Origin of the sequence: Thiothrix sp. (genome assembly GCF_028714775.1) — a bacterium.
In the GTDB taxonomy this organism is placed as follows: Bacteria; Pseudomonadota; Gammaproteobacteria; order Thiotrichales; family Thiotrichaceae; genus Thiothrix.
The window spans coordinates 1-52256 of the sequence record NZ_JAQTLS010000022.1 but is presented as its reverse complement, the minus strand read 5'-3'; the positions used below and the strand labels follow the sequence as shown (position 1 = coordinate 52256).

67 protein-coding genes are annotated in these 52256 nt (G+C 53.1%); 30 read left to right on the top strand and 37 right to left on the bottom strand.

Annotated features, from left to right (window positions below; translation table 11 throughout):
- The first annotated feature begins 87 nt into the window (after positions 1-87).
- The 7 genes from PHE17_RS17525 to sctJ all read left to right on the top strand — a co-directional run bounded on the left by PHE17_RS17525 (position 88) and on the right by sctJ (position 4329).
- Entirely contained in the window at positions 88-738 is a 651-nt protein-coding gene (locus PHE17_RS17525; RefSeq protein ID WP_301017204.1) for a hypothetical protein, read from the top strand.
- Positions 739-746: 8 nt separating this feature from the next.
- Entirely contained in the window at positions 747-2093 is a 1347-nt protein-coding gene (gene sctD, locus PHE17_RS17520) for a type III secretion system inner membrane ring subunit SctD (RefSeq protein WP_301017203.1), read from the top strand.
- Entirely contained in the window at positions 2090-2305 is a 216-nt protein-coding gene (locus tag PHE17_RS17515) for an EscE/YscE/SsaE family type III secretion system needle protein co-chaperone (protein WP_301017202.1), read from the top strand. Before sctD ends, PHE17_RS17515 begins: the two co-directional genes overlap by 4 nt.
- Positions 2306-2426: 121 nt before the next feature.
- Positions 2427-2651 carry a hypothetical protein gene (locus PHE17_RS17510; RefSeq protein WP_301017201.1) on the top strand — a complete coding sequence of 75 codons (225 nt, stop codon included), beginning with the start codon at positions 2427-2429 and terminating at the stop codon, positions 2649-2651.
- Between the two features lie 86 nt (positions 2652-2737).
- Positions 2738-3103 (top strand): tetratricopeptide repeat protein, encoded by a 366-nt coding sequence (locus tag PHE17_RS17505; RefSeq protein ID WP_301017200.1) that lies wholly within the window; start codon positions 2738-2740, stop codon positions 3101-3103.
- An 11-nt stretch (positions 3104-3114) separates the two neighbouring features.
- Complete coding sequence (locus tag PHE17_RS17500) at positions 3115-3690, top strand: hypothetical protein (protein WP_301017199.1); 576 nt, start codon at positions 3115-3117, stop codon at positions 3688-3690.
- Between the two features lie 33 nt (positions 3691-3723).
- Entirely contained in the window at positions 3724-4329 is a 606-nt protein-coding gene (gene sctJ, locus PHE17_RS17495; RefSeq protein ID WP_301017198.1) for a type III secretion system inner membrane ring lipoprotein SctJ, read from the top strand.
- Here the strand turns inward: sctJ and PHE17_RS17490 are convergent.
- Both PHE17_RS17490 and hemH read right to left on the bottom strand, forming a co-directional pair.
- Positions 4323-5225: a lipid A biosynthesis acyltransferase gene (locus tag PHE17_RS17490; RefSeq protein ID WP_301017197.1), complete on the bottom strand. Its 903-nt coding sequence runs from the start codon at positions 5223-5225 to the stop codon at positions 4323-4325. The genes sctJ and PHE17_RS17490 overlap by 7 nt on opposite strands.
- The gene (hemH, locus tag PHE17_RS17485) at positions 5222-6334 is read right to left on the bottom strand and encodes a ferrochelatase (protein ID WP_301017196.1); all 1113 of its coding nucleotides are present in this window, start codon (positions 6332-6334) and stop codon (positions 5222-5224) included. Before hemH ends, PHE17_RS17490 begins: the two co-directional genes overlap by 4 nt.
- 35 nt (positions 6335-6369) lie before the next feature.
- Here hemH and PHE17_RS17480 point away from each other — a divergent pair, with 35 nt between their 5' ends.
- Positions 6370-7161 carry an inositol monophosphatase gene (locus PHE17_RS17480; RefSeq protein WP_301017195.1) on the top strand — a complete coding sequence of 264 codons (792 nt, stop codon included), beginning with the start codon at positions 6370-6372 and terminating at the stop codon, positions 7159-7161.
- Positions 7162-7164: 3 nt separating this feature from the next.
- Positions 7165-7971 carry a glutamate racemase gene (gene murI, locus PHE17_RS17475; protein ID WP_301017194.1) on the top strand — a complete coding sequence of 269 codons (807 nt, stop codon included), beginning with the start codon at positions 7165-7167 and terminating at the stop codon, positions 7969-7971.
- A gap of 5 nt (positions 7972-7976) precedes the next feature.
- On the opposite strand, the gene PHE17_RS17470 is transcribed toward murI, so the two are convergent.
- From PHE17_RS17470 to PHE17_RS17445, 6 genes are all read right to left on the bottom strand, one after another.
- Positions 7977-9248 carry an O-acetylhomoserine aminocarboxypropyltransferase/cysteine synthase gene (locus tag PHE17_RS17470; protein WP_301017193.1) on the bottom strand — a complete coding sequence of 424 codons (1272 nt, stop codon included), beginning with the start codon at positions 9246-9248 and terminating at the stop codon, positions 7977-7979.
- 40 nt (positions 9249-9288) lie between these two features.
- Positions 9289-10488, bottom strand: a complete 1200-nt coding sequence (locus PHE17_RS17465; protein ID WP_301017192.1) for a methionine gamma-lyase — start codon at positions 10486-10488, stop codon at positions 9289-9291.
- A 72-nt stretch (positions 10489-10560) separates the two neighbouring features.
- Positions 10561-11007: a hypothetical protein gene (locus tag PHE17_RS17460; RefSeq protein WP_301017191.1), complete on the bottom strand. Its 447-nt coding sequence runs from the start codon at positions 11005-11007 to the stop codon at positions 10561-10563.
- Between the two features lie 111 nt (positions 11008-11118).
- Positions 11119-11646 (bottom strand): helix-turn-helix domain-containing protein, encoded by a 528-nt coding sequence (locus tag PHE17_RS17455; protein ID WP_301017190.1) that lies wholly within the window; start codon positions 11644-11646, stop codon positions 11119-11121.
- A 133-nt stretch (positions 11647-11779) separates the two neighbouring features.
- On the bottom strand, positions 11780-14236 hold the full coding sequence (locus PHE17_RS17450; protein ID WP_301017189.1) for a response regulator: 2457 nt from the start codon (positions 14234-14236) through the stop codon (positions 11780-11782).
- Between the two features lie 133 nt (positions 14237-14369).
- Positions 14370-15113: a hypothetical protein gene (locus PHE17_RS17445; protein WP_301017188.1), complete on the bottom strand. Its 744-nt coding sequence runs from the start codon at positions 15111-15113 to the stop codon at positions 14370-14372.
- Between the two features lie 194 nt (positions 15114-15307).
- Here PHE17_RS17445 and PHE17_RS17440 point away from each other — a divergent pair, with 194 nt between their 5' ends.
- On the top strand, positions 15308-15589 hold the full coding sequence (locus tag PHE17_RS17440) for a hypothetical protein (protein WP_301017187.1): 282 nt from the start codon (positions 15308-15310) through the stop codon (positions 15587-15589).
- Here the strand turns inward: PHE17_RS17440 and PHE17_RS17435 are convergent.
- Positions 15558-16745 carry a transcriptional regulator gene (locus tag PHE17_RS17435; protein WP_301017186.1) on the bottom strand — a complete coding sequence of 396 codons (1188 nt, stop codon included), beginning with the start codon at positions 16743-16745 and terminating at the stop codon, positions 15558-15560. The genes PHE17_RS17440 and PHE17_RS17435 overlap by 32 nt on opposite strands.
- 362 nt (positions 16746-17107) lie before the next feature.
- Between PHE17_RS17435 and PHE17_RS17430 the strand changes: the two genes are divergently transcribed.
- Complete coding sequence (locus tag PHE17_RS17430; RefSeq protein ID WP_301017185.1) at positions 17108-17464, top strand: septal ring lytic transglycosylase RlpA family protein; 357 nt, start codon at positions 17108-17110, stop codon at positions 17462-17464.
- A gap of 11 nt (positions 17465-17475) precedes the next feature.
- Here the strand turns inward: PHE17_RS17430 and PHE17_RS17425 are convergent, their stop codons facing one another.
- Together PHE17_RS17425 and PHE17_RS17420 are read right to left on the bottom strand one after the other, a co-directional pair.
- Positions 17476-17838, bottom strand: a complete 363-nt coding sequence (locus PHE17_RS17425) for a roadblock/LC7 domain-containing protein (protein WP_301017184.1) — start codon at positions 17836-17838, stop codon at positions 17476-17478.
- 332 nt (positions 17839-18170) lie between these two features.
- On the bottom strand, positions 18171-19052 hold the full coding sequence (locus PHE17_RS17420) for a DMT family transporter (RefSeq protein ID WP_301017183.1): 882 nt from the start codon (positions 19050-19052) through the stop codon (positions 18171-18173).
- Between the two features lie 106 nt (positions 19053-19158).
- Here PHE17_RS17420 and PHE17_RS17415 point away from each other — a divergent pair, with 106 nt between their 5' ends.
- Positions 19159-19524 carry a hypothetical protein gene (locus PHE17_RS17415; protein WP_301017182.1) on the top strand — a complete coding sequence of 122 codons (366 nt, stop codon included), beginning with the start codon at positions 19159-19161 and terminating at the stop codon, positions 19522-19524.
- Here the strand turns inward: PHE17_RS17415 and PHE17_RS17410 are convergent, their stop codons facing one another.
- The 6 genes from PHE17_RS17410 to PHE17_RS17385 all read right to left on the bottom strand — a co-directional run bounded on the left by PHE17_RS17410 (position 19525) and on the right by PHE17_RS17385 (position 22820).
- Entirely contained in the window at positions 19525-19872 is a 348-nt protein-coding gene (locus PHE17_RS17410; RefSeq protein ID WP_301017181.1) for a nitrogen fixation protein, read from the bottom strand.
- Positions 19873-19982: 110 nt separating this feature from the next.
- Entirely contained in the window at positions 19983-20579 is a 597-nt protein-coding gene (locus PHE17_RS17405; RefSeq protein WP_301017180.1) for an FMN-binding negative transcriptional regulator, read from the bottom strand.
- 18 nt (positions 20580-20597) lie between these two features.
- A complete protein-coding gene (locus PHE17_RS17400; RefSeq protein WP_301017179.1) occupies positions 20598-20903 on the bottom strand; it encodes a DUF1272 domain-containing protein in 306 nt (101 codons plus the stop codon).
- A complete protein-coding gene (locus tag PHE17_RS17395) occupies positions 20896-21384 on the bottom strand; it encodes an N-acetyltransferase (protein ID WP_301017178.1) in 489 nt (162 codons plus the stop codon). The genes PHE17_RS17400 and PHE17_RS17395 overlap by 8 nt, the downstream gene beginning before the upstream one ends.
- 2 nt (positions 21385-21386) lie before the next feature.
- On the bottom strand, positions 21387-22220 hold the full coding sequence (locus tag PHE17_RS17390) for an alpha/beta fold hydrolase (protein WP_301017177.1): 834 nt from the start codon (positions 22218-22220) through the stop codon (positions 21387-21389).
- 27 nt (positions 22221-22247) lie between these two features.
- Complete coding sequence (locus PHE17_RS17385) at positions 22248-22820, bottom strand: transglutaminase family protein (RefSeq protein WP_301017176.1); 573 nt, start codon at positions 22818-22820, stop codon at positions 22248-22250.
- Positions 22821-23004: 184 nt separating this feature from the next.
- Between PHE17_RS17385 and PHE17_RS17380 the strand changes: the two genes are divergently transcribed.
- From PHE17_RS17380 to PHE17_RS17370, 3 genes are all read left to right on the top strand, one after another.
- Positions 23005-23403 carry a hypothetical protein gene (locus PHE17_RS17380; RefSeq protein ID WP_301017175.1) on the top strand — a complete coding sequence of 133 codons (399 nt, stop codon included), beginning with the start codon at positions 23005-23007 and terminating at the stop codon, positions 23401-23403.
- A gap of 100 nt (positions 23404-23503) precedes the next feature.
- Positions 23504-24124, top strand: a complete 621-nt coding sequence (locus PHE17_RS17375; protein ID WP_301017174.1) for a TetR/AcrR family transcriptional regulator — start codon at positions 23504-23506, stop codon at positions 24122-24124.
- On the top strand, positions 24112-25230 hold the full coding sequence (locus tag PHE17_RS17370; protein WP_301017173.1) for a methyltransferase: 1119 nt from the start codon (positions 24112-24114) through the stop codon (positions 25228-25230). The genes PHE17_RS17375 and PHE17_RS17370 overlap by 13 nt, the downstream gene beginning before the upstream one ends.
- 6 nt (positions 25231-25236) lie before the next feature.
- Here the strand turns inward: PHE17_RS17370 and PHE17_RS17365 are convergent, their stop codons facing one another.
- The 7 genes from PHE17_RS17365 to PHE17_RS17335 form a co-directional block, all read right to left on the bottom strand.
- The gene (locus tag PHE17_RS17365) at positions 25237-25737 is read right to left on the bottom strand and encodes a hypothetical protein (RefSeq protein WP_301017172.1); all 501 of its coding nucleotides are present in this window, start codon (positions 25735-25737) and stop codon (positions 25237-25239) included.
- On the bottom strand, positions 25734-26063 hold the full coding sequence (locus PHE17_RS17360) for a UPF0175 family protein (protein WP_301017171.1): 330 nt from the start codon (positions 26061-26063) through the stop codon (positions 25734-25736). The genes PHE17_RS17365 and PHE17_RS17360 overlap by 4 nt, the downstream gene beginning before the upstream one ends.
- A 103-nt stretch (positions 26064-26166) precedes the next feature.
- Complete coding sequence (locus PHE17_RS17355) at positions 26167-27417, bottom strand: type II toxin-antitoxin system HipA family toxin (RefSeq protein ID WP_301017170.1); 1251 nt, start codon at positions 27415-27417, stop codon at positions 26167-26169.
- Entirely contained in the window at positions 27414-27704 is a 291-nt protein-coding gene (locus PHE17_RS17350; RefSeq protein WP_301017169.1) for a helix-turn-helix transcriptional regulator, read from the bottom strand. Before PHE17_RS17350 ends, PHE17_RS17355 begins: the two co-directional genes overlap by 4 nt.
- Before the next feature lie 75 nt (positions 27705-27779).
- The gene (locus tag PHE17_RS17345) at positions 27780-28865 is read right to left on the bottom strand and encodes a HAMP domain-containing sensor histidine kinase (protein ID WP_301017168.1); all 1086 of its coding nucleotides are present in this window, start codon (positions 28863-28865) and stop codon (positions 27780-27782) included.
- Positions 28862-29572, bottom strand: coding sequence for a response regulator transcription factor (locus tag PHE17_RS17340; protein ID WP_301017167.1), 711 nt, complete (start codon positions 29570-29572; stop codon positions 28862-28864). Before PHE17_RS17340 ends, PHE17_RS17345 begins: the two co-directional genes overlap by 4 nt.
- Positions 29573-29674: 102 nt before the next feature.
- Entirely contained in the window at positions 29675-30067 is a 393-nt protein-coding gene (locus PHE17_RS17335; protein WP_301017166.1) for a hypothetical protein, read from the bottom strand.
- Positions 30068-30245: 178 nt separating this feature from the next.
- Between PHE17_RS17335 and PHE17_RS17330 the strand changes: the two genes are divergently transcribed.
- The 4 genes from PHE17_RS17330 (at position 30246) to PHE17_RS17315 (ending at position 31987) form a co-directional block, all read left to right on the top strand.
- Positions 30246-30824: a YdeI/OmpD-associated family protein gene (locus PHE17_RS17330; RefSeq protein ID WP_301017165.1), complete on the top strand. Its 579-nt coding sequence runs from the start codon at positions 30246-30248 to the stop codon at positions 30822-30824.
- Between the two features lie 86 nt (positions 30825-30910).
- Entirely contained in the window at positions 30911-31069 is a 159-nt protein-coding gene (locus PHE17_RS17325; RefSeq protein WP_301017164.1) for a hypothetical protein, read from the top strand.
- A complete protein-coding gene (locus PHE17_RS17320) occupies positions 31062-31508 on the top strand; it encodes an SRPBCC family protein (protein WP_301017163.1) in 447 nt (148 codons plus the stop codon). Before PHE17_RS17325 ends, PHE17_RS17320 begins: the two co-directional genes overlap by 8 nt.
- Positions 31509-31582: 74 nt before the next feature.
- Entirely contained in the window at positions 31583-31987 is a 405-nt protein-coding gene (locus PHE17_RS17315; protein WP_301017162.1) for a VOC family protein, read from the top strand.
- A 44-nt stretch (positions 31988-32031) separates the two neighbouring features.
- On the opposite strand, the gene PHE17_RS17310 is transcribed toward PHE17_RS17315, so the two are convergent.
- Positions 32032-32652, bottom strand: coding sequence for a glutathione S-transferase family protein (locus PHE17_RS17310; protein ID WP_301017161.1), 621 nt, complete (start codon positions 32650-32652; stop codon positions 32032-32034).
- A 92-nt stretch (positions 32653-32744) separates the two neighbouring features.
- On the opposite strand from PHE17_RS17310, the gene rluB reads away from it, so the two are divergent.
- A complete protein-coding gene (rluB, locus tag PHE17_RS17305) occupies positions 32745-33623 on the top strand; it encodes a 23S rRNA pseudouridine(2605) synthase RluB (protein ID WP_301017160.1) in 879 nt (292 codons plus the stop codon).
- Here the strand turns inward: rluB and PHE17_RS17300 are convergent.
- Genes PHE17_RS17300 through gmk form a run of 3 tightly spaced genes read right to left on the bottom strand, consistent with a single transcriptional unit; the run spans position 33610 to position 35356 of the window.
- Complete coding sequence (locus tag PHE17_RS17300; RefSeq protein ID WP_301017159.1) at positions 33610-34185, bottom strand: C40 family peptidase; 576 nt, start codon at positions 34183-34185, stop codon at positions 33610-33612. The genes rluB and PHE17_RS17300 overlap by 14 nt on opposite strands.
- A 47-nt stretch (positions 34186-34232) precedes the next feature.
- A complete protein-coding gene (locus PHE17_RS17295; RefSeq protein WP_301017158.1) occupies positions 34233-34736 on the bottom strand; it encodes a PaaI family thioesterase in 504 nt (167 codons plus the stop codon).
- Positions 34736-35356, bottom strand: a complete 621-nt coding sequence (gene gmk / locus PHE17_RS17290; RefSeq protein WP_301017157.1) for a guanylate kinase — start codon at positions 35354-35356, stop codon at positions 34736-34738. Before gmk ends, PHE17_RS17295 begins: the two co-directional genes overlap by 1 nt.
- A 101-nt stretch (positions 35357-35457) precedes the next feature.
- Here gmk and gloB point away from each other — a divergent pair, with 101 nt between their 5' ends.
- Positions 35458-36237, top strand: coding sequence for a hydroxyacylglutathione hydrolase (gene gloB / locus PHE17_RS17285; protein WP_301017156.1), 780 nt, complete (start codon positions 35458-35460; stop codon positions 36235-36237).
- Here the strand turns inward: gloB and orn are convergent.
- Positions 36234-36779: an oligoribonuclease gene (gene orn, locus PHE17_RS17280; protein ID WP_301017155.1), complete on the bottom strand. Its 546-nt coding sequence runs from the start codon at positions 36777-36779 to the stop codon at positions 36234-36236. The genes gloB and orn overlap by 4 nt on opposite strands.
- Before the next feature lie 65 nt (positions 36780-36844).
- Here orn and PHE17_RS17275 point away from each other — a divergent pair, with 65 nt between their 5' ends.
- From PHE17_RS17275 to rsgA, 3 genes are read left to right on the top strand one after another with little or no spacing between them, the layout of a single operon-like run.
- A complete protein-coding gene (locus tag PHE17_RS17275; RefSeq protein WP_301017154.1) occupies positions 36845-38086 on the top strand; it encodes a M48 family metallopeptidase in 1242 nt (413 codons plus the stop codon).
- Positions 38087-38098: 12 nt separating this feature from the next.
- The gene (locus PHE17_RS17270) at positions 38099-38377 is read left to right on the top strand and encodes a hypothetical protein (RefSeq protein WP_301017153.1); all 279 of its coding nucleotides are present in this window, start codon (positions 38099-38101) and stop codon (positions 38375-38377) included.
- A 39-nt stretch (positions 38378-38416) separates the two neighbouring features.
- Positions 38417-39319 carry a ribosome small subunit-dependent GTPase A gene (gene rsgA, locus PHE17_RS17265; protein ID WP_301017152.1) on the top strand — a complete coding sequence of 301 codons (903 nt, stop codon included), beginning with the start codon at positions 38417-38419 and terminating at the stop codon, positions 39317-39319.
- Here the strand turns inward: rsgA and PHE17_RS17260 are convergent.
- On the bottom strand, positions 39305-39607 hold the full coding sequence (locus PHE17_RS17260; protein ID WP_301017151.1) for a hypothetical protein: 303 nt from the start codon (positions 39605-39607) through the stop codon (positions 39305-39307). The two genes, rsgA and PHE17_RS17260, sit on opposite strands and share 15 nt — an antisense overlap.
- Positions 39608-39768: 161 nt before the next feature.
- Here PHE17_RS17260 and PHE17_RS17255 point away from each other — a divergent pair, with 161 nt between their 5' ends.
- Positions 39769-41361, top strand: a complete 1593-nt coding sequence (locus PHE17_RS17255) for an ATP-binding protein (RefSeq protein WP_301017150.1) — start codon at positions 39769-39771, stop codon at positions 41359-41361.
- A gap of 20 nt (positions 41362-41381) precedes the next feature.
- Here the strand turns inward: PHE17_RS17255 and PHE17_RS17250 are convergent, their stop codons facing one another.
- From PHE17_RS17250 to PHE17_RS17240, 3 genes are read right to left on the bottom strand one after another with little or no spacing between them, the layout of a single operon-like run.
- The gene (locus PHE17_RS17250) at positions 41382-41942 is read right to left on the bottom strand and encodes a YceI family protein (RefSeq protein ID WP_301017149.1); all 561 of its coding nucleotides are present in this window, start codon (positions 41940-41942) and stop codon (positions 41382-41384) included.
- A 12-nt stretch (positions 41943-41954) separates the two neighbouring features.
- A complete protein-coding gene (locus tag PHE17_RS17245) occupies positions 41955-42506 on the bottom strand; it encodes a cytochrome b (RefSeq protein ID WP_301017148.1) in 552 nt (183 codons plus the stop codon).
- A gap of 2 nt (positions 42507-42508) precedes the next feature.
- Positions 42509-43216 carry a pirin family protein gene (locus tag PHE17_RS17240; protein ID WP_301017147.1) on the bottom strand — a complete coding sequence of 236 codons (708 nt, stop codon included), beginning with the start codon at positions 43214-43216 and terminating at the stop codon, positions 42509-42511.
- A 107-nt stretch (positions 43217-43323) separates the two neighbouring features.
- Between PHE17_RS17240 and PHE17_RS17235 the strand changes: the two genes are divergently transcribed.
- Positions 43324-44214 (top strand): LysR family transcriptional regulator, encoded by an 891-nt coding sequence (locus PHE17_RS17235; protein WP_301017146.1) that lies wholly within the window; start codon positions 43324-43326, stop codon positions 44212-44214.
- 7 nt (positions 44215-44221) lie between these two features.
- On the opposite strand, the gene PHE17_RS17230 is transcribed toward PHE17_RS17235, so the two are convergent.
- Positions 44222-45076, bottom strand: a complete 855-nt coding sequence (locus PHE17_RS17230) for a hypothetical protein (protein WP_301017145.1) — start codon at positions 45074-45076, stop codon at positions 44222-44224.
- A 324-nt stretch (positions 45077-45400) separates the two neighbouring features.
- On the opposite strand from PHE17_RS17230, the gene PHE17_RS17225 reads away from it, so the two are divergent.
- The gene (locus tag PHE17_RS17225) at positions 45401-46483 is read left to right on the top strand and encodes a YeeE/YedE family protein (protein WP_301017144.1); all 1083 of its coding nucleotides are present in this window, start codon (positions 45401-45403) and stop codon (positions 46481-46483) included.
- A 20-nt stretch (positions 46484-46503) separates the two neighbouring features.
- On the opposite strand, the gene PHE17_RS17220 is transcribed toward PHE17_RS17225, so the two are convergent.
- The 3 genes from PHE17_RS17220 to PHE17_RS17210 are packed head-to-tail and all read right to left on the bottom strand — an operon-like array spanning position 46504 to position 49048.
- Positions 46504-47106: a DedA family protein gene (locus tag PHE17_RS17220; protein WP_301017143.1), complete on the bottom strand. Its 603-nt coding sequence runs from the start codon at positions 47104-47106 to the stop codon at positions 46504-46506.
- Between the two features lie 14 nt (positions 47107-47120).
- Positions 47121-48545 carry a PhoH family protein gene (locus PHE17_RS17215; RefSeq protein WP_301017142.1) on the bottom strand — a complete coding sequence of 475 codons (1425 nt, stop codon included), beginning with the start codon at positions 48543-48545 and terminating at the stop codon, positions 47121-47123.
- 29 nt (positions 48546-48574) lie between these two features.
- The gene (locus PHE17_RS17210) at positions 48575-49048 is read right to left on the bottom strand and encodes a peroxiredoxin (RefSeq protein WP_301017141.1); all 474 of its coding nucleotides are present in this window, start codon (positions 49046-49048) and stop codon (positions 48575-48577) included.
- A gap of 90 nt (positions 49049-49138) precedes the next feature.
- On the opposite strand from PHE17_RS17210, the gene dapA reads away from it, so the two are divergent.
- From dapA to PHE17_RS17195, 3 genes are read left to right on the top strand one after another with little or no spacing between them, the layout of a single operon-like run.
- Entirely contained in the window at positions 49139-50026 is an 888-nt protein-coding gene (gene dapA / locus PHE17_RS17205; RefSeq protein ID WP_301017140.1) for a 4-hydroxy-tetrahydrodipicolinate synthase, read from the top strand.
- 16 nt (positions 50027-50042) lie between these two features.
- Entirely contained in the window at positions 50043-51158 is a 1116-nt protein-coding gene (bamC, locus tag PHE17_RS17200) for an outer membrane protein assembly factor BamC (protein ID WP_301017139.1), read from the top strand.
- Positions 51158-51922: an MBL fold metallo-hydrolase gene (locus PHE17_RS17195; protein WP_301017138.1), complete on the top strand. Its 765-nt coding sequence runs from the start codon at positions 51158-51160 to the stop codon at positions 51920-51922. The genes bamC and PHE17_RS17195 overlap by 1 nt, the downstream gene beginning before the upstream one ends.
- Positions 51923-52256: the final 334 nt, after the last annotated feature.

Here is a 52256-nt window from a genome sequence, read left to right as displayed (position 1 = left end):
GGGGCGGTAGACGTGTGGGGCGGGATGGCTAATATTGAGCGTGTCTATATGCTGCCGTGATTATTTGATATGGGTAAGAAATGTTTGGTGTCGGGTTGGATTGTTTTTTTATTGCTGTTTTTCAGTGGGGTTGCTGTCGCTTCACCAATTTCGTGGAAAGAGGATAGCTATTCACACTTTTCTGATCAGGAGCCATTGACTGATTTGCTGAAAACATTTGCAGCCTCCCAAGATATTCCGATCGTGGTCAGCCCTAAGGTCAAGGATGTTGTCAGCCTGCATTTCAAACTCAGGAAGCCTGTGGACATTTTTCAGGAACTGGTCAAAACCTACGGGTTGATCTGGTATTACGACAAAGAAGCCTTGTATGTCTACAAAGAGGACGAGGTGCAAACCGCATCTGTCAGCCTCAAAAAAACCTCCCCGGCAGAGTTCACCAATTCCATGAAGCGTTTGGGCGTGCTGGAAGACCGTTTCCAATGGGAAATTTCCGAGGTGGACAACATCATTTACTTTACGGGGCCTGAGCGTTTTGTTAGCTCGGTGCTGGACATGGCGCAGGTGATGGATACCCAGAGTCTGGAGAAGCGGCAGGTGTACCGATGGAAGGATAAAAATGGTGTGGTTAACTTTAGCTCGGAAGACCCGGTAGGGAACATGGGTTCCTCGTGGGATGTGAAAACCGGCGACAAGTTTCCGGGTTTCGATATGGTTGATGTCGTCAAAAATAAAAAATAGGCCAACTTATGCCAGTCCAGCACACAGCGTTTATTTTGAAAGTCCTGAGCGGTATTAATGCCGGGGCTTCCGTCAGGTTGAAAATCGGGAGTGTCGTTATAGGACGCTCCATGAACAGCGACATTATCCTGCATGATGAGGCCATTGCTGACCAACATGTGCGTTTACAGATTACGCAAAGCGGTATCACTTTGCAGCCGCTTGCCCGCCCTGTTTTTGTTGAGGAGGTTGATGTCGCCCCTGAGGGGATAGGTTTGCAACCCTACCAGACGGTCAGGTTGGGGAATGTTGAATTCATGGTGGTGGATGCGCAGGGCGGCGGCGCAAAAGTATCTGCCGCGTCCAGTCCAGCGGTAACTAGCCGCCCACATCAGGCTGATGGACAAGTCGCATCCTTGGGGGGCAAAGCGGATGTTATTGCCGAACCGGATAAAAAACCCACCCCTAAAAAATCTTGGGGTAGTGGGACGTATGCAGCGATTGGTTTAGCCCTGTTGTTATTGGGCAACCTCATTTTCTTTGCGCCACAACTCAGTGGCTTGCTGGAACGTTCTGGGATGGTGGATTCTGCTGAAAAGCGTGCCAGTGCCTTACTGGAAAGTTTAGGGAGGCAGGATTTTAAGTTGCAGAAAGAGGCAGATGGTTCGGTCAGTTTACGGGGCTATAGCCGTACCACGGTGGAGCGGAATACCCTGATGCAACAGATACATGACGCCGGGATTCAGGCCAATGTGCACATTTGGTCACAGGAAGAAATGGCTGATAGTGCCGCAACGATTGCCCGTTCTTTGGGCGAGTTGGGCATCAAGATGGGTTCCGAAGGGGTGGATGGCAAGCTGGTGGCACAAGGGTTTGTCAGTCAGTCTGGTGTCTGGGATCGCGTCAAGGCCGTTATCTTGAGTGATGTGGGTGGGGTGCGTGCAATTGATGATGCCAAACTCCAGTCGATGGACGGTTATATGGCTTCTTTTGTGCAGTTCGTCGAGAAAAACGGACTTTCCGGCAGGCTCAAAATTACGACGGATGGCAAGAAGGTTATAGTTAAAGGCGAACTGACGCAGCAAGAGGTCGAAAAGGTCGGCAGTTTGCGCAAAGAGTTCATTGATACTTACGGAGTGGGGCCTGCCATCGCTCTGGACGTTACCGATGTACGTGCGCGGATTAAGTTGGCTATCCGCAGTGTTAGTGTGGGAAAGGCACCATTCATGGTATCTAAGGATGGAAAAAAGTATATGGAAGGATCGGCGATAGGTGATAATTATTTTGTTAAATCCATTGCGCCAGATCATGTTGTATTAATTAATAACGGAATGGAAATACCTTTTTATTATGGTATTGAGGAGGGGAGGAAATGATGATGCTGCAAATCGAGCGCAATCTGAGAAATGATGTGTCCGGTATTTACAAAAATGAACTATTGGACAAATTTAACCAGGCAGCTTCACAAGTCCGGTTTGAATTGAACCAAGGGGTCTCCCCTGATGAATACGACAAGTTGAACAGTTTTTTACAGGCAGTGGAAGCGAGTTGCGAGGTCGTTGAGCAGTTTTGGGCGAATACTCATTAATGGGACGTCTGAAAGATGGGCATGGAACGCAATGTTTATACAGGAAGTAGTGAATTCCCTGCGTTTGATGTTAGGCATCGGGAATTTTTTTTACGGATGATTAATTTTTAGGAGAAACTAAATGGATACAACAGCAGTAAGTACTTCAAGTACTAGCCTGAGTTCTATTGATTCAGCGCTGGCTAGCACGCAGAGCATGATGCAAACAGCAATGGCCCAACAGCAGCAAATGAACCAGATGAAAATGGAATTTGATTGCATCATGACTCAGTTGGCAATGCAGTCCTCAGTTGAAGAAAAACTGACGAGTACCATGGAACGTCAAGCAGGCCAAATTGCCCAGTAATGGCAGTTCTGTTGTTTGAGTGAACCCCAGTGATGCCAGATGCTTTTTTGGCATCACTGCTAAAAGCTAATAAGGAATATAAAAATATGCAAGCGAGTAGCGAGTTACTTCAATTAATGTCAGAAGTTGGTTATCTGGCCTGTTTCAAAGGGGACGTTGGGCGCTCACAGATTATCATGGATGGTGTCGAAGCAATCGGTATTGAACAGATACCTATCAAAATGGGTGTTGCCATCGCTAAGGTTTATGCAGGCCAATATGACCAAGCGATCCATATTTTGCGTGACCAAGTGCTGCTGCGCGAGCCTGACCACATGAGTGCCAAGTGCTTTTTGGGGATAGCCCTGTCACAGAAAGGGCAAAAAGCAGAAGCCAGAGAGTTACTTGAAGATGTGGTCAAGCGCGGCAACCCAGACGAAAGTGTCATTGCTTCTGCTTACCTGAGCCTTTAAGGAGAAATCGTATGCTTGATGCCAGCGTCTTGTTTAGCCCTGTGGATCAGATGGGTGGTGTTGCGAAGCCGCAAGCGCTGCCTTCCCCCTCTGCGCAGGATGTCATGCGTTTCGAGCATATTTTGAATCAGGGAACTGCCGGGACAGATGCTGTCATTCCGGCAACCCAGCAAGATACACAGCTTTTGCAATTAAAGCCTACCGTTGAGCCGGGCACGACGGATTTCAAACAGGCCGCGATCAATACTATCTCGGATATTGATGGTTCTTATCATCGGATGCTTGACCAACTTTCCAATATGCCCAAATTCAATGAGTTCATGGCGGAAAAACTGGGTTCACCCGAGAAAAGCGGGATGCGCACCTACCCCGAGGTAAGCGCCGAGCGTGCTGGCGATGGGCAGAAACAATTGCAATCAATGGTGAAAAATTCCCAAGACTACATGGGAGCCACGCTGGAATATAACAGCATGATGACCCACTGGTCGATGAATGCCAATATGTGGATGGGTAAGTTCAGCCTTATTTCCTCTGCTGTCAACCAAGTGGCGCAAGGTTTCAAAACCCTGTTCCGAACCGGAGGCTGATGCTTCCAACCCAGCGGCAATGCGAGGCCGGATATGACAACCATAAGTAAAAAGTTATTCCCTGTCGTCTGCTTGGGGTTGCTAGTCCTTTTAAGTGGCTGTAAGACCGAGTTGTACAGCAAACTGGAAGAGAGTGATGCGAATTCCATGCTGGCAATCCTGCTTAATAACAAGATTGAGGCCGAAAAGACGGTAGACAAGAAAGCGGGAACCTATTTCCTGCACGTTGAAGAATCTCGTATTCCACAAGCAGTTGCCTTGTTGCGTGAGCACGGCTTCCCTAAAGAAAAAGTCGTCAGTATGGGTGATATGTTCAAGAAAGAGGGGCTGATTTCTTCCCCGCTGGAAGAACGGGCGCGTTTCATTTTTGCACTTTCACAGAGCGTGCAGGAAACCCTCAGCCAAATTGATGGCGTATTGGTGGCGCGGGTTCATATTGTGTTGCCGGAAAATAATCCGATAGGAGAGACGGCACAGCCTTCCTCTGCATCAGTTTTCATCAAATACAACCCCGCTTACCGGATTGAGGACATGAAGTCCGAAATCAAAATGATCGTGGAAAAGAGCATCGAAGGTTTGAGTTACGACAAAGTGTCGGTGGTGCTGGTTCCTGCCCAATTGCCCGCTGCCGCTCAGTAAAGTTCGGATTCACCTGCTGGGCGGGTACGGAACAGTTTCAGCAGCCACATGTATTGTGCGGGGTTGCGGCGGATCAGTGCTTCCAGCGCGGCATTGGCGGCAGTGGCATCCTGTACAGCATTGTTGCTGGGGAAGTTTCCCAGCGGCGGTTCGATGGTAATTTCGTACAGCCCGGTGGCTGGGTTGAAAAAGACTGCCAGTGGTATGCACACCGCATTACCCAACTTGGCAAGACGGGCAGTGGTGGTTAGGGTGGCTTTGGGGGTATTGAAAAAGGGTGCGAATACCGCGTTTTTTAAGCCCAAATCTTCATCCGGCAGGAAGAAAAACAGCCGTCCCGGTTGCAGGCTGCGGATGACTTTCAATAGGCCATCGTCACGGGTCAGCATGAATTCGGAGTAGGTGCGGCGGCTACGGTTCACCAAGCAGTTCAGTACTGGGTTGCTGAGCGGTTTGGAAAAACCGAACATGCTGTAATGTCCTGCCAATATTGCTGGGGCAAACTCCAGCCACGCGAAATGTGCCGTTAACAAGATGATGTTTTGCCCTGCATCTACCGCACGTTGCAGGTGTTCTAGCCCAATGATCTGTTGGCGTTTATCCAGATAATGGCGGGAGCGGAACAAGAGCAAACTGTAATCCAGCAAGGCATTAGCGTATGCGTGTAAATGTGCTTGCGCTAGTTGTTCGTGTTGGGATTCGCTTTGTTCCGGGAAACACAGCCGTAAATTGGTCAGGATGACCGTGCGGCGTTTGTGGTTGTGGCGGTATAACCAGCCGCCGATGTGTTTGCCCAACCAGCGGCGAGCTTGCCAGGGCAACCACGCAAGGATCGCGAACAAGCCGACGCCAACCCAAGTAAGCCAATGCTTGGGAGCTAGCAGGTGCAGGCTCATTTTTTTGCACCCATGTCGGTAGCACGTTGCAGGGTCAGTTCGGCCTGTTTTTGTTGGGTAGTCTCGCGCCACTCGGGGGAGGTTTCCGCCCAGCCTTGGGTATGTTGCTGGATGATGTCGGCAAGTGCGTGGATGTGTTTGGTATTGGCATTGAGTGCCGGGATGTAGTGGTAGTTTTCCCCGCCTGCGTGTTGGAAGTATTCGCGGTTTTCGACCTGAATTTCTTCCAAGGTTTCCAAGCAATCCGCCGCGAAACCGGGACAGATCACGTCAACCTGCTTGATGCCTTCACTTGGCAAGGTTTGCAGGGTTTTGTCGGTGTAGGGTTGCAACCATTCTGCTTTGCCGAAACGCGATTGGAAGGTGACGCGCCATTCGTGCGGTTTCAGGTTTAAGGCTTCTGCCAGCAAGCGGGCGGTTTTATGGCATTCGCAGTGGTAGGGGTCGCCCAGTGTCAGGCTGCGCTTGGGGATGCCATGAAACGACATCAGCAACAGTTCGCCGCGTGGGTACTTTTCCCAGTGTTCCAACACGCTGCTGGCAAGGGCTTCGATGTAGCCGGGGTGGTCATGGTAATGGTTGACCAGCCGCAATTCGGGCATCCAGCGCCAACGCTTGAGTTCGTCGAATACTTTGTCGAAAGTGGTGGCAGCGGTGGCGGCACAGTATTGCGGGTACAGCGGCAGGATCAGGATGCGCCGCGCCCCGGCTTCCTTGAGTTTGAGCAGGCCGGATTGGATGGAGGGCTTGCCGTAGCGCATTGCCAGTTCGATTTTGACCGGGCCGTCAAAGCGGATGTCGATTTCTTTCTGCAAGGCTTTTTGTTGTTGCAGGGAAATGTCCATCAGCGGGGAACCGTTTTCCGTCCACACCCCTTGGTATTTGGCGGCGCTGGCAGCCGGACGTTTGTTGAGGATGATGCCGTACAGGATGGGATACCAAAAGACACGCGGGATTTCCACCACACGTTGGTCAGACAGAAATTCTTTCAGGTAACGGCGCAGACTGGGCGCATCCGGTGCATCTGGCGTGCCGAGATTCACTAGCAAAATGCCAGTACACTCGGATTTACCGTGAAAATAGTCTTTTTCATTGAGAAATCGGCTCATGGTATTATCCCTTTTTTCCGCGTGAAGGATAAACCATGTTGCCTGACCTGCAAACACTCGCACACACGATACGTGATATTGCCCGCGAAGAGATTTTGCCGCGTTTCGAGCATGTGGGCTTTTCGGTCAAACAGGATGGCAGTTTATTGACCGAAGCGGACTTGGCAACCAACCAGTGCATCCGCGAATTCCTGCACACAAACTGGCCTGAAATTGCTTTCTTGAGTGAAGAAATGGAACCCGCCGAACAGGACGGCTTGCTGCGTGATGCCGATGCACTGTGGTGTCTTGACCCTCTGGATGGAACCAGCAATTTTGCTGCTGGAATTCCGCTGTTCGCGGTGTCGTTGGCCTTGTTCCGGCAGGGCGAAGTGGTGTTGGCGCTGACTTACGACCCGATCCGCGATGAAATGTTTACCGCACAACAAGGGCAGGGCGCGTGGCTTAATGGCAAACGTTTACAGTGCCAGCCCAGCGGATTTGCTTTGCGCAATGCCGTGGCAATCGTGGATTTCAAACGGCTTTCCCCGCAGTTAAAGCAGGCGCTGATGCTCAATTCACCGTATGGTTCGCAGCGTAATTTGGGCAGTTGCGCACTGGAATGGGTGTGGATGGCGGCTAACCGGGGGCAGTTATACTTGCATGGCGGTATGAAATTGTGGGATTTGGCGGCAGGCACGCTGATTTTGGCGGAAGCGGGCGGTTATGCCAGCACGTTGCGGGGTGAAAGCGTGTTCCGTGCGTCGATGGAGCCGCGTTCGGTGGTGATTTCCCCCGACCGGGAATTATTTGCGGCGTGGTTTCGCTACTTGCAGGAAAACCAGTAAGCCATGCCTAAGACCCTGCATCCGATTGGCATTTTTGATTCCGGCTTGGGCGGGATTTCGGTATTGCGCGAAATCCAGCGTTTATTGCCAGCCGAAGACTTGATCTACGTGGCGGATTCCGCCCATGCGCCGTATGGCAGTAAGTCGCCGGAGTACATCCGTGAGCGCAGCAAACGGGTGGCTGATTTCCTGCTGGAACAACAGGTGAAAGTGCTGATGGTGGCGTGTAATACCGCGACAGTTCATGCGGTCGATCATTTGCGCGAAACTTTGCCGATCCCGGTGGTGGGGATTGAGCCTGCGGTCAAACCTGCTGCCCGTATGACCGCAACCGGGGTGGTGGGGGTTTTGGCGACCCAACAAACGGTCAATAGCCCGCGTTTGCATCGTCTAATCCGTGAATATGCCAGCGAAGTGCAGGTGATTGCGCAGGCGTGCCCCGGTTTGGTGGAGCATGTGGAGGCGGGGGATTTCAGCAGCGAGGCGGTGCGCCAATTGCTCAAGCATTACACCTTGCCGTTGCTGGAAGCGGGGGTGGATACCTTGGTGTTGGGCTGTACCCATTACCCATTCCTGTCGGAAGCGATTCACGATGTCACGCACGGCAGGATGACGGTGTTGGAAACCAGCACCCCGGTTACGCACCAATTAATGCGGGTGTTGGCGCTGCACGGTTTAGGGCGTGCGGAGGGGCGGCAGGGTGAAGTGCAGTTTTTTTCGGGGCGTCAGGATGAGCAGCACTTAATCAGTATGCAAATGCTCTGGCAGCGGGCGGTCACACCGCAACCACTGCCAGAGCCTTACCGTTAACGGCTTTAGATTGCCGCGAACGCTTGCTCCAAATCGGCGATGATGTCGTCGATATGTTCGATGCCCACGCTGAGGCGGATGGTTTCTGGTCGGACACCCGCACGCAATTGCTCGTCTGGCTTCAATTGGCGGTGGGTGGTGGATGCTGGGTGGCAAGCAAGTGATTTTGCATCACCGATATTCACCAAGCGCTTGATCATTTGTAACTGGTCGTAGAATTTCACGCCTGCTTCAAAGCCACCGTTGATGCCAAAGGTCATCAGTGAGGCCGGTTTGCCGTCGAAATATTTCTGTGCCAGTGCGTAATACTTGTCGCCTTCCAATGCGGCGAAGTTGACCCACTCGACTTTAGGGTGGTTTTTCAGGTAGTTGGCAACGGCAATCGCGTTCTCGCAGTGGCGTTCCATACGCAGCGCTAAGGTTTCCACCCCTTGCAGGATCAGGAAAGCGTTAAACGGCGACAAGGCTGAGCCGGTATTGCGCAATGGCACTGTCCGCGCCCGCCCGATGAACGCTGCCGCGCCCAAGGCTTCGGTGTAAACCACGCCGTGGTAGGAAGGTTCCGGCTGGTTCAATACCGGGTAACGCTCTTTGTGTTCTGCCCACGGGAATTTGCCGGAATCAATGATGATGCCGCCCAGTGAGTTGCCGTGGCCTGCGATGTATTTGGTCAGGGTGTGGATTACGATGTCAGCGCCGTAATCAATCGGGGTGCACAATATCGGGGTGGCAACGGTATTATCCACAATGACCGCGACGCCGTGCCGATGTGCGGCGGTGGCAATGGATTCGATGTCGACGACATTACCCGCTGGGTTGCCGATGGTTTCGCAGAACACCGCTTTGGTTTTGGCGTCGATCAGTTTTTCAATCGCTTCTGCGCTGTCGTTTTCGGCGAAACGCACGTCAATGCCTAACTTGGGCAGCATGTGCGCAAACAGGGTGTATGTGCCACCGTACAATTGTGGGGTGGTGACGATATTATCGCCCGCTTCCGCCAAGGTGAGGATGGCGTAATTGATCGCTGCCATGCCGGAGCTGGTCACTAAGCCCGCGAGGCCACCTTCGAGTGCGGTGATGCGCTTTTCCAGAACATCGTTGGTGGGGTTCATCAAGCGCGTGTAAATATTGCCCGGAACTGCGAGGTTGAACAGGTCTGCCCCGTGTTGGGCATTATCGAATTCGTAAGAAACAGTTTGGTAAATCGGCACAGCGACGGATTTTGTCGTTGGGTCAGTCGTGTAGCCAGCGTGTATTGATAGGGTTTCTTTTTTCATCAGTGATCCTCCTTAGTGGAGGTGCAGGTATAGCACAGTGTTAGAGCGCTGACAAAGCCTGTTCAATATCGCTGAGCAGGTCAGCGGTATCTTCCAGCCCCGCTGAAATCCTCACTAACCCTTCGCTGATCATGTGTTCCGCCCGCTCTTCGGGGGTATAGGTGGAATGGGTCATGCTGGCAGGGTGTTGCGCCAGACTTTCCGCATCGCCCAAGCTCACCGCACGGGTGATCAGGTTCAACGCATTCATGAAACGGCAACCCGCTGCGAAGCCACCCTTGAGTTCAAACGCGACCATGCCGCCCGCTTGTGCCATCTGGCGTTTGCCCAGAGCGAATTGTGGGAAGGTTTCCAATCCGGGGTAATGGCAGACTTCGACCTTGGGGTGATTGGCAAGGAAGTCCGCAATCGCTTGCGCATTCTGGCAGTGCCGATCCATCCGTAGCGCGAGGGTTTTCAAGCCGCGTAACACCAGAAACGCATCCTGTGATGACATCACCGCGCCAGTCATGTCCTTGATGCCGTAAAAGCGTACTTGTGTCAGCGTTTCTGCATCCCCAACAATCGCCCCGGCAATCAGGTCGCCGTGCCCGCCGAGGTATTTGGTGGCGGAATGCACCACGTAATCCGCACCCAATTCCAACGGACGTTGCAGGTAAGGCGTGCAATAGGTGTTGTCGACCACGACCTTGCAGTTCTCGTGCTGGTGGGCGATTGCGGAAGCCGCCGGAATATCCACCAGCCGCATATTAGGGTTGGCGGGCGATTCAAAGAATACGATTTTGGTTTTCGCACTGATGCTAGCAGTGAGATTGGCGGGATCGGTCAGGTCAACGTGCCTGATCGTGACCCCGAATTTCGCCAAACCGTGATTGAAAAAGGAATAAGTACAGCCATAGAGCGTTTTGTCGGCAATGATTTCATCGCCGGGGCTGAGTAACGTCCATAACAGCGCGGCAGTTGCGCCCATGCCTGACGCTGTTACCAAGGCTGCTTCCCCGCCTTCCAGATCGGCGATACGTTGTTCCAGCAATACCGTGGTAGGGTTGCCGACCCGTGAATAGACGAAGCCCTGCTGTTCCCCGGCAAACCGCGCACTGCCATCTTCCACGGTGGGAAAGGTGTAGGTGGAACTCATGTGTACTGGCGGGTTCAAGTCACCAGTGCCTGCATACGGGTCGTAAGCGTGGTGGATGGCGCGGGTCGAAAATCCCATTTTCTGGTGCATTGTTTTGCTCATTAGTTGCTCAAACCTCTCCCAGCCTCCCAAAGGGGGAGGAACGAGGAAAGGTTCTAGGGTAGCGGTCTGCTGTTAAGCGGCGTGTGCGTGCATCGGAATGTGCCCGCCATCCAGTAAGGTGGGGTAGAGGTGTACAACTTCATCGTCAATGCGGCGGGTTACGAGGCTGAAAATTTCCCGTGTGTCATCGACGAAGGCAGCGTGATCCCTGATGCGGAGTTCTTTGCCCTTGCACCAGCGTTTCATGTACTGCCCAAAGACACGCTTGATTTCGCCGGAGCCGGATAGGAATTTTCTGCCGGTATTGCGTACATCATTATCTTCATGCACCAGCAATTCTTGGTAAAGCTCGCGTTCTTCGATTTCTAGATGTTCGCGCACCATTGCCATGTACCTGAAAAACAATTCGCAAGACACCGTGGTGTCACAAATGGAGCGTTCGTTGATCAAGTAACTCAGTACATTTGAAAGTTCGGTAATCTTGTGGTTTTGCTCATTAAGCTCCATGTATGAAATCATGGTTCTCTCTCCTGTGGTTAACTCTGTCCTAGCATACATATCTTACTAAATATAGGGTATTCAGATGAGGTCAATCGCAGCATTTAACAGATAAATTGCTTAGGGTTCGCACTAGGGCAGGCTTGCCATTACCGCAGCGATGCAGTTACGCCATTCGCCAATTTCAGGAGAGGTGGAGTTGGGCAACAGTTCACCACGGTACAGTCTGCGGGCTTCGAGTGGTTGGTGTTCCCGGATGTCTTCCCACAGTTCGGTGAAATCTGTCCAGACAGTGCCCAATAGGCGATAGGGGCGGGAACTGAGCCGACCGTCCAGCAAAGTACGCAGGTGGGAAATTTCCACCTTCAAGGTAGATTGGGATACTTGCCCATCCCCATACAGTGCGGCGTGGCAAGCTTCCAGCGTAAGCCCCATCGGGTGCAAGGCCAGAATGCACAGGATTTCAGTCATGCGCGGGGTAAGGTGCAAGGGTTTGCCCCGGAAGCGCACCTGCGGTTTGCCGAGCGCGTAGATTTCCAGTTCTGCTTGGGGTGTAAGCTGCGCCAAACGTTGGGCAATGCTAAGCGGCGCGGCTTTTTTTAAGGTTTCCGTGGATTTACGGCGTAAAGGGAGGGGGTCTACCTTGGGTTGAGCACTCATTTCTTCTGATCCTCGCAAACTGTGATTAACTTTTCTTATTAAATCTATATTTGTGATTTATCAAGTTCGGAGTGTAGGTTTCCTCCAGCATCGTAGCAATATCACCAATGCCGGGGTTTACCCTTGAGTCCCTCTACGCTGCGGCTAGTTGGGGGCGTGGCCTTTCCCGCACCCATTTGTCGATGTGGCTTTGCAAGGTTGCCGGGGTGACGGGTTTGGTCAAGTAATCATCCATACCGGCAGCGTAACACTTGTCATCGTCGCCTTTCATGGCGTGGGCGGTCAGCGCGATGATGGGTAATTCCCTGAATTTGCCGTTGTCCAGTTTGCGGATTTCGCGGGTGGCGGCGTAACCGTCCATGATCGGCATTTGGCAATCCATTAGTACGAGGTCGTAGTCCTGCTCTTGTACCATGCGCAGTGCCTCTTTGCCGTTGGTGGCGCAGTCAGTTTGCCCGTAACCTAGCCGTTTCAGGATGGTGAGCGCCACCTTCTGGTTTACCAAATGGTCTTCGACCAGCAGGATACGTAAGTGCTGCGGGTTGGGCGTCGGCTTGCTGATTGCCGCAGGGGGAGCGGGAGGAATAGGCGCAGCGGGTGCGGTTGGTTTGGTGGTTTTTTTGTTTGCCATCTGCGGGGTCTGCACTTCGGCAGTAAACCAGAAGCGTGAACCCACGCTGGGTTTGCTTTCTACCCCCATTTCGCCGCCCAGTAGCTGGGTCAGTTGTTTGCTGATTGCCAGCCCCAAGCCAGTGCCGCCGTGTTGGCGGGTGCTGGAACCATCCAATTGGGAAAATGCACCGAACAGTTTGGGTAGGTCTTCGGCATCAATGCCGCAACCCGTGTCTTGCACCTCGAAACGCAGCAACAGCGCATTCGCCTTTGTTTCCACGAGCTGGACATTCAGCAGTACCCGGCCTTTGTCGGTGAATTTGATGGCATTGCCCAACAGGTTGAGCAGAATCTGGCGCAAGCGTACCGAGTCACTGACGAGGGTGGCGGGAACCGCATGGTCGATGGAAAAGCCCAGTTCCAAGCGTTTGTTATGGGCAGATTCCGCCAGCAGGTCGATGACGCCCTGAACCATGTTCAATAGCTCGAAGTTGCCCTTGTAGATGTTGAGTTTACCCATCTCAATGCGCGACAGGTCGAGGATGTCATTGATGATGCGCAACAGGGTTTCGCCACTTTGCCGCACGGTCAGTGTCAAGTCGCGTTGCTCTGGGTTCAGCGGGGTATCCAGCAACAGTTGGCTCATGCCGATTACCCCGTTCATGGGGGTGCGGATTTCGTGGCTCATGTTGGCAAGGAATTCGGACTTTAGGCGGGTTGCTTCCAGTGCAGCATCGCGTGCCTTGGTGAGCGCTTCTTTGGTTTGTATACGTTGGGTAATGTCACGGGTAATGCTGGTGAAGATGACATTATCGCCTACCCGTGCTTCATTGATGGTCATTTCAATAGGAATGGGTTGCCCATTTTTGTGCCGTGCCTGCAATTGGCGAGGTTTGCCAACGATGTTGGTTTTGCCGCTGCTGAAGTAATGCTGGAGGTGGCTCGCGTGGGATGGGGCTTGTTCGGCATACATGAGCAAGCTGACATTTTGCCCCTGCAATTCTTGCTGGGTATAACCGAATACGTCCAAGACGGCGGTGTTGGTTTCGATGATCATCCCTCTGTTGTCGGCGACAATGAGCGCATCGGGGATGGAGTCGACGATGATGCGGGTTTTTTCTTGGTTGGCACGTAGGGTTGTTGCCAGCGCTTCCCGTTCTTCAATGCCTTGTGCCAGTTGCCGGTTGGCTTCACGGGCTTCTTCGGTGGCCGCGTGTGCGTCACTTAGGGATTGGTAGAGGTTACGCAGGGCTGCTGCCAGTATTCCCAATCCCACCAGCCCCAATGTGAGCAAGACCAGGAAAGATTCGGTCATGGACTTTTCAGTGGCAGCTTCAAAGCTACTGGCTTCACGGCTGATAGACATGACACCGGCAAAATCACCCACTTTCCAGTCAGTTTTGGGGGAGCCGGTGTAACTGTTGTGGCAACCGATGCAGCTTGCGGTCATGCGGTTAGCCATCGCGTAACGCAATTGTTTATCGCCCTCTTTGTCCACTTCAAAGCGCCAGACAGGTTTGTCCGGGTTTTTGCTGAGTTCTTGTAATGCCCAGCGCTCGAAGTCATCACGTGCGCCGCCAGTTTTGTTCCACGGGAAGGGGTGTGCGCTGTAAATACGCATCTGGTACTCTGCATCATTGTCCTGCGCCAGCGATTTACTGAGGTCTGCCATCAATGCGGAAGGCACGGGTAAGGTTCCCGGCTTGTTGAGGTAGTCGTGCGTCAGTTGGATGCCGCTGGCTTGGGCGCGGGGGACAATCTGCTCCGAGTAGAACATGCGGAAACGGTTGATGCTGTCGGCGAACTCGTTGGCCTCGTAGATCGCCATTTCCTCATTGATCTGTTGGTTTTGTTGGTAGTCAAACCAAAAGGCAACCGCAGCACCGACCACCAGTATGGCTGTCAGGATGAAAAGGATGTAGCGGGTAAAAAAACCATGACCGCTAACCTCATGGTTGGGATGTTGCTTGGGTAGCATGACGCGACCTATAACGTTATAACTTTTTATATGGATTATGGAAGGTACGTTCCATGTACCACTATCTTCCATGATTCAACGCTTGCTGGCAACTTAACCCAAGGTGAAATACATACGGTTTTACATGGATTGGTTAACGGCAAAGCAGTAACCCTCGAAGTTCCAGCAGTTTTTTCTGCATGTTAGCCCGTTGGGTTGCAGGTTGGATTTGGTTGATCAGGTTATTCAGCACCCAAGTTTCCTGCACGATAGCCCCTACTTTTGCGGTGTTTTTCTCACAGGTGCTGGTTACGGGGACAACAGGTACGGTGGTTCCATTACAGCTTACGTTGCCGCCGTAGTTGCCGGTGTAGGCATTGCTGGAAAGCCAGCCGATATTGGAAAAGTCGTTGCCGGGGTTGGTGCTGGTCGAGTTCGGCAATTGGTTGAAGGGGTCACTGTTGTTCAACAGGGAAATGCCGGATACGCAACCGGACGGGCTTTTGAAGGCGAAGATACGTTTTTCTGTGCCAGCGACCCAGCCGAAAGTGGGTGGTCTGCTGCCGGTATAAAACAGGCTGAATGACAGGTAATCCGCCGCACCGTTTTCTTTAGGCGCATCTACCCGTGAATTGTTTGCCCAGCTTACGCCAGGTACGGATGTGCGGATATTGTCCACCTCGAAACGGCTAGTGCCAGTGCCGTGGGGGACGGCGATGGTGACTTGTGATGACAAAACCATATCGGGCGCGGGGGTGGAATCGGGGGTCATGTAGACCACGTATTCATTGCTGCTGGCTTCGTAGCCAATACGGAACTGGACGTTAGCAAAAGCGGGGGTGGTGCTTAACAAGGCAAGTACGACGGCACTTGTTTGTAAGGTTGTGGTTGCTCTCATGACACTGCTCCTTATGTACTGAGTTTTTTTATCATTGGTTCTCGACGCCTCTAACGTTACAGGGGCGGGGGTTTAGAAAAGGTTGGAAAAGCGCCGTTTTCACACCAACCTTTTTTGAACCCCTGTTTCGCATAATGACCATCACCTAGAAAACTTATTATTAGGGCTAATATAACGAGGGTGGGGCTATGGACATGCGATATAAACGCGGACTGTTGGTATTACTGGTCGGCTGGTGGGTAATGGCAGCTCCTGCTTACGCCCGTGTGGTTGCTGATACACCGCCACAGGGTACGTATCGGCAATTGGCGACGGTGTTTGGTAACAAACTGTATAACCGTTTATTGGAGAGTGATCATTTTCTCAAGGTACAGGGGCTTTTGGTGGGGTATTGGGAACAGCAAACGGCTCATCCCCAACATCCAACCCGTAAGAAAAATGGTTTTACGCCAGCAATTCCAAAAAACGTTCCCTGACCAGAGGGGTGCACAGCAGGTTGCCTGCACTTTCAAGCAGGGTTTGGGGATTTTTGCAGTTCAGGAGCAAGGCTTCCATGCCCGCATCAAGGTGGTTGCGCCATTCCTCAATGGCGGGGGCGGTGGAGGCGGATAGCAATTCCCCGAGGTAAAGTGCGAGTGCTTCATCCATGTGCTGCACGCGCAAGGCGTTGGGTAATACCAGAAAATCTGCCCACACCGGCATCAACAAACGGTAAGGTTGTGAACCGACTTGTCCATCCAGCAACTGGCGTAGCTGCGTTAGGATCGACTTGATCGTACTGGTGTTGGCGTTGGCATTTCCATGCAAAGCGTGGTGCACGGCGTCCAGCGTCATGCCTGCCGGATGCAGCGCCAAGATGCATAGGATTTCAAGCTGGCGTTGGGAAAGGTGCAAGCGTTGCCCCCGGAACAGTACCCAAACTGCTCCCAGTGCATGGATTTCCAATTCCGCTCGCGGTTGGCAAGGTGGCAAGCGTTTGGCGATGGCATTTGCCATGTACCCCACCGCTTTTTCAGTGAGTGAAGAATGTTGTTTCCAGCTCATTGAAATATCAATTGCCCCGGCGATTTGCCCAGATTGTGGATGCACGATAGGGGCGGCGTAGCAAACAAGATCATGGTTGACAGGTGCGAAATGCTCCGCTGCAAACACGGTACAAGACCGTTTATGGGCAAGGGCGAGGCTGATGGCATTTGTGCCTGCATCACGTTCTGCCCAGCTAGCGCCGGTGATGAAGTTGATGCTATCGGTGAATTTTTGTAAGCCAGCGCTGGCGGTTGTCCATAGAAATTTGCCGGAAGCATCGGAAATGGCGGCAGCAATCGCATTTTCTTTGCTCAGTTGCCTGATGTTTTCCAGTTCGGGGGCGGCTGCCAGACGTAAGGGCGACGCTTCCCACGCAAGTTGGGTAAGGTACGTCTCTTCGAGTGGCGTATTGCCGAGTTCGTGCAGCAGGTTCTCCGGGCAGCGCCGCCAAGAGGCAATGATGTCAGTATTAATACCTTGGGCACACGAACTCGTGCAGCGTGATGGGTCGCTACAGTGGTGGCATTTGCTAAGAAATTGTCCTTTCAGCGATTCCGTGTCCTTACGGCGCTGACGCAACGAAGCTAATAGCTTCTTATCTATCATCACGTAACCTCGCAATTCGTGATTATTTTTTATATTCTGACACCGCTCATCTTAGTTGTTCTGATCTGGCTAAACAAGTGTCAACAAAAATAAGCAATGATTGGCAGGCTACCATAAAAAGTGTCAAGTGCGGTTTACATTGCCCACATTTTTTATGCGCGACCAGCGGTTATGATGCACCAACCTTTTTTAAACCCTTGCTACCCATAATGGAAATAAAAAGGACAGGTTTCTACAAAGGCGGGAGCAATAGTATGAAGATCAACAATAAATCTAGCGTCTTTTCCTTGTTACCTTGTATGGTATTGGCGGCGTGCCAGACATACGGTGTACCAGCTTCTGCGGGTTACAGGGGGTATTGGATGGACACAATCAATCCCAACCAAGGCTACTATCAGCCAGCTTGGCAACCACCGATGGGGCAGGGCGTAGGGATGGTCGGCAAAGCGTCTTATTACGCCCAGCAATATCAGGGGCGTCCGACGGCTAGCGGCGAACCGTACAATATGTATGACATGACGGCTGCCCACCGTGACTTGCCCTTTGGCACATTACTGCGTGTCACTAATTTGCAAACCGGGCGTTTTGTCATCGTGCGCGTCAATGACCGTGGCCCTTCCAAACCGGGGCGCATTGTCGATGTGTCGTGGGCTGCCGCCTTAGAGCTGGGCTTGGTTCAGCACGGCTCAGCGGATGTGCAGGTGGAAATCGTAAGGTAAGCGCTGCCAGCTTACAGCAGCGCCAGTGCCTGTTTCGCAGCCGTGTCAGCGTTGGTGGCTATCTGTTCAAGTTGCGCATCTGTTTTGGCGAGTACGGTAATGACCGTGTGTTCACCGGCCTGTTTTATCAGGATATAACCGTGCTCCCCCTTGATAATAATATGCTCAAATTTGCCGCCAACCAGATAGTCTGCCGCGTATTTTCCCACAGCTACCACCGAGGCACTCATCGCACCCGTCAGGTCTTCGCTCATGCCTGCCGGAAGCGCGGAACACATGACCAAGCCATCGGTGGTAATAAATGCAGATGCTTCAATGTTGGCATCTGTATTATTGAGGTCGGTCAGGAGTTGACCTAAAGTTGCTGAATACATTTTTTACGATCCCCAGAATATTTCTTGCCGATAAGCTGACAGTATAGGAAATAAATTGCTTTCTACATAAGCATATTTTAGTGAAGTTAAAATATCGTCAAAAACTGCCAAATAAAATACCAAAATAAGTAGGGAGGTGGCAACCAGGGAATAATTGCCCCCCTCCCAAGCGTGGTATTCTATTTATAGTGCCCCCTTGGTGTTTTGTGTTTAGTTAGGTTTCTTATTAGGCGAGAAGGGTACTCTTGTGTATGAATAGTAATCAACCCGCTCTTTTCGATAATGTTGACCTGTGTCAATTATTTGCACATGCCCGCTGCTTAATTGCCCCATTACCGGGTTGCGCTGCTGGGTAGCCGTAGTATGCCTGTCGCCAAGGCTGTCCCCAAGATGATCACGCTGCCGCCGACGAGCATACCGGCATCAACCGTTTCACCCAGTAACAGCCCACCCCAGAATAGCCCGAATAGCGGGATCAAAAAGGTGACAGTTACCGCGCCAGATGCCCCAATGCGGGTAATCAAACGGAAAAACAGCAACCACGCCAGCGCGGTGCAACCAATTCCCAATCCCATGACTGCCAGCCAAGCCATGTGCCCCGGCATCTGGGCAGGCCAGAACCACCACGCAAACGGCAGTAACATCACGGAAGAAGCAAATTGCGAACCAGCAGCATTCACCAGCGGGGGCACATTACCCAAATGGCGTTTGGTGAGGTTGGTGGCAAAGCCGTAGAACAGGGTCGCCAGCAACATGGCAACAATCGCCCAACCCGAGCCGCCCGGTTTGAAATCCGCCTTGCCAGCAGCCAATAGCAATACGCCAGCAAAGCCCACGGCTAGCCCCAGCAAGCGCGACTTGTCTAACTTATCGCCTAACCACAGCGCCCCAATCAAGGCGGTGAAAATAGGGGTGGTGGCATTTAAAATGGACGCCAGCCCCGAAGTAATCGACAACACCGCCCACGCAATCAGCACAAACGGCAGCGCCGAACTGAACAGCCCCAGCAAGGCAATGGAACCGGCATGTTCGCGCAATAGCTTACCCTGCCCACGCCATAGCAGCAGCGGCATCAGGCAAGCTGCGGCAATTGCTACCCGCAGCCAGATCAGCGGTGCTGCACCAAATTCCGGCGCGGCGTAACGCATGAACAGGAACGAGCCGCCCCACAGCGCTGCCAGCAAGATCAGGTCGAAGAGGTTGTGTAGTTTCATGCGTTACGCCTTTCAATTTCTACCCTCCGCCTGTCGAACCCGGCTTTTATCAACTTTGCCCACCTGAAATGGGGCTATGCTGGGGAATACCAAAGGAGGGAGCGTTATGTTCAAACAGTTACTGATTAGCCTGCCAGTCGTGATGGGAATCGTGGGTGGCTGCGTTTTTGCGGAAAGCGGCGCACCGTTGGAACCGCTATACAGCGCACAATTCACCGACGAAGACGTGAGTATTGAGGTAAAAAGCACGGGTTGTACATTCCCTGAGAATTTTACCATCACTGCCGCAGGCAAAGGGGGAGTCGATTACTCAACCATCGGCATCCACCGCGATACCCCGGACGAGTGCAAAGCAATGCCGGAAATCATTACCTTGCATCTGGAGTTACCCGCCGCACTGGCAGCACTCAAAGAACCTTACAAACTGGAAAATCTGTTTGTGAGCAAAGGTAAGCCTGCGTTCGTGCCGTGATTAAGCGCCGCGAGTGGGTTTGCCTGCCCACGGCACGACGCTTGCCACTAACTCTTGCACGGCTATCAGCGGGTCGGTTTCGTCGGTGGTTTTAACCTTTACGCCGTATTGCTTCATCTGGTTGATGAAACTTTTTCCGCAAGGGCCGGTGATCAAATAATCCAACGCTAGCAGCGGGTGATCGCCGCGCTTGTCCCATGCGTGGATCGACATTTCCATCGACAACTCAATCGGCGCGTCGGTGCGTAAGGTTTGCCCAGCCGCCCATTCATACACCAAAAAACTCCGTGCTTTGCTGGCGTGTCCGGTAATGGTACGCAAATTTTGGCTGGTAACGCCGATTTTCATGATAGTGACTCGTTTAGTAATGGGGTTTGTCGTGCGGGGGATGGTACAGCACAATGCCCCAAAGATCGCCTTTAGCCTATTTCATGAGTTATAGAAATAGAGTCTTTGCATCAAAGTCGTTTTGCCATCAATGCCGCCACTCCACGCTCATTTTCCCCGCCACTGGCTTCAAATGCTTGCATGACGTTGCCTTGATCCGCCGCACTGCGATTCTGGCTGAGTTTGTATTTGGCTTGCAGCGATTCGATGCTGATTTCAAAACCGACGATGGCTTCCAGCATTTTGTCTGGGTAACTGGGAATCCATGCGCTGGGGGTATCGCCTTCGTAGTGATGGCTGAGGCGTTCCACTTGCGCTTTCAACCATGCTGTATCGTGGATGACGCGAACCTTCCCATAAACATGCACGGCGGTGTAATTCCAAGTGGGTACGCCCGTTCCTTCATACCATGTCGGTGAAACGTAGGCGTGTGCGCCTTGGAAGATTGCCAACACCTGCGGGTTTGCGGTCAAGTGCTGCCATTGCGGATTTGCTTTGGCGAGATGTCCAGACAGTGTGAGCGTTTCACCCTGTTCCAGCAAAAACGGGATGTGGCTGGCGAAGGGAACGCCTGCATCAACCGTGACCAGCGTCCCGAAGGCGTGGGCGGCAATGAAGCGCAGGATTTCGGTTTGGTCATGTTCGGCAAAGTACTGGGGGAGGTACATAAGCGGTATTCCTGTTATTCAACGTTGTTCCGGTGGTATCCCCTGCAAGCGTAGCAACAAATGCTGATGCGCCACCCAATCCACCGGGCGAAACTTGACGGTCGTGGAGGCAGGATCATGCCCAAGATAATTATCCCCTTTCCAATTGGTGGCGGGGCGGATCGGGCGGGGCATAAAGCCACCGCCACAATTCGGGCAAGTGTTGCCGAGCAAGCTGACGCAATCGCTGCAAAAAGTACATTCAAAGCTGCAAATCATCGCCTCGGTGGCATGAGGTGGCAGTGGTTTGTCACAGTTTTCGCAAGTGGGACGTAGTTCAAGCATGGGGAATCTCCTTTGGGAGCAATGTTTTTAATTTACGCCCGCCAGTGATGGCAAAGCCTTCGCGCTCATAAAATGCGAGAGTTCGCTCAAACGCAGGTAAAGGTGGTGTGGTCACTTCTAAGCGTGTCCAACCTTTACTTGCACCGAATGCACGGGTGGCTGCCAGCAATTGTTTGCCCGTGCCGTGCGAACGGTAGGCGGGGCGCACATACAGTTCGGGAATCGTGCCGAAACTGCCTTCGGCGTACAGCGCGTAACTCTGGTACAGGGTCAGGAAGCCTGCGGCTGTGCCGGATTCATCCGTTGCCACGAACGCATGGTAATGCCCGTCGCGGATGAAGGTTTGCAGGCGCTCGGTAGTAGCTGGCAGGTCGAAATTGAATGCCTGTTCGCCAATGGCCTGCATGATTTCCTGCAACAGTTCGCCGACCATCACGGCAATGGTGGCGGCGTCAGCGGGTGTGGCGGGGTGGATGTGCATGGTCAGTCCTTCTTGCTTGAATCAGACAGCAGTTGCAACAGGGTTTCAATATAGATTTTGTCCGCCAGTAGGTAAGTATTGGCATGAGTACCACCTGTAACCGCCACCACCCGGACATGGGTAGGCAAAGCATGGGGTATTTGTAGGTCTGCGATAGGCGTTTGTGTATCTGCCGTTCCCTGAAAAATAACCACAGGAACATCAGGTATGCTGGTCAACGCTTCTGTCAGCGAATAGTTATGAGGCAATATTGTGGCAATGGGTAAAGCTGCCAAAGGGTAAAGATACCATTTGACTTGTAAAGAACGAGTCACAGCAACCGATAGCGAAGGAGCGGCAGATTCCAAAATCAGCCCTGCTGTTGCATCGGTTTTGGCGGTATACGCTGCCAGCATCGCGCCCAGTGAACGCCCAACCAACACTGTTTTCTCCGCAGAGCAAGTTTGCTGAATAGTCTGCATCGCTTGGGCAATCAATGGCTGTAGGCTTGCCAGTTGTGCGTTACCTTTTGCCCCATCCTGCCCCGGATATGCCAATGCAAACACCGTTAATCCTGCGTTGCGCAAGTGAGGAAACAGTTGGTGTTCGTAAGTGGTGATTCCGCCATGTTGCCCCGGAAAAAATACCACACACCCTGTTTGTCCTGCATCGTAACGCCGTATTAACAAAGTATTTCCGCTGCTATCGGTAACGTGGAACGATGTGGTTTCAGTTGTGGCAGCGTCAAGAGTAATGGACGGAAACAGGTGGCTGTCAAGGGCAAACATCAATGCATAGACTGCAACACCAATATACAAGGTTAGCAGTAAGGCAACGGTGTTAAACAAGCGTTTCAAGACAATACACTCATGGGGATTTTCTCCTCAAATAAATTCTACATCGGGCAGGTTGGCGTACACCTGTTCGACCGTTTCACTAGTTTCCAACACATTCACCACGACGGGCAACGGTTCGGCAAAAATTCCCGGTAAATCCTGTTCATGCGGATTCAGCAACGGAAACGCCAGTTGTTCGGTGGGCGGGCAGAATTCGGCAGCCACGCCCGGCTTATTGCCCCGCGCATCGACCCGATACCAACCGGAGTCGGGCAAGTAGAGGGCATTCAAACCATGCAAACAAAACGGTGGTTCATCAGTGATGGTCAAACGCTGGTAACACAAGCCCGCCGGAATGCCATTCGCCCGCAACAATGCCGCCAGCAAGTGGCTTTTGGCGTAGCAATAGCCCGTGCCGTGTTGCAACACCTCCGACGCTTGGCACGTCACCGGATTCAGGCGGTAATCCCAACTGTGTTTGATGTGGTCACGCACAAATTCAAAGCAGGTTTTGGCGATGGATTCCGCTGTGGTGCAGTTTGCCGCCAACGCTTGGGCTTGCGCCAAAATGGATGGGTGTTGCCAGTCGATGTAATGGCTGCTGGCTAGGTATGCTTGCATGAATGCTCCCAATGATCGTGCCGCTTGCGCCGTTCTTGGCGGTAGTTGGTAACTGATGTTACACAGACGCACTGCCTATCCGCTATATTTTGGGAGTGAAACCACTGGCTTAAGCTGCGTCGACGTGACAGGATGGTGTGTTACGTTAAGCCTCGCATTCACCGAACAGAGCAGTCTCAAACCCATGTCCTCTATTGTTCGCGCCAGTTTTCTCTACTTTGCCCTCGTGCTGGGTGCGGGTTTTCTCTTGGGTAGCGTGCGCGTGCCCTTTATCGTGCCGCGCCTTGGTGAACGCTGGGCAGAGCTTGCTGAAATGCCGATCATGGCAGTCATCATCTTTGTCGCGGCGGGCTACATTCTCCGGCGTTACCCTGAAGTGCAAACCCGTGGTCGTGCGCTGGTGGTCGGGTTTACGGCATTGGCACTGTCCGTCAGTGCAGAACTGGCACTGGCTGTTGTACTGCAAAGCCAATCGCTGGCTCAATTCCTCGCCAGCCGTGACAAGGTTTCCGGCTCGGTGTATCTCGTCATGCTGGTCGTGTTTGCGCTTATGCCGCGTTTGCGTCTATCCCGCCATCCATAATTTTGCCAATCAAACCCGCGTAATTGAGTAACGAAAATCCTACGTCCGTTGAAATGCCAGTGCTAACCTGAGTGCATAGCCACTGCATGGAATCACCACGATGGACACGCTTCCCACACCTTCCGCTGAAATCCCTGTGCGCGAACGCCTGCTCAAAGCCGCGCTGGATTGCTTCCTCGCCGACGAATACCACCACGTCACCACGCGCCTGATCGCGGAAAAAGCGGATGCCAACATTGCGATGATCCGCTATTACTTCGGCAACAAGGAAGGCTTGTACGAAGAAATGATTCGTGAAACCCTCAACCCATTGCTGGAGGTGTTGGATGGGCAAATGCTCAATTCCCCGCAAGGCTTGACCGATTTTTTGCGCTTGTATTACCGCACCATGAGTCAGCACCCCGAATTTCCCAAGCTGATCCTCAAAGTGCTGGCGTTGAATCATGCCCCCGGCAAACGCTTTATCCAACAATTGCTGGAGCGCGGGCGCACCCGTACTAGCCGCAAAGTCGACACACTCAAAGCCGCTGGGCAAATTGATGCAACCACTGACCCCGACATTTTGCGCATGGCGTTCGTCAGTTTGGCAATGACCCCAATGTTGCTGAAAGGCATTTTTGAACAGCAATTGGGGCGCGAGATGGATGCCGATTTTCTGGAAACACTCGCGCAATTCAACGGACGTTTACTCCTCACAGGGCTAACACCATGCAACACCTAAGCACGCACCCCATCAAAGTCTGGCTTTACCAGCGTTTGCTGGCACTGGCGGCAAAGATTCAAGGCATTCCCGCCAAGGTCACACCGCCGCCGTTTCGCTTGTTACAAATCGGTTCGGCGTTTTGGCAGTCCCGCGCCTTGTACGTGGCGACCCGCTTACAAGTGGCAGAAGCCTTGGGTGATACGCAAAAAAGCACGCAAGCATTGGCGGACACCTTGGGCTTGCACGAAGACCATTTGTATCGGCTGTTACGGCTGCTGGCGTCCCTCGGCATTTTCCACGAAACCGCGCCGTGCACTTTTGCCAATTCCCCAGCTTCGCACTACTTGCGCGAAGATAACCCTGCCAATATTCGCGCCATGATCCTGATGCACAATTCCCCCGAAATGGTGCGTCCGTGGCTCGAACCGCTGGAAGATTGTCTGCGTTCGGGTGATATTCCCTTCAAACAAACGCATGGGGCTGATTTATTTAGCTATATGGATGCGCATCCCGCATTTGACCGGCTGTTTGCACAGGCGATGGATTCGGTTGAAAACCTCACGGGCATAGCCTTTCTGGACGATTTCAACTGGGGCGCATTCCAGCGGGTGATTGATGTGGGCGGTTCGCGTGGGCACAAGGCGTTGACCATTCTTAAAGCGCATCCACACCTCCGCGCCATCGTGTTTGACCGCCCGCAAGTCATTGCCGAAGCTAGCACTGCTTGGCAAGGCAAAGTCGCGGCGGACGTGTTGGAGCGCGTGACGTTTCAAGCGGGCGATATGTTGGAAAGTATTCCGGTAGCGCATTCGGATGGGGATGTGTATGCCTTTTCCGCCATCTTCCACGGTCTCAGCGATGCGGATAGTCGGCGACTGTTGCTGAACCTCAAACACGCTTGCGGGGAAAAACGCCCATGGGTGTTGATCGGCGATGCCGTGCTGGCGGAGATGCAGGTGGATCGCACGCTCGCTTCGTTTGATATGCAAATGCTGATAGGTACTGCGGGGCGGGAACGCACTTTGAGCGAATGGCAGCAGTTACTGGCAGGCAGCGGCTTTACGCTGGTGAAGGTGCTGGATGCGCGGACGTTTGCGAAGTTTTTAGTGCTGAGGCGTGAATAAGGTGTCCTATTGGGCTTGGCTTGTTTGCTCCAACACATCCCGCACTTGTTGCTGGAGCGATGGGGCAAGCCTTAACCCGTTTGCGACTGCTTGATCCAGCATCGCTAGAGCGGTGTGGGTGTCCACGAGCTTGCTGCGGTTTGCCTGTATCAGCAGCCCCGCAAATCCTGTAATACGGATGCCGAGCTGTTGGGCAATCTGGCGACCTTTGCGTTCGTCGATAATCAGCGGAAGGTGAAGACTGGTAGCCAGTTCGATAGCGTTTGCTTCGCCCGCGTCCAGTAACAGCAGGAGAGAGGTGAGACGTTTTGAGGCGGGTACATCCACGACGGTAAAGCAGGGTAAATTCTCTAACTGTACGGTAATGTTGGGCGAACCTGCTTGTAATTCTGCCAATACCACGGTAGGCATCAGGATTTGTTCAAACAGCTTGCATAACAGCCCTAATGACTCTAATTTTTCCAGCACAATCAGGCTGGTGGTGTCGCTGACAATCACGGACTTCATGCAGCAAATAGCTCATCCAGCGTTTGCAAGTCTTCCTGTAAATCGTAATCGGCGAATGGAATGTTGAGTTCACCGAGCAATTCCAGCGTGGCGTGTTTGTTTTTCCCCAGAACCTTGCCTAATTGCCCAAGGCTCAAGTCGCCGTTTTGAAAGGCTTTGAGCGCCATCCAGTTTTTCAACCCATTTTCCATCAATTGGTGGCTGAATGGCAGGGCAACACCCAGCGGCTCACCACGTCGGGTGATGAGCATATACTCATTATTTTGCAGCAAATGGCTCAATTTGCCGGGATTGGTTTGTAATTCCTTGATGCCGATGACGTTCATAGCGAATCACCTTGTACTAACGTTACGGAGTACTTGAGTATAGCATGGCTGTGCTGCCCGTTACCCACTGTTTCCGAAACCCGCAGCATCGCCAGTAACAATCCTAACCAGTCAGATTTACCCCCAACCGCCCATCAATCTCCGCCAGCGCATCCCCAATCTTTCGGCTTTCTTCGCCCGATACGCCTTCTTGCGCCGCAATCGCCTGCCATTGTTGGGTGGCTGAACGCACTTGTTCCAGCATTTCCCGCCAGCGTTTGATCCCGCAACTTGCCGCGACGCGCTGAATGTCTTGCAGGCGTGGATTGCCGCTGCCTGCAATATCGGTGGTGTGTTGGTTGTTGAGGCCGCTGTTGAAAGTCAGATCAAATGCCGGTGACAGTTCCCAACCGTGGGCGCGGCGGATGAAGGCAAAGTTTTTGGCGTGATCGTCCTTGTTGTGGGTGAGGACGTTGAACAACATCAGGCGAAAGGCTTTTTCGGCTTCCGCCATGCTGCGGGTAATGTTGAGGGTGGCATTGATGACAGTTTCGTAGCCAATACAAGGCAGCCGATGGCTGGCGTAAATGTAGCCCGACAGGCTGAGGACGTGATGCCGCGTATTGTCTTCGCGGTCAAAACGGCGCACCGCAAAAAACTCATCCGCAAGCGCATCATGCCCAACCCGTAGCAAACGGCATTCCGGCATTGTCAGCCCCGCCTGTTGCGCCATGCGGGCGTAGGCCAACTCAATGCGCCCCATATCAGGTGAATCTTCCCTCGCCCGAAACTTCACCATCCAGTGTGCATAACCCGGCGGTACAGACCGAAAACCGGACAGGCATTCATCTGCCTGATCGGACAAGGCGACGGTCACTTTAGGGCGTGCCCCACCGGGCGAACCACCCTGCACCTGCAATTGCTGCAACACTTGCGGCGTTTCCCCCTGCAATAACTGTTCGGCAGAGTGTGCCAGTTGCGCAATATCCACCGTTTCCGTCAGGGCTTCGGTGGGAATTGCTGGCTCGTATTCCAGTGTGCCCATTGCGCGTGAACCGATGTAGGCCAGCCGATCCAGCGGGGTGATTTCATGTGCTTGCCAGCCCGTTTGCTGACGGAATGCCCGATCCATCAGCAACAAACCCCAGCCATCCGGCAAGGAGTCGTAAAAAACACCGTGCAAACCACCAAATTCCTGTGGCTCTGGGGAAAGCTGCGGTTCTGCCTGAAACGGCAGCGTGCCGGGGGACAGATCAAACCCCGTCTTGATCCAAGTCGGGTCATACTGGAAATAAATCCGCCCACGCGCATCCGTTCCCAGCTCACCCACGGTCGTATCAGCGATATGCACCCGCAAACGTGTGATGTGTTTCATAAACTCCCCCGTTGGCGCGACGTGGTTTGCAAATCGGCGATGGTTTGCGGTGGCTTTTCCGCAAACAGGCGGTTGAAATCATCCATGCAATTCAGGGCGAACGCGAGTTTCAGCAGGCTGTGAAAGCTAATTTGCCCGGTGGTTTCAAAGCGTTTGATGCTGGCTTCGGCAACGCCGGATTTCTCTGCCAAAGTGCGCCGCGTGAGGTTGGAAGCCAACCGTTGCGCTTTGGCTTGGGTGGCGATGGTTTTCAGCAGCGTGTCGGGTATTTGGAAAATAATAGGCATTATAGTATCCCTAAAATCGCTAAAATGAATACAAGAGATATTATAGTATCTTTTGTTAACTCGTGCCGATCCCTGTTACGCCAACGCAGGCAATTCCACCGCAAACACCGTGCCGCCGCCGTCTCTGGCTTGGCAAACCACGCTGCCGCCGTGACGGGTGGCAATTTGCTTGACCAGACTTAAGCCTAAACCCCAGCCGCCTTGCGCTTCGCCGTGCCCGGCGGGGCGATAGAAGGGTTCAAAAACGTGGGCTTGCGCGGCGGGGGGAATGCCTGCGCCGCGATCCAATACTTGCAGGGTAACGCTGTCGGCAGCGGGGCTAAAAAGTCGCGCGATGACATCCCCGCCGCCGTGCCGTCGCGCATTTTCTAGCAAGTTACGGATTAAACGGCGTAGTAAACGCTCATCGCCCATGACTTGTAAGGTTTGGGCTTCGCAATCGGCAGCCACTCGCGCACATTCTTCCACCAGCAAGGCGGCGAGGTCGACGGGCTGGCTTTCGAGCGGAATTTCCAAAGTATCCAAACGGCTGGCGAGCAGGATTTCTTCCACCAATTGGTTGAGTTCGCGCATGTCTTGGCGCATCGCAGTGACGGCGGGCGTGTTTTCAAGGTGTTGCTGTTCGGCAAGCATGGCGAGGCTCATTTGCATCCGCGCCAGTGGCGAACGCAATTCGTGCGAGGCATTTGCCAGCAATTGGCGGTGTCCGGCAAGCAGGGCTTGGATGCGGGCGGCGGATTGGTTGAAACTGCTGGCGAGTACCGCGACTTCATCGCAGCCTTTCACGGTCATGCGGGTTTCGAGTTTGCCTTCGCCCAAAGCTTCCACGCTTTGGCGCAATTGTTCCAAACGGTAAGTGAGGCGACGCGCAATCGGGTACGCGCCCAGCGACACCACCAACGCGGTCAACATCAGCAGCGGAATAATCGGGATGTGGGTTACGCCTTGCGCCCGCAAATGCAGCAACAAACCGGACAGTGCCGACACCAGCAACACGCTGCTGATCACCACCACGTAGATTTGCCAGAACAGCCGTTTGCGCAGACGGTGGAAACGGCGCGGCTCTTCCACGCTTTCAACATGCTGCAAGTAATGCTGGTGCAAGTGTTCGCGCATCGCTTGCGCACCGTGGTTGGCTGGGCAGTGGCGTTTAAATTTCATAAGGTATCATCGCTGTCTTGCGCACGGGCGAACACATAACCTGCGCCGCGCAGGGTCAGGATGCGGCGCGGATGCTTGGGGTTGTCTTCAATCGCGGCGCGTAAGCGTGAAATATGCACATCAATCGAACGGTCGAAGGCTTCCAACGGTTCGCCTTTCACCATGTCCATGAGTTGGTCGCGGCTCAATACCCGTCCGGCGCGTTCCGCCATTGCCACGAGCAGGTCGAATTGGTAACTGGTGACTTCGCGCACTTGTCCATCGACGCGGATTTCACGGGCTTCGCGGTCGATTTCCAAACGTCCGAAACGCAATACGGGGACATGCGCAGCATCGCGTGTGCCACGGCGTAAAATCGCTTTGATGCGGGCGCGTAATTCACGTGGTTCAAACGGTTTGGGTAAGTAATCATCCGCACCTATTTCTAGGCCGATAATGCGGTCGGTGGCATCGCCGCGTGCAGTGAGCATCAGGATCGGGATTTGCGCGGTATTGCCAACGCGTAAGGTGCGGCACAAATCCAAGCCATCTGCATCGGGCAGCATCAAATCCAGAATAATCAACGCCCAATGCCCTTGCGCGGCGAGTTGCAAGCCGCTTTTTCCGGTGTGGGCGCACGTCACCGCATAACCCGCTTCGGCGAGGTATTGCACCAGCATTTGGCTTAAGCGCACATCGTCGTCAATCAATAGCAAAGGGTCTGGCATGATTCCTCCCAGGCATTTCTCCAACAAGCAAAGCGTTACCCCATCGGAGTAACGCCGCCTTTTGTGTCACAAGCGTGTGACTATAGTGCTTGAGAATCCCGATTAATGCAGCAAATTAACCGCTTTGGCGCGTTGGTCGGGGGTTGCGGCAATGCCATCCAGCACCATGCTTAATGGCAGTTGTTGCACTTGCCCATTGTAGGCTTGCGTCACGCTGGGCTGTTCCATGTGCCCCATGCGCAGGTGTCCATCGTGGTGATGGCTGCAACCTTTGCCCGCTAAAAAGCTCAGTAAGGCAATGATGATCACGCCGAATAGCGCTTTTCGCTTGCAGCAATGTTTGCCGTGCCAGTCACCTTTTTCACCACCAAACGGGCGGCATTTGCTCCAACGGCAAGCGCCAAACGGTTTGCTGTCTTGCGCGTTATTCTCAGGGGTTTCAACGGTGTTCGCGGTGGTTTCGCTGGTTTCCGTGGTTTTGGTTTCGTCAGTCATGAGATGTACTCCATTCAAAATCAGTTACTTGGTTTTCGTCAACCAGTGTGTGATCTGGTATGGGTACATCATGCGCGGCGGGCATTGCTGGAATGTGGCGCGAATGTAAAGTTTTGTGAAGTGCTGGGCGGTGCGCAAGCCAACTGCACACTATAATCGAACTAGCCGGAGGATCATCATGCCTGAACCCAACCACAGCCGCATCCGCGCTTTCGCCACTCCCGATGATTTCTGGAACTGGCTGGAAGCCAACCACGCCAGCGAGCCAGAGCTGTGGCTGAAGATTTACAAGAAAGCCTCCGGTCAACCCAGCGTTGACTGGAACGAAGCCGTGATCGAAGCCCTCTGCTGGGGCTGGATCGACGGGGTAAAGAAGTCGCTGGACGATCAAGCATTCCTGCAACGTTTCACCCCGCGCCGCGCTGGTAGCAACTGGTCAAAGCGCAACCGCGAACACGTCGAACGTCTGCTCACCGCAGGACGGATGCAGCCACCCGGCATGATTCATGTGGAAGCTGCGCAAGCCGATGGGCGTTGGGAAGCCGCCTATGCCCCCGCCAGCGAAATGACTCTGCCGGATGATTTCATGGCAGCACTAGCGGAACGCCCCGTTGCCCAAGCGTTTTTCACCACCCTGACTAAGCAGAGCCGTTACGCGATTGCCTACCGGCTGCAAACCGCCAAGAAACCGGAGACGCGGCAGAAGCGGTTTGATCAGTATCTCGACATGTTGGAGAAGGGTGAAACCTTGTATTGAGGCAGAGCAATTGCCTTGCAGCAAGCCCGCGAATTTCTGGAACAATACCAGCTCTAACAAATAGATAACCACCAAAGGAGACCATCATGAAAATCAACGTTGAAACCACCAACGCGGCTCCAATCGAGCGCGTCAGGGGCTTCGATGCCGAGCAGACGCATTCCATTGAGCAACAGCAAGGCTGGCAAGCCATTCTCAACAACTTCAAGCGCCACGTTGAGGCGAAGGAAGAATATCATGCCTAGCACTGTCAAACTGCATCGCGTAATGCGTGCACCACCGGAACGGATTTACCGCGCCTTCCTTGACCCTGACGCCATGGTCAAGTGGTTGCCGCCACACGGCTTCACCGGCAAAGTACATCATCTGGATGCCAGCGTTGGCGGTACATTCAAAATGTCGTTCACCAATTTCTCTACCGGCTCAACCCATTCATTCGGTGGGGAATATCTTGAACTGATACCAAACGAACGTATCTGCCACTCCGACATATTCGACGACCCAAATTTAGCGGGGGGAATGCGTAATACCATCACCTTGAAACCGATATTCTGCGGCACGGAAGTCAACATCGTCCAAGAAGGCATACCGGATGCCATTCCAACGGAAGCCTGTTACCTAGGTTGGCAGGAATCGCTGACCCTGCTTGCACAGCTTGTCGAAGCAGCCATTCCAGATGAATGAAACACGACTGGCCTGATGCTGCCAGTAGGGGAGCGCTAGGCTATACTTTTACAACACACCAAAGGAGCAACATCATGAAAAATAACCCTATCGGCTGGTTTGAAATCTATGTGCAAGACATGGAACGCGCCAAAGCCTTTTACGAAGCCGTCTTTGATGGCAAGTTGGAAAACTTGGACGGCTCTGACGCAATGTGCGAGCCGGACGCTTCCTCTCCACCCATGGAATATTGGACTTTCCCCATGTCGTATGAAAATTACGGCGCAGCGGGCGCATTGGTGAAAATGGAAGGAGTCCCCTCCGGCGGCAACACCACCGTAGTGTATTTCCATTGTCTGGATTGCGCGGTGGAAGCCGCCCGCGCTGCGGAAAACGGTGGCAGTATTTTCAAGGAAAAAATGTCCATCGGTAAAAATGGTTTCATGGCCTTGGTGCTCGATACCGAAGGCAACATGATCGGCCTGCACTCGATGGCGTAAAGGCGTTTTCCGTGCGCCGAGCCGACGACTTGATGGGGCGAAACTCAAGGTTGTTTTAGCTTTTCCTCGTTAAGGCGGTTGGCTTGCAAGTACGCTGGGCGGGCATAAAGCCGTGCCACATACGCCTCGAACACCGGGTATTTTTCAATCGTGCCGAACAGCATTCCCCAGCCGAGATGCGAGCCGACATACACATCGGCGGCGGTGAATTGTTCGCCGCAGAGATAGGTCGTGTTGGCAAGCGCCTGTTCCAGCGTGTCGATGGTTTTCTCATAGCTGCCGAAACCGACAAAAGCGTATTTGCCCTCAGGGATTTGCCAGCCAAGGGATTTGGCGGTAACGGCTTGTTCCAACGGCCCTGCCGCAAAAAACAGCCAGCGGAAATACGCTGCTCGTGCCGGGTCATTGGCGGGTGGGATCAGGTTTTTTTCCGGGAAACGGTCGGCGAGGTAAGCGCAAATCGCGGCAGTTTCCGTCACCAAGGCAGTGCCGTGTTGCAAGGCAGGCACTTTACCCATCGGATTGACCGCGATGTATTCCGGCGCTCGCATGGTGGTGGCGTAATCCAGCCATACGGTTTCGTAGGGTTCGGCGATTTCTTCCAGCATCCAGTGGGCGATGCGTCCGCGTGATTGCGGGTTGGTGTAAAAAGTCAGTTTTGTCATGATGGCACGCTCCATTGTTGTTGAGATTTACAAACAGTATAGCTGCCATGCCCTTATCCTTTTAGTGCTACGGCGTGATACCATTACTACCTATGAAAGAACGTATCCAAAAACTCCTCTCCCGTGCTGGGTATGGCTCACGCCGTGAAATCGAACGTCTGGTTGAAGCAGGCGAAATCCTCGTGAACGGGCGTCGTGCCGAAGTCGGTCAAGCCATTGACGAGCGTGACCAAGTGACCCTGCGTGGGCAACGCCTCTACCTCGAATCGCGCTTGCACGCCACGCCGAGAGTGCTGATGTACAACAAGCCCGCAGGCGAAGTTTGCACCATGAGCGACACGGAAGGCCGCGCCACGGTTTTCGATAGTTTGCCTGACATCCGCGCCGGACGCTGGATCATGGTCGGTCGCCTCGACATCAACACCGACGGTTTGCTGCTGTTCACCACCGATGGCGAACTTGCCAACAAGCTGATGCACCCCTCTTCCGAAGTCGAGCGCGAATACGCCTGCCGCGTGTTGGGGCAAGTCGATAACGAAATGCTGATCCGCCTGCAAGAAGGGGTGGAACTCGAAGACGGCAAAGCCAATTTCCTGCGCATTAAAGACGCAGGTGGTGAAGGTGCAAACCACTGGTATCACGTGGTGCTCGCCGAAGGCCGCAACCGTGAAGTGCGCCGTTTGTGGGAATCGCAAGGTGTGAAAGTCAGTCGCCTGATCCGCATCCGCTACGGCAATATCGAGCTGCCGCGTTACCTGCGCACCGGGCATCACAAGGAACTCGAAGTCAGGGAACTGCGCAAGCTATACGGCTTGGTCAATATGACTTTCGATGACGGTTCCGATTTCAAGCCCGCCGCCCGCCCTAGCCAGCAACGGGCAGGCAGCAATGCCGCAGCGCGTCCGGCTCCACCCCCGCGTCCGCGCAGTGGGTCAGCCAGAACGACAGGCAGGCCAACTAGGGAACGATAGGCAGGCAAACGCCCGGAATCCGTCCGAACCCCACCAAATGCCGTGCCCAATAGCCATTTAAGGGGCTGGTGGTGACACGTTTTCCGGGGCGCGGGGAATGGATGAACTGACCATTCCCTAGATAAATGCCCACATGCCCTATGCGCCGCCCACGGGTTTGGAAGAAAACCAAATCGCCTTTGCGGGCAGCTTTTCTGGAAACTTTAGACGCCACACGGTATTGGGCAGCCGCTGTGCGTGGAATTTGCACGCCTCCCGCCCGTTTGTAGGCATATTGGGTGAGGCCGCTGCAATCAAACCCCGTCGAAGGGCTTGCCCCACCGCGCCGATACAGCTTGCCTTGCTGCTGTTTGATGTTCCAAACCACTTTTTTGCCGGAAGCGCGTTTAGCTTTCAGGCGTTTGCTGGCAACACGCTGGCGCTGCGCCTTGTGTGCCGTGCGGTGTTTGCTGGCAACGTGCGTCACTTTGGCTTTGTGTGACGCCGCCTGAACCGTGTCCGGGGTAAAGCCAAGCAATAAAACGGCTAAGAATCCTGTCAGGAAATACCCAAACAGGGACATTTTGCGACTGCTGCACATCGGTCAGCCCTCTTGAAAAAATGGATAATTTAGGTGGCAGACCCGACCGAGGCCAGATACCCCGGCGGGCGTATCGCCACCACACACACTACTTTAGTGCAAAGTCGCCCCTGATTGTCGTATAGCCCGTATTCAAAACTCGGAGTGCTGCGGTTACGCCGCGCCAAATCTGCGCGGATTTCTGCTTCCTTTTCCGCCGGGAAATCGAAACGCAATTCCATGTCGGTAATGCCGGGGCGCACAAAATCCACGCTCAAATGCCGCGTCCACACATGGTAAGTGGGGAACACTTTCGAGCACGCCAGCGGCGCTATCGGGTCAGCGAGTGATGCCTGAAAGCCGCCAAACATGCTGCCGCCCATATTGCGCGAAATCCATGTCAGCGGTAAGCGGATACGGATGTGCCGCCATTCGTTTTCCAGCGCCAGCACCTTGATACGTAGCATCCACCACGGCGGATACAGTTCCAAACGGCGACCTTCCGGGAGGAATTTTAGCCATTGGCGCGAGAATTTAACAACGTTAAAGCCCATTAGTTTACCAACTCGTGCAACAAAGCGGCGTGCCGCTGGGTTTGCCGCGCCAGCCGCAAGCGTTCACTGCGGAAAATGCAAACCAATTCTTCCAACGCGGTGTCAAATTGGTCATTGATGACCACGTAATCGTATTCGGGGTAATGCGAAATTTCATTTTGCGCATCACGCATCCGCCGCTGGATGGTTTCCGCGCTGTCTTGCCCGCGCCCGTGCAGGCGTTCGCTCAAGGCGGTCGTGCTGGGGGGTAGGATGAAAATGCTGGTCACGCCTTGCGCCCGTTCACGGACTTGCTGTGCGCCTTGCCAGTCGATTTCGAGGATCACATCTTTGCCGGTTTCCAATTGCGCATTTACCGACAGGCGTGATGTGCCGTAATAGTTATCGAACACTTGCGCGTATTCGAGGAAATTGCCATCGGCGACTTGCTGGCGGAACGTTTCCACCGGGGTGAAGTGGTAATGCACGCCGTCCTGTTCGCCGGGGCGCGGCTGGCGGGTGGTGTGCGAAACGGAAACGGCGACATCCGCCAGCCGTTCGCGCAAAGCGTTAAGTAGACTGGATTTGCCCGCGCCGGAAGGGGCGGAAACAATATAAAGTTGGCCTATACTGGTGTTCATCTGAAAATCCGCCCCGATTGCTTACAAATATGCGATTATAAGCGTCGGGACGCTATAGTTGAAATGCACGGATGCGAGCTGTCAACGATTGAGGTGTATGTATGATTCAGGTTATTTCCATACCTGCTTTTACGGACAATTACATTTGGCTAATTACCAACGAAGAGCGCAAGTACGCAGCACTGGTTGACCCCGGCGATGCGCAGCCCGCGCTGGACGAATTGCAGCGACGTAACATGCAGCCCATTGCCATCCTGATTACACACCATCACCGCGACCACGTGGGTGGCATCGAAAAGTTTCTGGAAGCCTATCCGGGCTTACCCGTTTATGGGCCAGCCAGCGAACACATTCCGGGCATGACCCGCGCCTTGGGCGAAGGCCAGTCGGTAACGTTGGAAGAGCTGGGTTTGCATTTTGAGGTGTTGGATACGCCGGGGCATACGGCAGGGCACATTGCTTACTACGGCGAAGGCAGCTTGTTCTGCGGTGATACCTTGTTCGGTAACGGTTGCGGGCGCGTGTTTGATGGCACGTTGGATGCCCTGCACGAATCCCTGCAACGCCTTGCCCGCTTGCCGACAGAAACGCTGGTGTACTGCACCCACGAATACACCGTCGATAACATCGGTTTCGCCAAATGGGTCGAGCCGGACAATGCCGCTTTAGCAGTACGCTTGCAGGAATGCTGGGACTTGCTGGATTCAGGCCGCGCTACCGTACCGTTTGAACTGGGGCTGGAGTTTGACACCAACCCGTTCTTGCGTACCCACATCCCCGAAGTCATCGCCAAGGCCGAAGAAATCGCTGGGCGTGAAACCCATACCTCCGCCGATGTTTTTGCTGTGCTGCGTATTTGGAAAGATACCGAATACGATTAGAGCTTGATGAAATGCTCGCGGTAGTATTTGAGTTCGTCGATGGAGTCGTGGATGTCACTCATCGCCAAGTGCAATGACTCTTTCTTGAAACCTGACGCTAACCCCGGTTTCCAGCGGTTGGCGAGTTCTTTTAAGGTGCTGACATCCAGATTGCGGTAATGGAAAAACTTTTCCAATTCCGGCATATGTTTGGCAAGGAAACGCCGGTCTTGGCAAATGCTGTTGCCGCACATCGGCGATGCACCTGCGGGGAGGTATTGGCGCAGGAATTCCAAAGTGGCTTGTTCAGCCTGTCGTTCGGTGCATTCGCTGGCTTTGACGCGGGCAACCAAACCGGAGCCGCCGTGTTGTTTTTGGTTCCAGTCGTCCATTTTCGCCAAGGTTTCATGCGCTTGATGGATTGCCAGTACTGGGCCTTCCGCCAATATATTCAAATCCTTGTCGGTGACGAGGGTGGCGATTTCGATAATGACATCGTTGAAGCTGTCCAACCCGGTCATTTCCAAGTCGATCCAGATTAGATTTTCCTTATTTACACTCATATATTTTGCTGCTTGCGTTACACTTGCTTAAACTTTGAAGAATCCGAAATACTACCAGAAATGCCATGCAAACATTTACTTACATTTTTCTCACTTTCCTGTTCGCCTCCACCTTGGTGCAACTGTATTTGTCCTTGCGCCAGAAACAGCACGTCAGCACCCACCGCAGTGCCGTTCCCGCCCCGTTTGCCGATAAGGTGACGCTGGAGGAGCACCAAAAAGCTGCTGATTACACGCTGGCAAAAGGTGCGTTTGGGCGGATCGAAGTACTGATTGGCCTTGTCATCCTGCTGGTGTGGACGCTCGGTGGTGGGCTGGACTGGTTGGATGCGCAATGGCGCAGTGTCGGTTGGAGTGGGTTGTATACCGGGGCGGCGGTAGTGGTCAGTATGCTGGTGATTTCCAGCCTGATCGACATCCCTTCTGCGCTGTACCGCAGCTTTGTGTTGGAAGAGCGTTTCGGTTTCAACAAGATGACGCCGGTCACTTTTGCCACGGATTTGCTGAAAACCACCGCGCTGTCACTGTTGATTGGCGTGCCCTTGGTCATGCTGATTTTGTGGCTGATGGAATCTGCGGGGGCGTATTGGTGGTTGTATGCGTGGGCGGCGCTGACTGCGTTTTCCCTGCTGATGACGTGGGCTTACCCCAAATTTATTGCGCCGTTGTTCAATAAGTTTAATCCCTTGGAAGAGGGCGAAGTGGCTGACCGTTTGAATGCGCTACTGGCACGTACTGGCTTTAACAGCAAGGGCGTGTTTGTGATGGATGGTTCGCGCCGTTCTGCCCACGGCAATGCGTATTTCACCGGCTTTGGTAAAAACAAGCGCATCGTGTTTTTCGACACCTTGCTGAAACACCTGACCCCGGCGCAAGTGGAAGCGGTGTTGGCGCACGAGTTGGGGCATTTCAAACGTAAGCACATCGTTAAGGGGATGTTGCTGTCGATGAGCATGACGCTGGCAGGTTTTGCAGCGGTGGCGTGGTTGATGCAGCAAGAATGGTTCTATACTTCCTTGGGTGTCACCCATGCCTCGACCTACATGGCTTTGCTGTTGTTTGTGCTGGTCAGCCCGGCGTTTACTTTCTTCATTGGCCCGTTGATGGCTTGGTGGTCACGTAAGCACGAATTTGAGGCCGATGCCTTCGCTGCGGAACAATCAAGCAGTGCGGAACTGATTACCGCCCTTGTCGGTCTTTACAGGGAGAATGCGAGTACTTTGACGCCTGATCCATGGTATTCGGCATTTTATGATTCGCATCCGCCAGCAGCGATACGGATTGCGCATTTACAACAACAACCCTGAAAGAGTAGTGAAATGAAAGCTGTAATGATTCTCTGTAGTGGCTTGCTCCTCATGCAAGTAGCTTATGCTGGGGGCGACCCCGCCAATGGGCAAAAGCTGTTTGAGACATCCAAATGTTTGAAGTGCCACGGCACGGAAGTGTTCACCCGTCCTGACCGGAAAGTGGCTGATCTTGCCGCACTGGAAAGTCAGGTCAGGCGCTGTGATGCAAACTTGGACACGAACTGGTTTGATGACGAAGTGCTGGATGTCGTCGCCTATTTGAACCAAACGTATTACAAATTCCCGTAATACGTGGGCAAACCGGGTGTTTTCCGTCACAATGGACGGATGACGGAAAACACTATCCTTACTCCCCCTTCTTCCGGCATTGGGCAGGTAATTACCCGCTTTGGTGCTGATCTGCTGGTCGAAACCGACCATTCTGAACTATTACGCTGTACCACGCGCCGTAAACTGGAAGTTGCCTGTGGCGACCGTGTGCAATGGGAACGCCAAGCGCAAGGCAATGCCGCTGTTACCCGCCTATTGCCGCGCCGCAATGTGCTGGAACGTCCCGATTTCCGGGGAAAAGCCCGCGCCATTGCCGCCAATATCGACTTACTGATTGTGGTGACGAGTTGGCAACCTGCGCCCGTGTGGGAAATGCTTGACCGTTACCTGATTGCTGCCCGCCGTTTACCCGCCGATGTCTTGCTGGTGATGAACAAGGCTGACCTGCGTGCCAGCCACGCCAGTGCGGAAGCGGAAAACTGTTTGGCAGAATACGTCAAGATCGGCTACCCGATACTGCATGTATCCGCCGACCATCAGGAAGGGATCGGTGAAATTCTCGCAGCCATCCAAGGCCGTACCGCGATTGTGGTGGGGCAATCTGGGGTGGGGAAATCGTCGATTGCGATCCAGTTATTGCCTGATGAAGTCATCCGGGTCGGGACGATTTCGGAAACTGGGGAAGGGCGGCATACCACCACGTCAGCTACGCTTTACCGTTTGCCGTCCGGTGGAGCCTTGATTGATTCGCCGGGAGTGCGTGATTTTGGGCTGGTAGGGCTGGATTTTGCGACTTTGCAGGCGGGGTTCCCTGAATTTTCACCGTATTTGGGGGAATGCCGTTTTAATAACTGCACCCATAACCATGAGCCGGGTTGTGCAATCAAAGCGGCGGCGCAAGCAGGGGCTATACCACCCCGGCGCTTTGCGCGTTATTTGAGTTTATTAGCAAGCCTTTGAGTTAAGTGCTTGTTGCATGGCTTGTTTGCGGCGCACTTGCTGGCGTAATTGTTCGGAACAGTATTCCTGATAGCACAGTACGCTACCCATCTGAAACAAGAGCAGGCCAGCGCAAATGCAGACGGCAAGAAATGCCCAGTTGATCGCTTGTCCTGCCAGAAGGTGCGTAATAAGGTCGGCAGCACCAACGCCGAAAAATAGCCATACCGGAACCCAGCGCATTTTGCATAGGACGTGGAATATGAAGCCGGTTACAGGTTGGCTGTTTTTGTCATTATAAAAATACATCGAATTGGTCTCATCTACTTAGCTGCTAAGTGGGGGCTAAGTTACTATCCCCAGCGCGGGCGGCTAATCTAAGCCAGCGATACCCCCAATGCAAGCCTAATCCACTGAAATCCGACCGTTGGACATAGGTAGTTACCCTATGTTTGCGGTAGAATATGCACATGTTAAGTGCATTCCACTTGCGCCGTTTACATCGGCTTTCTTTGAGTGCGGCAATTTTCGTGGTTGCGGTCGGAGGGATGGTTTTGCTCGGCTGGTGGGGTAGCCTGCCGATGTTTTACCGCTTGACGGGTGGGTTGCCGCAGGTCGAGCCGACTTCCGCCGTGGCTTTTATGCTGACCGGGGCGGCACTGTATTTCCTCCAACCCATTACAATTTCACCTTTGCGCCGTGACCTTGGTTGGGTGTTGGCAGTGCTGGGATGCTTGTTGGGTTTCTTAACGCTGTTGGAATACGCTCATTGGTTGCCGAATAAGTGGCTTGAAGGTTTATTGGCTGACTTTTTGCCGTGTTCCCCGCCTGACCTGAAAATGTCGCCCCACACCGCATTAATATTTACCCTGACGAATATCGCACTGCTGTTACTTGGTTCTAACCGGGGGGCTTTGGTTCGGCTGACGCAATGGTCAGCGTTTCTGGGGGTGATGGCGTTGGTAGGGGTGTTTCTGGGGTATGCCTACGGCGAAGATGTGTTTTTTAACCTGTTTGGGCAGAAAGGCATGGCTTTGCACGCGGCAACGACCTTTACGGTGCTGGGTTGGGGGATTGTGTTGGCGCGTCCAGAGCAGGGTTTTTTCAGGATCGTGGCGGCAGATACGGCGGGTGGGGCATTGTCGCGGCGTGGGCTGTTCCTGATCGCGTTGTTCCCGATTTTGCTGGGTTGGCTACCGTTGTTGCTGGCATCCATGGCTTTAACTCATCGGGAAGTGGAATCGGTGCTGGCAACGCTGCTGGTGTTCATTGCGGTGGTGATCATGATTCGGTTAGCTTACCGCTTGCATGAGCAGGAATTGCAATATCGGCAGGTGCAAGAAGATGTGCGTCAGCACCAGACGGAGTTGGCGCATGTGTCGCGCTTGAATACGATGGGGGAAATGGCTTCCGGCCTTGCCCACGAACTCAATCAGCCGTTGGCGGCGGTGGCAAATTATGCCGGGGCGTGCCAGCGAATGATCCAAAGTGGGCAAACTCCCGAACGCTTGCTTGAACCCTTGGCGGGCATTCAGAAACAGGCATTGCGGGCATCGGAAATTATCCGCCGCTTGCGGGCGTTTGTGCGCAAACAACAGCCGCAAAAACTGCGTGTCAGTTTGGATGGAGTTATCCACGATGCTTTGCTGTTGGTTAAACATCAGGCAAACCGCATGGATGTGCCTCTATTGTTGGAAGTGCGGCAGGGTTTGCCCCCGGTGGCGGTGGATGCCATCCAGATTGAACAGGTTATCTTGAATATCGTGCAAAACAGCATCGACGCCATGCAGGTAACACCCAGCCATTTACGCCAGATATTGCTTCGCGCTTTCGTGAATACGGACGGGCTGTTGCAAGTGGATGTGCGCGATACTGGGCCGGGCATGGATGATGAACTCAAAACCAAAGTGTTCGATGCCTTTGTGACCACCAAAGGGGATCGCGGCATGGGTATCGGTTTGGCGTTATGCCGTTCGATCATCGAAGCGCACGGCGGGCGCTTGTGGGTGGAATCAGGGGTAGGGAAGGGAACGACGTTTTCTTTCACCTTGCCGGTGGACTAAAACGCCGCCCCCTTTGCGGTTTACTTGCGTACACCTTCAATCGCCAGAATCATTTCCACTTCCTTGGAAGCTGGCCCCAAGTCTTTTTCAATGCCGAAATCAGCCAGTGCAAACTTGGTGCTGCCTTCAAAACCCCGGCGGAAACCACCCCACGGGTCGCTGCCCGCACCGATTTCTTTCACATCAATCGTCAGCGGTTTGGTCACGCCGTGCAGGGTCAGGTTGCCTTCGAGTTTGCCGCCGCTGTATTTGGTGCTGACGAATTTCGCTTCCGGGAATGCTTTCACATCGAGAAACTCGTCGCTGCTTAAGTGCTTGTCGCGCTCAGCGTGGTTGCTGTTGATGCTGGTGGTGTCGATGGTCACTTCCACTTTGGCATCTTCCGGTTTCTTTTCGTCGTAACTGAAATTACCGCTGAATTTGTCGAAACGTCCGTACAGCCAGCTATAGCCCAGATGTTTGATGCGGAATTGGATGAAAGCGTGCATCCCTTCGGTGTCGATGGTGTAATCTTCCGCGTGTGCCGCAGTGCCAGTGAACAGTCCCAGCGCGAGTAGGGAAGTAGCAATTGCTTTTTTCATGGGTGGTCTCCGTTATGCCTTGCCTAACATGCGTGTCAGGGTTTGGTCTTTCCAATAAAAGTGGTGGATGAAGGCAGCCAGCGCGTGTACGCCGACCAAGAAAATGAATAAGGTTGCCGCGATTGCGTGGATGTCGCCTGCCCAGTCAGCGCGGTCTTTATCCGCAGGCAGCAGCGCGGGTAACTCAAACAGGCCGAACACGTCAATGCCGTGGCCTTTCGCCGTCGAAATCAGGTAGCCCGTGAGCAGCAGGGCAAACAGCAAGCCGTAGATGCCCACATGCCCCAGTTTCGCCAGCAGATGGGTAATGGTTGGCGCGTCCCCATTGGCAGGCAAGGGGCGCGGTTGCGAATAAATCCACGCCAGCCGCAACAACAGTAAAGCCCCCAATACCACGCCGGTCGCTTTGTGCAGTGTCGGTAGTGTGTGGTACAGGCGGTCGTAATATTCCAAATCAACCATGTACGTGCCGACGCAATACATGCCGATCAGAGCCACCGCCATGCCCCAATGCAGCAGGATCGAAACCCAGCCGTAAGTGTGTATGGAATTGCGTATTTGCATGGTTAGTCCCTCACCGATGGCAAATCAAACAGCAGGAATTCGGCATTGGAATCCGTACTGAAATCCAGCTCCGTTTCCTCGCGTATTGCTGCCGCATCGCCCGCCTTTAAGGGCGAACCATTCAATGTTAGTGCACCGCGTGCCACATGCACATAAACAGCACAGTTTGCTGGGCGGGTGTAATGCGCTGTTTCGCCCGCCGTTAAAATGCTGGCGTACAAATTGGTGTTGGTATTCATCGTCAATGAACCATCATGCCCGTCTTCCGACACCAGCAGTTGGAGTTTGCCCCGGCGCATTTCCAGTGGGAGATTTTCCTGCGCGTAACTGGGCTGGATGCCACGTGTGTTGGGCAATAACCAGATTTGCAGTAGATGCACGATTTCTTGTGCCGAATGGTTGAATTCGGAATGTAAAATCCCGCGTCCGGCACTCATGCGCTGGATGTCACCGGGGCGTATGGTGCTGCCATTGCCGAGGTTATCTTGGTGCGACAACGCGCCTTCCATCACGTAAGTCACAATTTCCATGTCCCGATGCCCATGCATGGGAAAACCGCCCTTGGCTGCCACCCAGTCCTCATTGATCACGCGCAGTGAGGAAAAACCCATGCGTTGCGGGTCATAGTATTCCCCAAAGGAAAAACTGTGGCGGCTATCGAGCCAGTTATTTTTGAAGCTACCGCGTGAGTTGGCGGGGATAAGTTCCATCGTGCTACTCCTGATAAGGCGTTTGCTTTACATGAGTAGAATGATAGGATTTAATTAGAAATTGATAAAGGCATCAAAATTGAATTCAGCTTTAACGGATAGTTAACATGAGCCGTTTGGAATCTATGCAGAACTTTGTCGCGGTGGTGGATGCGGGTTCCATTACCGCTGCTGCTGACAAGCTCGGCTTAACCGTGGCGGCAGTCAGCAAGCGTCTGAAAATGTTGGAAACTGATCTCGGTACACGCCTGCTGACCCGCAATACCCGCCAGCTTGCCGTGACCGAAGCAGGGCAGTATTACTACCAGCATTGCCGCGAAATCCTTGAGGAAGTGGGGCGCGTCGAACAGCACTTGCAGGCGATGCAGGGCAAGCTCAGCGGTTCCTTGCGCATCAATATGCCGATGACTTATGGCAAAGTGCGGCTGACGAAACTGTTACTGCGTTTCTTGCAATACCATCCTGATATTCACCTGACCATGCAGTTGGATGACGCTTATGTGGATGCTGCCAGTGGTGATTACGATGTGGTAATCCGCGTTGGGGCGTTAGATGATTCGCGGCTGGTTGCCCGCAAGCTGGAAAACGCCTATTTGCAGGCGGTGGCATCCCCGGCTTATCTGGCGCGTTACGGTACGCCGCAAACGCCAGAGGAATTGGCAGCGCACCGCTGCTTGATTTACACCAATGTCAGCCAGCGCGAAGGCTGGACGTTTTACGATCAGGCTGGCAAACAGATCAATGTGCAGGTACGCGGGCAGTTCTGCGCCAATAACGGCGAAGTGCTCAAACAGGCGGCGGTCGCCGGGGTGGGAATTGCTTTCATGCCAGATTTTGAGCTGGAAGACGCACTGCTCACGGGAGAATTGGTGCGTATCCTGCCGGAGTATGCCGCACCGCCGATTTCAGTGTATGCGCTTTACCCCACGCGCCAGTTCCTGCCGGAAAAGACGCGGGCGGTGGTGGAGTTTTTAATCCACGAGTTACAGGTGGGGTAAATGTTGGTTAGAACTGCCAGATGCCTGCAACAAAAAATCCCTTAAATTTGATGTCCAAGTCATGCTTGCCTTCAGAAGGTGGATCGAAGTAAAGGGTTTCGTCCCGATAGCCAGCTTTCACTTCCATCGCAGGTCGTGGTGTCCAGATGACAGCGCCTTCAAGGATGGAATTGTAACCTTTGGCCTTTTCGTGGGTTGTCCCAGCCCATCCTGTCACGGTGGTGCTATTCCATGCTGGTCCGTAAGAGGCGCTGCCCTCCACGCCAACATTTCCCCGCATTGTCCGCCCGCGCAGTTTGGCGGCTAGGACATCGGTGGTCATCTTGAAATTGCCGAAATTGCCTTGTCTGGCAGCATCAGGAACTCCTGCGACCGTGTGATTATAAAATTCCTTGGTTGTTTTGGAGTGAAGATAACCTACCCCAGCGTCAAGATAGCGGGATGGCGTACCCATCCGGTAATAGCCATTGATCTCGCCGCCGATGATGTCACCGTCAATATCCACTCGGTCGGTTTCTGCTTGATCCAGATACATTTTTTGCTTGAGGATGTTCCCACTATTCAGGACGCCTTCTACGTGTATCTTGCCAAAGCTTTTTTCTGCGGAGAGTTTCAGAAAGTTGGTGTCCAGTGTGCCATGAGGCGCGTTGGAACCGGGTGCGCTGGCGGTTTCGGTATATTTTGAGCCATTTGCTGCCCAAATATCCGCTTTGACTTTGATGCCTGTGGGATCATCGGCTGCCCAGCAAGCATTTGTTGAAATAATGAATAGCGCTGACAAGGCCAGCAGAACTTGTTTTTTCATCGCTTTCGTTGATGGGGGGCTGATATTTTTCAAGGAAACATTGATTTGCTTGCTCATGACGCACTCCCTTATATTTCTAACGGCATGTATTTGTTATGAAAATAACCGAACGAAACTGCTTTTTTGTTCATCTGATTACACGGAACTACAGTTAAAGTGTAGGAGCGCTGTATTCAAAACTCAACGAAGCATAGGATGTATAAATGTGATAAATATCAGTTTATTGTGAGAATCTGTCAGGTGGAGGAAGGGCTGTTCTTTTTATTGCTGGTTGCGCATATGTTGATACATATCATTAGTGCCTGCTTATATACTGATTAAGATAGGCGACTGCTATTTGAATGGTTTCCTGTGTCATCCTCACGGGGAGCGGAGAGTGAAATGAGTTACGACGTATTATTTGATGGGTTCAGTACCGAAGAAATTTCCGCCATACTCGGTGTGTTGGTGGGGCTTGTTTTTGGTGTTTTCGCGCAACAAAGCCGTTTTTGTTTACGGGCAGCTTGCGTGGAATTTTGGCGTGGTCAGTCGGGTAAGAAATTCGCTATCTGGCTGCTGGCTTTTGGTACAGCCATGATCGGTACGCAGTATTTCATTGACGCAGGGCTTATTGATACCCGGCAAATCCGCCAGTTGAATAACGTAGGCTCAATGTCTGGTGCGATTATTGGTGGCTTATTGTTTGGTGGGGGCATGGTGTTGGCGGGTGGTTGTGCCAGCCGCCTGTTGGTGTTGTCTGCTACGGGTAATATGCGCACGATGGTGGCGGGGCTGGTTGTTACCATTGTTGCACAAGCATCGCTGCGCGGTGGGCTTTCCCCGTTACGCGAAGAAATGTCGTCTTGGTGGTTGGTTGATGGTGATTCCCGTAGCTTTGCCTATTTACTGCCATCCTACGGCGGTTTGTTGTTGGGGACGGTGTTTTTGTTGTTTGCCCTATGGTTCGCCAAACGCCATGAAGTCAATAAGTGGTGGGGTTTCGCCGCAGTCATTACAGGGCTGAGTGTGGCATTGGGTTGGTTGTTGACCAGTTGGCAGGCAGCAAATTCTTTCGACATCGTGCAGGTCAAAAGTGTGAGTTTCACGGGTTCTTCCGCAGATACGTTGATGGGGCTGATCAACCAGCCGCAGTTGCCACTGAGTTTTGACGTGGGTCTTGTTCCCGGTGTGTTTATGGGTTCGCTGTCTGCGGCATTGCTTACCCGCGAGTTCAAATGGCAGAAATTTACCGAGGACAGTGGGTTTGCGCGTTTTTTGATTGGCGCTGCTTTAATGGGTTTTGGCGGTATGTTAGCAGGTGGCTGCGCTGTGGGTGCGGGCGTAACGGGCGGGGCATTGCTGGTCATTACGGCTTGGGTCGCACTATTCAGTATGTGGATTGGGGCAGGTGTAACCGATTGGTTGGTGGATAGGAAGGCGGATGAGGCCAAGGCGGCGGCAGAAGCCGCACAGCTTGGTAACTAACATTGCGGTTGTTGGCAACCTTACGCGGTTTGCCGTTTCTGCCAAAAATAATACCCCGCCAATACCAGTAATACGAAACTCAGCACACCCGCAGTAATCAGCAGTTTATTTTCTTCAATCAGCGCTTGGTTGCCGCCGATGAAGTAGCCAAACAATGCCAATACCAGTGACCATAATCCTGCGCCGAGGATGGTATATAACGCGAATGCTGCCGGATTCATCCGTGTCAGTCCCGCAGGCAAGGAAATCAAGTGACGGATCCCCAGCACTAAGCGTCCGGTAAAGGTTGAAATCGCGCCGTGCTTGAGGAAAAAAGCATCGGTTTTGTGCAATAGGGCAGGGCGCACGAAAAAGTATTTGCCATACTTTTCCAAAAACGGGCGACCAACCCACAAGGCGAAAGCATAGTTGATGGAAGCACCCACAAGGCTACCCAAAGTGGATGCCAATACCACCAATGTTAAGTCCATTTTACCTTGGTGTGCCAACATGCCTGCCGGAATGACCACCAATTCACTCGGAATGGGCAGCACGGTTGATTCCATTGCCATCGCAATAAAGATGCCCAAGTAACCCCATGCATCCACTGTGGCTAATACCCAGCCGACAAAATCATGCAACATATCAAATCCTTGTATTACAAATGTTCGGAAGCGTAATCCGCCAAGCGTGAGCGTTCCCCGCGTTGCAAAGTCACATGCCCAGCGTGTTCCCAGCCCTTGAGGTGGTCAACCACATACGTCAGGCCAGAGGACGTTTCCGTCAGGTAAGGCGTATCAATTTGCGCGATGTTACCAAGGCAGACCACTTTTGTCCCCGGCCCTGCGCGAGTAATCAAGGTTTTCATCTGTTTAGGCGTGAGGTTTTGCGCCTCATCAATAATGATGAAACGGTTGAGGAAGGTGCGCCCGCGCATGAAGTTCAGCGACTTGATCTTGATCTTGCTCATCAGGAACTCGTCGGTGGCGTTGCGTCCCCATTTGCTGCCCGTGGTTGGCTGGGTCAGGACTTCCAAGTTATCCATCAACGCGCCCATCCACGGTGCCATTTTTTCCTCTTCCGTGCCCGGTAAGAAGCCGATGTCCTCACCAACGGGCACGGTCACGCGGGTCATGATGATTTCTTTGTAAAGCTGTTCGTCGAGCGTTTGCGCCAACGCTGCTGCCAGTGTCAGCAGCGTTTTACCCGTCCCGGCAACACCCAGCATGGTAACAATGTCGATTTCTGGATCCATCAACAGGTTGACAGCGAAGTTCTGCTCGCGGTTACGTGCAGTAATTCCCCACACTGCGTGGCGCGGCTCGGTGAAATCGCGGATGGTTTCGATCACCACATGGTCTTCCGCTTTTTGGCGCACAATGGCTTGAAACGGCTGTTCGCCCGCAATAGCAATGAATTGCCCCGGCAACCAATCGCGGATCATCGGTCCGTGCAGGCGATAAAATGTATGCCCACGCTCCTGCCACGATTCCATCACCTTGCTGTGCTGTTCCCAGAAATCCGCTGGCAACTCGTGGAAGCCTGTCGGCAACAGGTCGGTGTCATCCAGCACTTGGTCGTTGAAATAATCTTCCGCCTTCAGTCCGATGATGGTGGCCTTGATGCGCAAATTAATGTCTTTGGAAACCAGAATCACATCCCGCTCGGGGTACTTGTCCTGCAAGCTGAGTGCCACCGTCAGGATGGTATTGTCCGGCGAATCCCCCGGCAAGTTCGGCGGTAATTTCTGGTTCAGTGCTTCCGTTTGGAACAGCAGCTTGCCGCTCGCCCCGCCTTTGCCATTGGTTTTGAGCCAATCGCTAGCCAGTGAAATGCCTTCGCGGATGCCTTCCACCCTCGCGTCGGAAATCAAATCATCCATAAAACGGCTGACTTGGCGCACATTGCGGGCAACTTCGGAAACACCTTTCTTGCCGCGATCCAACTCCTCCAGCACCACCATCGGTAGGAAAATGTCATGTTCCTGAAAACGGAACAGCGCCGTCGGATCGTGCATTAACACATTGGTATCAAGCACAAACAGGCGTTTTTCATGGCTATGCTGGGTGTGTACCGGGCTCATAATGTTTCCTTGATAGTTCTTTAGGCGGTTTAGGATAGCGCTTGGGCTGCCTCCAGCACGCTGGCTACATGATTTTTGACAGAAACCTTACGCCATTCATTGCGCAGGATGCCCTGTTTGTCAATCAAGAACGTACTGCGTTCGATCCCCCGCACCTGTTTGCCATACATATTTTTCAGCTTGATGACATCGAACAGGTTGCACAGTGCTTCATCAGCATCGCTCAGCAATTCAAACGGGAATGCCTGTTTCGCCTTGAAATTCTCGTGCGACTTCAGGCTATCGCGGGAAATGCCGAATATTTCCGTGCCTGCTGCCAGAAATTGCGCATGGTTATCGCGGAAATCTTGGCCTTCTGTTGTGCAGCCGGGTGTGCTGTCCTTGGGGTAAAAATAAAGGACAACGTTGGCCTTGTCCTTAAAATCGGATAGCCGGAAGGTTTTGCCAGAAGTCGCTGCAACCGTAAAGTCTGCCAGCGGGTTGCCAATCGTCGGGATAGTCATGCGTTTCTCCTATTTCAGGGTAGAGTGTAATGCTTGTGTTTCATTAACCGCGCCAGTAGTATGCTGTCAAATTATTTTTTGGAGGATCGCATGTTTCGCGGCAGTATGGTGGCAATCATCACCCCAATGACAGCACTGGGGGCGGTTGATGAAGCGGCATTGGAAGCATTGGTAGCCTTCCATCTTGAAAACGGCACGGACGCTATCGTGGCAGTGGGTACGACCGGCGAATCGGCAACCTTGAATTACAAGGAACACCGCCATGTCATGAAACGTGTGATTGAGCTGGTCGCGGGCAAGATTCCCGTGATTGCAGGCACAGGTTCCAACAGTACGGCAGAAGCCATTGAAATGACGGAAATCGCCATGCAAGATGGTGCTGATGCCTGTCTTTTGGTAACGCCGTACTATAATAAGCCTACTCAGGAAGGCTTATACCAGCATTATAAAGCGATTGCCGAACGGGTTGCCATTCCGCAAATCCTTTATAACGTGCCGGGGCGTACTGCCTGTGACCTGTTACCGGAAACGGTCGAACGCTTGTCGGGCATTTCCAATATTGTTGGTATCAAGGAAGCCACGGGTAATCTGGAGCGAGCCAGAGACATTATGAACCGTTGTGGCGACCGCATGGATGTTTACAGTGGTGACGATGCTACCGCGATGGAGTTGATCCTGGTGGGTGGCAAAGGTGACATTTCAGTTACCGCGAATGTCGCACCGCGAGCCATGCATGAAATGTGTGCTGCTGCATTGGCAGGCGATCGGGAAACCGCTGCCCGCATCAATGCGACGCTGGAAGACTTGCATAAAGATTTGTTCCTTGAACCCAATCCAATCCCGGTCAAATGGGCATTGGCAAAGATGGGTTACGGGGATGTGCAAGGTATCCGTTTGCCGCTTGTACCGCTTTCAGATGCGGTTCAGCCGAAAGTGCTGGCGGCGATGCGTAAAGCAGGAATAGAGTGTATTAGTTAATAAAACGGTATATACAATGAACCCCATGAATATCCGCCATTTGTCATCCGCCATCCTGATCGCTAGCTCAGTGTTGGTTTTGTCAGCCTGCCAATCCCTTGATTTTGATGTGGGCGATCGAATTGACTATAAGAACAACAAAAGTATCAACGCACTTGAAGTTCCCCCTGACCTGAGTGCGCCTGATTACGACCCGACCTATTCTGCTATGCCGGGTGGTTCGGTCAGTGCCAGCGCTTTGGCGCGTGGTGAGGCGCGGCATAACAGCCGCGCTGTCCTGCCAGTGAATGCAGGTATCCAGCTCATGAGTAATGGCAATGTCCGTTGGTTGCAGGTCAACGCCCCGGCAGACGCCGTGTGGCCAAAGCTGCAAGAATTCTGGCGTGTCATGGGTGTGGACATCAAGCGTGATGAGCCGCGTGTTGGCATCATGGAAACCGATTGGGCTGAAAACAAAGCTGAAATCCCGCTCGACTTCATTCGCAAAGCCTTGGGTAAAGCGTTTGAAGGCATGTATGACGCCGGTAGCCGTGACCGTTTCAAAATCCGTTTAGAGCGCCCATCTGCGGGGGCGACGAATGTTTACCTCAGTCACGAGCGTGCCGAAGAGCATGTGAGCGGTACGGGTACGAAGTGGGAATACAAGCCTTCCAAGCCGGAATTGGAAGGCGAAATGCTTAATCGCCTGATGATCTTCATGCAGGGTGGTGATGCAAGCCGAAATGCTGCGCCAATTCCAGAAGCCAGCTTGACTTCCGTGCCTGTGGCGATGACCCAATTGGAAGGTGGCTATCCTGCCTTGATGGTTGGTGGTGGTGCAAATGATGTATGGGTTCGTACCGGCGTCATGCTGGGGCGCATCGGTTTGAGCATTGAAGACCAGCAGCGTGGCAAGGGTGTCTACGTTGCCACTTACCAAGGCGATACAGATCGCGGTGAAAAGCAAGGCTTCTTCACCCGTATGTTCAAGTCTGACCGTGATGTCATGAAGATTGGTAGCCACTACCAAGTCATGATTGCCGATGCGGGCAACCGTAGTGTCATTACCATCGGTGATGTGGATGGTACGCCATTGAAAGCAGGTGCTGCACAAAGCATCTTGGAACGTTTGAAGTCTGAATTCGAGCGCTAATGCTGCGTTTCGCCTCGCTGGGGAGTGGCAGCAAAGGCAATGGAACCTTGATAGAATCCGGCAATACCCGGATTCTTCTTGATTGCGGTTTTTCCTTGGGAGAAACCGAATTGCGGCTCCATCGCTTAGGTTGTCCTCCTCAGTCGCTGACGGCGATCCTTGTTACACATGAACACGGCGATCACGCATCCGGTGTCGGTCGCCTTTCCCGTCGTTATAACCTTCCTGTCTGGCTAACTGTTGGCACGTATCATGCGATGCGTGACACCCGCTTTGCCCAAACCCATTACATTAACGTCCATCAAGAGTTGGCTATCAACGATCTGCATGTTGCGCCCTTTCCTGTGCCGCATGATGCCCGTGAACCCTGTCAGTTTGTTTTCAGTGATGGTGCTCGCCGCTTGGGAATCCTGACGGATACGGGAAGCTATACCCCGCTTATTGTCCAAATGTTGCAGCGCCTTGATGCTTTGATGTTGGAGTGTAACTACGACGCCCAAATGCTTGCGGATGGCCCTTATCCGCCTTCTTTGAAGTCGCGGGTGGCTGGGCGCTATGGTCATTTCGACAATCGGCAGTCCAGTGAACTGCTGCGGCAGCTTGATTTGAGTGGCTTGCAACACCTGATTGGTATGCATTTGAGCGAAAATAACAACCTGCCTGCCTATGCACACAAGGCTTTATGTGCGGGGGCGGATTGTGAGCAAAACTGGATTCAGCTTGCAGATCAACAGGATGGAATTGGGTGGTGTGAATTGTGTTAACTAATTTCATAAAAGTGTTGACGACCCCTGTGTGGTCTGTATAATGCGCAACTTCTTCAGGGGCAAACGCCGCTGAAACGGGAGGGAAATCAAGCACTTAGTGCAAAATCCCTTCCCAGTGGGTCGAAAAAGTTTTTAGAAAAAGTGCTTGACACCTGATACTGAAAACTTATAAGATTCGCCCTCTTTCACAGCCCCAGAGGTTGTGCGATGTTTAAAAAGAGAAGCCAGAAAACTTGTGTGGGGGCTTGTGGTAAGTGCAATAGGCACAGAAGCAAGCAACCCAAGAAGTTCACGTTAATACGTAATTTCGATGGATTGCTCTTCAATTTCA

What these genes read in the sequence shown, in the direction of transcription:
- PHE17_RS17230 (WP_301017145.1), bottom strand. Translation starts at nt 45,076, where the DNA reads ATGAGCAAGCAAATCAATGTTTCCTTGAAAAATATCAGCCCCCCATCA.
- murI (WP_301017194.1), top strand. Translation starts at nt 7,165, where the DNA reads ATGCCTAAGACCCTGCATCCGATTGGCATTTTTGATTCCGGCTTGGGC.
- PHE17_RS17400 (WP_301017179.1), bottom strand. Translation starts at nt 20,903, where the DNA reads ATGCTTGAACTACGTCCCACTTGCGAAAACTGTGACAAACCACTGCCA.
- PHE17_RS17255 (WP_301017150.1), top strand. Translation starts at nt 39,769, where the DNA reads ATGTTAAGTGCATTCCACTTGCGCCGTTTACATCGGCTTTCTTTGAGT.
- PHE17_RS17360 (WP_301017171.1), bottom strand. Translation starts at nt 26,063, where the DNA reads ATGAACGTCATCGGCATCAAGGAATTACAAACCAATCCCGGCAAATTG.
- PHE17_RS17500 (WP_301017199.1), top strand. Translation starts at nt 3,115, where the DNA reads ATGCTTGATGCCAGCGTCTTGTTTAGCCCTGTGGATCAGATGGGTGGT.
- PHE17_RS17330 (WP_301017165.1), top strand. Translation starts at nt 30,246, where the DNA reads ATGCCTGAACCCAACCACAGCCGCATCCGCGCTTTCGCCACTCCCGAT.
- bamC (WP_301017139.1), top strand. Translation starts at nt 50,043, where the DNA reads ATGAACCCCATGAATATCCGCCATTTGTCATCCGCCATCCTGATCGCT.
- PHE17_RS17235 (WP_301017146.1), top strand. Translation starts at nt 43,324, where the DNA reads ATGAGCCGTTTGGAATCTATGCAGAACTTTGTCGCGGTGGTGGATGCG.
- PHE17_RS17420 (WP_301017183.1), bottom strand. Translation starts at nt 19,052, where the DNA reads ATGAAACTACACAACCTCTTCGACCTGATCTTGCTGGCAGCGCTGTGG.
- PHE17_RS17470 (WP_301017193.1), bottom strand. Translation starts at nt 9,248, where the DNA reads ATGAAAAAAGAAACCCTATCAATACACGCTGGCTACACGACTGACCCA.
- PHE17_RS17505 (WP_301017200.1), top strand. Translation starts at nt 2,738, where the DNA reads ATGCAAGCGAGTAGCGAGTTACTTCAATTAATGTCAGAAGTTGGTTAT.
- dapA (WP_301017140.1), top strand. Translation starts at nt 49,139, where the DNA reads ATGTTTCGCGGCAGTATGGTGGCAATCATCACCCCAATGACAGCACTG.
- PHE17_RS17195 (WP_301017138.1), top strand. Translation starts at nt 51,158, where the DNA reads ATGCTGCGTTTCGCCTCGCTGGGGAGTGGCAGCAAAGGCAATGGAACC.
- PHE17_RS17345 (WP_301017168.1), bottom strand. Translation starts at nt 28,865, where the DNA reads ATGAAATTTAAACGCCACTGCCCAGCCAACCACGGTGCGCAAGCGATG.
- rluB (WP_301017160.1), top strand. Translation starts at nt 32,745, where the DNA reads ATGAAAGAACGTATCCAAAAACTCCTCTCCCGTGCTGGGTATGGCTCA.
- PHE17_RS17295 (WP_301017158.1), bottom strand. Translation starts at nt 34,736, where the DNA reads ATGGGCTTTAACGTTGTTAAATTCTCGCGCCAATGGCTAAAATTCCTC.
- PHE17_RS17405 (WP_301017180.1), bottom strand. Translation starts at nt 20,579, where the DNA reads ATGTACCTCCCCCAGTACTTTGCCGAACATGACCAAACCGAAATCCTG.
- PHE17_RS17365 (WP_301017172.1), bottom strand. Translation starts at nt 25,737, where the DNA reads ATGAAGTCCGTGATTGTCAGCGACACCACCAGCCTGATTGTGCTGGAA.
- PHE17_RS17450 (WP_301017189.1), bottom strand. Translation starts at nt 14,236, where the DNA reads ATGCTACCCAAGCAACATCCCAACCATGAGGTTAGCGGTCATGGTTTT.
- PHE17_RS17515 (WP_301017202.1), top strand. Translation starts at nt 2,090, where the DNA reads ATGATGATGCTGCAAATCGAGCGCAATCTGAGAAATGATGTGTCCGGT.
- PHE17_RS17480 (WP_301017195.1), top strand. Translation starts at nt 6,370, where the DNA reads ATGTTGCCTGACCTGCAAACACTCGCACACACGATACGTGATATTGCC.
- PHE17_RS17350 (WP_301017169.1), bottom strand. Translation starts at nt 27,704, where the DNA reads ATGCCTATTATTTTCCAAATACCCGACACGCTGCTGAAAACCATCGCC.
- PHE17_RS17250 (WP_301017149.1), bottom strand. Translation starts at nt 41,942, where the DNA reads ATGAAAAAAGCAATTGCTACTTCCCTACTCGCGCTGGGACTGTTCACT.
- PHE17_RS17325 (WP_301017164.1), top strand. Translation starts at nt 30,911, where the DNA reads ATGAAAATCAACGTTGAAACCACCAACGCGGCTCCAATCGAGCGCGTC.
- PHE17_RS17465 (WP_301017192.1), bottom strand. Translation starts at nt 10,488, where the DNA reads ATGAGCAAAACAATGCACCAGAAAATGGGATTTTCGACCCGCGCCATC.
- PHE17_RS17440 (WP_301017187.1), top strand. Translation starts at nt 15,308, where the DNA reads ATGCGATATAAACGCGGACTGTTGGTATTACTGGTCGGCTGGTGGGTA.
- PHE17_RS17220 (WP_301017143.1), bottom strand. Translation starts at nt 47,106, where the DNA reads ATGTTGCATGATTTTGTCGGCTGGGTATTAGCCACAGTGGATGCATGG.
- PHE17_RS17415 (WP_301017182.1), top strand. Translation starts at nt 19,159, where the DNA reads ATGTTCAAACAGTTACTGATTAGCCTGCCAGTCGTGATGGGAATCGTG.
- PHE17_RS17375 (WP_301017174.1), top strand. Translation starts at nt 23,504, where the DNA reads ATGGACACGCTTCCCACACCTTCCGCTGAAATCCCTGTGCGCGAACGC.
- PHE17_RS17245 (WP_301017148.1), bottom strand. Translation starts at nt 42,506, where the DNA reads ATGCAAATACGCAATTCCATACACACTTACGGCTGGGTTTCGATCCTG.
- sctD (WP_301017203.1), top strand. Translation starts at nt 747, where the DNA reads ATGCCAGTCCAGCACACAGCGTTTATTTTGAAAGTCCTGAGCGGTATT.
- PHE17_RS17455 (WP_301017190.1), bottom strand. Translation starts at nt 11,646, where the DNA reads ATGAGTGCTCAACCCAAGGTAGACCCCCTCCCTTTACGCCGTAAATCC.
- PHE17_RS17380 (WP_301017175.1), top strand. Translation starts at nt 23,005, where the DNA reads ATGTCCTCTATTGTTCGCGCCAGTTTTCTCTACTTTGCCCTCGTGCTG.
- PHE17_RS17370 (WP_301017173.1), top strand. Translation starts at nt 24,112, where the DNA reads ATGCAACACCTAAGCACGCACCCCATCAAAGTCTGGCTTTACCAGCGT.
- PHE17_RS17300 (WP_301017159.1), bottom strand. Translation starts at nt 34,185, where the DNA reads ATGTCCCTGTTTGGGTATTTCCTGACAGGATTCTTAGCCGTTTTATTG.
- PHE17_RS17320 (WP_301017163.1), top strand. Translation starts at nt 31,062, where the DNA reads ATGCCTAGCACTGTCAAACTGCATCGCGTAATGCGTGCACCACCGGAA.
- PHE17_RS17215 (WP_301017142.1), bottom strand. Translation starts at nt 48,545, where the DNA reads ATGAGCCCGGTACACACCCAGCATAGCCATGAAAAACGCCTGTTTGTG.
- PHE17_RS17225 (WP_301017144.1), top strand. Translation starts at nt 45,401, where the DNA reads ATGAGTTACGACGTATTATTTGATGGGTTCAGTACCGAAGAAATTTCC.
- PHE17_RS17270 (WP_301017153.1), top strand. Translation starts at nt 38,099, where the DNA reads ATGAAAGCTGTAATGATTCTCTGTAGTGGCTTGCTCCTCATGCAAGTA.
- PHE17_RS17435 (WP_301017186.1), bottom strand. Translation starts at nt 16,745, where the DNA reads ATGATAGATAAGAAGCTATTAGCTTCGTTGCGTCAGCGCCGTAAGGAC.
- PHE17_RS17210 (WP_301017141.1), bottom strand. Translation starts at nt 49,048, where the DNA reads ATGACTATCCCGACGATTGGCAACCCGCTGGCAGACTTTACGGTTGCA.
- sctJ (WP_301017198.1), top strand. Translation starts at nt 3,724, where the DNA reads ATGACAACCATAAGTAAAAAGTTATTCCCTGTCGTCTGCTTGGGGTTG.
- hemH (WP_301017196.1), bottom strand. Translation starts at nt 6,334, where the DNA reads ATGAGCCGATTTCTCAATGAAAAAGACTATTTTCACGGTAAATCCGAG.
- gmk (WP_301017157.1), bottom strand. Translation starts at nt 35,356, where the DNA reads ATGAACACCAGTATAGGCCAACTTTATATTGTTTCCGCCCCTTCCGGC.
- PHE17_RS17275 (WP_301017154.1), top strand. Translation starts at nt 36,845, where the DNA reads ATGCAAACATTTACTTACATTTTTCTCACTTTCCTGTTCGCCTCCACC.
- rsgA (WP_301017152.1), top strand. Translation starts at nt 38,417, where the DNA reads ATGACGGAAAACACTATCCTTACTCCCCCTTCTTCCGGCATTGGGCAG.
- PHE17_RS17240 (WP_301017147.1), bottom strand. Translation starts at nt 43,216, where the DNA reads ATGGAACTTATCCCCGCCAACTCACGCGGTAGCTTCAAAAATAACTGG.
- PHE17_RS17425 (WP_301017184.1), bottom strand. Translation starts at nt 17,838, where the DNA reads ATGTATTCAGCAACTTTAGGTCAACTCCTGACCGACCTCAATAATACA.
- PHE17_RS17340 (WP_301017167.1), bottom strand. Translation starts at nt 29,572, where the DNA reads ATGCCAGACCCTTTGCTATTGATTGACGACGATGTGCGCTTAAGCCAA.
- PHE17_RS17445 (WP_301017188.1), bottom strand. Translation starts at nt 15,113, where the DNA reads ATGAGAGCAACCACAACCTTACAAACAAGTGCCGTCGTACTTGCCTTG.
- PHE17_RS17310 (WP_301017161.1), bottom strand. Translation starts at nt 32,652, where the DNA reads ATGACAAAACTGACTTTTTACACCAACCCGCAATCACGCGGACGCATC.
- PHE17_RS17490 (WP_301017197.1), bottom strand. Translation starts at nt 5,225, where the DNA reads ATGAGCCTGCACCTGCTAGCTCCCAAGCATTGGCTTACTTGGGTTGGC.
- PHE17_RS17315 (WP_301017162.1), top strand. Translation starts at nt 31,583, where the DNA reads ATGAAAAATAACCCTATCGGCTGGTTTGAAATCTATGTGCAAGACATG.
- PHE17_RS17335 (WP_301017166.1), bottom strand. Translation starts at nt 30,067, where the DNA reads ATGACTGACGAAACCAAAACCACGGAAACCAGCGAAACCACCGCGAAC.
- PHE17_RS17510 (WP_301017201.1), top strand. Translation starts at nt 2,427, where the DNA reads ATGGATACAACAGCAGTAAGTACTTCAAGTACTAGCCTGAGTTCTATT.
- gloB (WP_301017156.1), top strand. Translation starts at nt 35,458, where the DNA reads ATGATTCAGGTTATTTCCATACCTGCTTTTACGGACAATTACATTTGG.
- PHE17_RS17395 (WP_301017178.1), bottom strand. Translation starts at nt 21,384, where the DNA reads ATGCACATCCACCCCGCCACACCCGCTGACGCCGCCACCATTGCCGTG.
- PHE17_RS17355 (WP_301017170.1), bottom strand. Translation starts at nt 27,417, where the DNA reads ATGAAACACATCACACGTTTGCGGGTGCATATCGCTGATACGACCGTG.
- PHE17_RS17460 (WP_301017191.1), bottom strand. Translation starts at nt 11,007, where the DNA reads ATGATTTCATACATGGAGCTTAATGAGCAAAACCACAAGATTACCGAA.
- orn (WP_301017155.1), bottom strand. Translation starts at nt 36,779, where the DNA reads ATGAGTGTAAATAAGGAAAATCTAATCTGGATCGACTTGGAAATGACC.
- PHE17_RS17260 (WP_301017151.1), bottom strand. Translation starts at nt 39,607, where the DNA reads ATGTATTTTTATAATGACAAAAACAGCCAACCTGTAACCGGCTTCATA.
- PHE17_RS17385 (WP_301017176.1), bottom strand. Translation starts at nt 22,820, where the DNA reads ATGCAAGCATACCTAGCCAGCAGCCATTACATCGACTGGCAACACCCA.
- PHE17_RS17410 (WP_301017181.1), bottom strand. Translation starts at nt 19,872, where the DNA reads ATGAAAATCGGCGTTACCAGCCAAAATTTGCGTACCATTACCGGACAC.
- PHE17_RS17430 (WP_301017185.1), top strand. Translation starts at nt 17,108, where the DNA reads ATGGACACAATCAATCCCAACCAAGGCTACTATCAGCCAGCTTGGCAA.